The organism is Phycobacter sedimenti (assembly GCF_038148855.1).
GTDB classification, from domain to species: Bacteria; Pseudomonadota; Alphaproteobacteria; order Rhodobacterales; family Rhodobacteraceae; genus Phycobacter; species Phycobacter sedimenti.
The window spans coordinates 227,947-284,350 of record NZ_JBBVGR010000003.1; the positions used below are offsets into that span (position 1 = coordinate 227,947).

The 56,404-nt window shown below is 62.9% G+C and carries 53 protein-coding genes (2 of these 53 running past the window's edge); 32 read left to right on the top strand and 21 right to left on the bottom strand.

Annotation, left to right across the window (positions count from 1 at the left end; genetic code table 11):
- On the bottom strand, window positions 1–274 hold the 5' portion of the coding sequence (irrA, locus tag AADA15_RS06805) for an iron response transcriptional regulator IrrA (protein ID WP_341640791.1). 143 nt of this gene lie to the left of the window's left edge; only the first 274 of its 417 coding nucleotides appear in the window; it begins with the start codon at window positions 272–274; its stop codon lies off the left edge, out of view.
- Window positions 275–487: 213 nt separating this feature from the next.
- Here irrA and fabA point away from each other — a divergent pair, with 213 nt between their 5' ends.
- From fabA to AADA15_RS06825, 4 genes are all read left to right on the top strand, one after another.
- Window positions 488–997, top strand: coding sequence for a bifunctional 3-hydroxydecanoyl-ACP dehydratase/trans-2-decenoyl-ACP isomerase (gene fabA, locus AADA15_RS06810; RefSeq protein WP_192964489.1), 510 nt, complete (start codon window positions 488–490; stop codon window positions 995–997).
- Between the two features lie 168 nt (window positions 998–1,165).
- Window positions 1,166–1,720, top strand: a complete 555-nt coding sequence (locus AADA15_RS06815) for a hypothetical protein (protein ID WP_341640792.1) — start codon at window positions 1,166–1,168, stop codon at window positions 1,718–1,720.
- 102 nt (window positions 1,721–1,822) lie between these two features.
- Window positions 1,823–3,052: a beta-ketoacyl-ACP synthase I gene (fabB, locus tag AADA15_RS06820; protein ID WP_341640793.1), complete on the top strand. Its 1,230-nt coding sequence runs from the start codon at window positions 1,823–1,825 to the stop codon at window positions 3,050–3,052.
- A 7-nt stretch (window positions 3,053–3,059) separates the two neighbouring features.
- Entirely contained in the window at window positions 3,060–3,851 is a 792-nt protein-coding gene (locus AADA15_RS06825; protein ID WP_341640794.1) for an enoyl-ACP reductase FabI, read from the top strand.
- Window positions 3,852–3,928: 77 nt separating this feature from the next.
- On the opposite strand, the gene AADA15_RS06830 is transcribed toward AADA15_RS06825, so the two are convergent.
- The 3 genes from AADA15_RS06830 to AADA15_RS06840 all read right to left on the bottom strand — a co-directional run bounded on the left by AADA15_RS06830 (window position 3,929) and on the right by AADA15_RS06840 (window position 6,521).
- A complete protein-coding gene (locus AADA15_RS06830; protein ID WP_341640795.1) occupies window positions 3,929–4,552 on the bottom strand; it encodes a hypothetical protein in 624 nt (207 codons plus the stop codon).
- 60 nt (window positions 4,553–4,612) lie between these two features.
- A complete protein-coding gene (locus AADA15_RS06835) occupies window positions 4,613–5,677 on the bottom strand; it encodes an NAD(P)H-dependent flavin oxidoreductase (protein ID WP_341640796.1) in 1,065 nt (354 codons plus the stop codon).
- Between the two features lie 415 nt (window positions 5,678–6,092).
- On the bottom strand, window positions 6,093–6,521 hold the full coding sequence (locus tag AADA15_RS06840) for an FKBP-type peptidyl-prolyl cis-trans isomerase (RefSeq protein WP_341640797.1): 429 nt from the start codon (window positions 6,519–6,521) through the stop codon (window positions 6,093–6,095).
- Window positions 6,522–6,726: 205 nt separating this feature from the next.
- Between AADA15_RS06840 and AADA15_RS06845 the strand changes: the two genes are divergently transcribed.
- From AADA15_RS06845 to AADA15_RS06890, 10 genes are all read left to right on the top strand, one after another.
- The gene (locus AADA15_RS06845; protein WP_341640798.1) at window positions 6,727–7,413 is read left to right on the top strand and encodes a haloacid dehalogenase type II; all 687 of its coding nucleotides are present in this window, start codon (window positions 6,727–6,729) and stop codon (window positions 7,411–7,413) included.
- A gap of 33 nt (window positions 7,414–7,446) precedes the next feature.
- The gene (locus AADA15_RS06850) at window positions 7,447–8,280 is read left to right on the top strand and encodes an alpha/beta fold hydrolase (RefSeq protein ID WP_341640799.1); all 834 of its coding nucleotides are present in this window, start codon (window positions 7,447–7,449) and stop codon (window positions 8,278–8,280) included.
- Window positions 8,280–9,257, top strand: a complete 978-nt coding sequence (locus tag AADA15_RS06855) for a threonine ammonia-lyase (protein WP_341640800.1) — start codon at window positions 8,280–8,282, stop codon at window positions 9,255–9,257. The genes AADA15_RS06850 and AADA15_RS06855 overlap by 1 nt, the downstream gene beginning before the upstream one ends.
- A gap of 83 nt (window positions 9,258–9,340) precedes the next feature.
- Entirely contained in the window at window positions 9,341–10,132 is a 792-nt protein-coding gene (pcaD, locus tag AADA15_RS06860; protein ID WP_341640801.1) for a 3-oxoadipate enol-lactonase, read from the top strand.
- Window positions 10,125–10,835, top strand: coding sequence for an alpha/beta fold hydrolase (locus AADA15_RS06865; protein ID WP_341640802.1), 711 nt, complete (start codon window positions 10,125–10,127; stop codon window positions 10,833–10,835). Before pcaD ends, AADA15_RS06865 begins: the two co-directional genes overlap by 8 nt.
- Window position 10,836: 1 nt before the next feature.
- Window positions 10,837–12,177, top strand: coding sequence for a class-II fumarase/aspartase family protein (locus AADA15_RS06870; RefSeq protein WP_341640803.1), 1,341 nt, complete (start codon window positions 10,837–10,839; stop codon window positions 12,175–12,177).
- A gap of 90 nt (window positions 12,178–12,267) precedes the next feature.
- The gene (locus tag AADA15_RS06875; RefSeq protein ID WP_341640804.1) at window positions 12,268–13,467 is read left to right on the top strand and encodes a TCR/Tet family MFS transporter; all 1,200 of its coding nucleotides are present in this window, start codon (window positions 12,268–12,270) and stop codon (window positions 13,465–13,467) included.
- A 117-nt stretch (window positions 13,468–13,584) separates the two neighbouring features.
- Window positions 13,585–14,679 carry a Zn-dependent alcohol dehydrogenase gene (locus AADA15_RS06880; protein ID WP_341640805.1) on the top strand — a complete coding sequence of 365 codons (1,095 nt, stop codon included), beginning with the start codon at window positions 13,585–13,587 and terminating at the stop codon, window positions 14,677–14,679.
- A gap of 31 nt (window positions 14,680–14,710) precedes the next feature.
- A complete protein-coding gene (locus AADA15_RS06885) occupies window positions 14,711–15,943 on the top strand; it encodes a mandelate racemase/muconate lactonizing enzyme family protein (protein WP_341640806.1) in 1,233 nt (410 codons plus the stop codon).
- A 129-nt stretch (window positions 15,944–16,072) separates the two neighbouring features.
- Window positions 16,073–16,357 carry an ArsR/SmtB family transcription factor gene (locus tag AADA15_RS06890; protein ID WP_341641014.1) on the top strand — a complete coding sequence of 95 codons (285 nt, stop codon included), beginning with the start codon at window positions 16,073–16,075 and terminating at the stop codon, window positions 16,355–16,357.
- Window positions 16,358–16,607: 250 nt separating this feature from the next.
- On the opposite strand, the gene AADA15_RS06895 is transcribed toward AADA15_RS06890, so the two are convergent.
- Window positions 16,608–17,456, bottom strand: a complete 849-nt coding sequence (locus AADA15_RS06895) for a fumarylacetoacetate hydrolase family protein (protein ID WP_341640807.1) — start codon at window positions 17,454–17,456, stop codon at window positions 16,608–16,610.
- 66 nt (window positions 17,457–17,522) lie between these two features.
- The gene (locus tag AADA15_RS06900; protein WP_341640808.1) at window positions 17,523–20,471 is read right to left on the bottom strand and encodes an ABC transporter transmembrane domain-containing protein; all 2,949 of its coding nucleotides are present in this window, start codon (window positions 20,469–20,471) and stop codon (window positions 17,523–17,525) included.
- 224 nt (window positions 20,472–20,695) lie between these two features.
- Between AADA15_RS06900 and AADA15_RS06905 the strand changes: the two genes are divergently transcribed.
- Entirely contained in the window at window positions 20,696–21,106 is a 411-nt protein-coding gene (locus AADA15_RS06905; RefSeq protein ID WP_437343176.1) for a DUF3307 domain-containing protein, read from the top strand.
- A 10-nt stretch (window positions 21,107–21,116) separates the two neighbouring features.
- Here the strand turns inward: AADA15_RS06905 and AADA15_RS06910 are convergent, their stop codons facing one another.
- Window positions 21,117–21,575, bottom strand: a complete 459-nt coding sequence (locus AADA15_RS06910; protein WP_341640810.1) for an Lrp/AsnC family transcriptional regulator — start codon at window positions 21,573–21,575, stop codon at window positions 21,117–21,119.
- A 145-nt stretch (window positions 21,576–21,720) separates the two neighbouring features.
- Here AADA15_RS06910 and AADA15_RS06915 point away from each other — a divergent pair, with 145 nt between their 5' ends.
- From AADA15_RS06915 to AADA15_RS06925, 3 genes are all read left to right on the top strand, one after another.
- Window positions 21,721–25,143, top strand: a complete 3,423-nt coding sequence (locus AADA15_RS06915; RefSeq protein ID WP_341640811.1) for an indolepyruvate ferredoxin oxidoreductase family protein — start codon at window positions 21,721–21,723, stop codon at window positions 25,141–25,143.
- A 236-nt stretch (window positions 25,144–25,379) separates the two neighbouring features.
- Complete coding sequence (locus AADA15_RS06920) at window positions 25,380–27,167, top strand: CHASE domain-containing protein (RefSeq protein ID WP_341640812.1); 1,788 nt, start codon at window positions 25,380–25,382, stop codon at window positions 27,165–27,167.
- Between the two features lie 22 nt (window positions 27,168–27,189).
- The gene (locus AADA15_RS06925; RefSeq protein ID WP_341640813.1) at window positions 27,190–27,630 is read left to right on the top strand and encodes a response regulator; all 441 of its coding nucleotides are present in this window, start codon (window positions 27,190–27,192) and stop codon (window positions 27,628–27,630) included.
- A 454-nt stretch (window positions 27,631–28,084) separates the two neighbouring features.
- On the opposite strand, the gene AADA15_RS06935 is transcribed toward AADA15_RS06925, so the two are convergent.
- The 3 genes from AADA15_RS06935 to AADA15_RS06945 all read right to left on the bottom strand — a co-directional run bounded on the left by AADA15_RS06935 (window position 28,085) and on the right by AADA15_RS06945 (window position 29,588).
- A complete protein-coding gene (locus AADA15_RS06935; RefSeq protein ID WP_341640814.1) occupies window positions 28,085–28,327 on the bottom strand; it encodes a hypothetical protein in 243 nt (80 codons plus the stop codon).
- A gap of 59 nt (window positions 28,328–28,386) precedes the next feature.
- On the bottom strand, window positions 28,387–29,016 hold the full coding sequence (locus AADA15_RS06940) for a glutathione S-transferase (protein WP_341640815.1): 630 nt from the start codon (window positions 29,014–29,016) through the stop codon (window positions 28,387–28,389).
- A 77-nt stretch (window positions 29,017–29,093) separates the two neighbouring features.
- The gene (locus tag AADA15_RS06945) at window positions 29,094–29,588 is read right to left on the bottom strand and encodes a class I SAM-dependent methyltransferase (protein ID WP_341640816.1); all 495 of its coding nucleotides are present in this window, start codon (window positions 29,586–29,588) and stop codon (window positions 29,094–29,096) included.
- A 266-nt stretch (window positions 29,589–29,854) separates the two neighbouring features.
- On the opposite strand from AADA15_RS06945, the gene AADA15_RS06950 reads away from it, so the two are divergent.
- The 5 genes from AADA15_RS06950 to AADA15_RS06970 are packed head-to-tail and all read left to right on the top strand — an operon-like array spanning window position 29,855 to window position 37,094.
- A complete protein-coding gene (locus AADA15_RS06950) occupies window positions 29,855–31,627 on the top strand; it encodes an ABC transporter ATP-binding protein (protein WP_341640817.1) in 1,773 nt (590 codons plus the stop codon).
- Entirely contained in the window at window positions 31,620–33,569 is a 1,950-nt protein-coding gene (locus AADA15_RS06955; RefSeq protein WP_437343177.1) for an ABC transporter substrate-binding protein, read from the top strand. Before AADA15_RS06950 ends, AADA15_RS06955 begins: the two co-directional genes overlap by 8 nt.
- Window positions 33,569–34,597 (top strand): ABC transporter permease, encoded by a 1,029-nt coding sequence (locus AADA15_RS06960; RefSeq protein ID WP_341640818.1) that lies wholly within the window; start codon window positions 33,569–33,571, stop codon window positions 34,595–34,597. Before AADA15_RS06955 ends, AADA15_RS06960 begins: the two co-directional genes overlap by 1 nt.
- Entirely contained in the window at window positions 34,594–35,751 is a 1,158-nt protein-coding gene (locus AADA15_RS06965) for an ABC transporter permease (RefSeq protein WP_341640819.1), read from the top strand. Before AADA15_RS06960 ends, AADA15_RS06965 begins: the two co-directional genes overlap by 4 nt.
- Window positions 35,748–37,094: a CoA transferase gene (locus AADA15_RS06970; protein WP_341640820.1), complete on the top strand. Its 1,347-nt coding sequence runs from the start codon at window positions 35,748–35,750 to the stop codon at window positions 37,092–37,094. The genes AADA15_RS06965 and AADA15_RS06970 overlap by 4 nt, the downstream gene beginning before the upstream one ends.
- 137 nt (window positions 37,095–37,231) lie before the next feature.
- Here the strand turns inward: AADA15_RS06970 and AADA15_RS06975 are convergent, their stop codons facing one another.
- A complete protein-coding gene (locus AADA15_RS06975) occupies window positions 37,232–39,625 on the bottom strand; it encodes a mechanosensitive ion channel family protein (protein WP_341640821.1) in 2,394 nt (797 codons plus the stop codon).
- A 223-nt stretch (window positions 39,626–39,848) separates the two neighbouring features.
- On the opposite strand from AADA15_RS06975, the gene AADA15_RS06980 reads away from it, so the two are divergent.
- The 7 genes from AADA15_RS06980 to AADA15_RS07010 are packed head-to-tail and all read left to right on the top strand — an operon-like array spanning window position 39,849 to window position 46,350.
- Window positions 39,849–41,075, top strand: coding sequence for a glycosyltransferase family protein (locus tag AADA15_RS06980; RefSeq protein ID WP_341640822.1), 1,227 nt, complete (start codon window positions 39,849–39,851; stop codon window positions 41,073–41,075).
- Window positions 41,072–42,316: a glycosyltransferase gene (locus AADA15_RS06985; protein ID WP_341640823.1), complete on the top strand. Its 1,245-nt coding sequence runs from the start codon at window positions 41,072–41,074 to the stop codon at window positions 42,314–42,316. The genes AADA15_RS06980 and AADA15_RS06985 overlap by 4 nt, the downstream gene beginning before the upstream one ends.
- On the top strand, window positions 42,313–43,401 hold the full coding sequence (locus tag AADA15_RS06990) for a glycosyltransferase family 4 protein (protein WP_341640824.1): 1,089 nt from the start codon (window positions 42,313–42,315) through the stop codon (window positions 43,399–43,401). Before AADA15_RS06985 ends, AADA15_RS06990 begins: the two co-directional genes overlap by 4 nt.
- Window positions 43,398–43,985, top strand: a complete 588-nt coding sequence (locus AADA15_RS06995) for a histidine phosphatase family protein (protein ID WP_341640825.1) — start codon at window positions 43,398–43,400, stop codon at window positions 43,983–43,985. Before AADA15_RS06990 ends, AADA15_RS06995 begins: the two co-directional genes overlap by 4 nt.
- Window positions 43,982–45,118, top strand: coding sequence for a glycosyltransferase family protein (locus AADA15_RS07000; protein ID WP_341640826.1), 1,137 nt, complete (start codon window positions 43,982–43,984; stop codon window positions 45,116–45,118). The genes AADA15_RS06995 and AADA15_RS07000 overlap by 4 nt, the downstream gene beginning before the upstream one ends.
- Window positions 45,115–45,873 (top strand): polysaccharide deacetylase family protein, encoded by a 759-nt coding sequence (locus AADA15_RS07005; protein WP_341640827.1) that lies wholly within the window; start codon window positions 45,115–45,117, stop codon window positions 45,871–45,873. The genes AADA15_RS07000 and AADA15_RS07005 overlap by 4 nt, the downstream gene beginning before the upstream one ends.
- Window positions 45,874–46,350 carry a class I SAM-dependent methyltransferase gene (locus tag AADA15_RS07010; RefSeq protein ID WP_341640828.1) on the top strand — a complete coding sequence of 159 codons (477 nt, stop codon included), beginning with the start codon at window positions 45,874–45,876 and terminating at the stop codon, window positions 46,348–46,350.
- A 13-nt stretch (window positions 46,351–46,363) separates the two neighbouring features.
- Here AADA15_RS07010 and AADA15_RS07015 read toward each other — a convergent pair whose 3' ends face one another.
- Together AADA15_RS07015 and AADA15_RS07020 are read right to left on the bottom strand one after the other, a co-directional pair.
- Window positions 46,364–47,158: a phosphodiesterase gene (locus AADA15_RS07015; RefSeq protein WP_341640829.1), complete on the bottom strand. Its 795-nt coding sequence runs from the start codon at window positions 47,156–47,158 to the stop codon at window positions 46,364–46,366.
- 26 nt (window positions 47,159–47,184) lie between these two features.
- A complete protein-coding gene (locus AADA15_RS07020) occupies window positions 47,185–48,327 on the bottom strand; it encodes an alpha-D-ribose 1-methylphosphonate 5-triphosphate diphosphatase (RefSeq protein WP_341640830.1) in 1,143 nt (380 codons plus the stop codon).
- Window positions 48,328–48,379: 52 nt separating this feature from the next.
- On the opposite strand from AADA15_RS07020, the gene AADA15_RS07025 reads away from it, so the two are divergent.
- Window positions 48,380–49,063, top strand: a complete 684-nt coding sequence (locus tag AADA15_RS07025) for a DUF1045 domain-containing protein (RefSeq protein WP_341640831.1) — start codon at window positions 48,380–48,382, stop codon at window positions 49,061–49,063.
- Here AADA15_RS07025 and phnN read toward each other — a convergent pair.
- From phnN to phnG, 7 genes are all read right to left on the bottom strand, one after another.
- Window positions 49,045–49,605 carry a phosphonate metabolism protein/1,5-bisphosphokinase (PRPP-forming) PhnN gene (gene phnN, locus AADA15_RS07030; RefSeq protein WP_341640832.1) on the bottom strand — a complete coding sequence of 187 codons (561 nt, stop codon included), beginning with the start codon at window positions 49,603–49,605 and terminating at the stop codon, window positions 49,045–49,047. The two genes, AADA15_RS07025 and phnN, sit on opposite strands and share 19 nt — an antisense overlap.
- On the bottom strand, window positions 49,602–50,285 hold the full coding sequence (gene phnL, locus AADA15_RS07035) for a phosphonate C-P lyase system protein PhnL (RefSeq protein WP_341640833.1): 684 nt from the start codon (window positions 50,283–50,285) through the stop codon (window positions 49,602–49,604). The genes phnN and phnL overlap by 4 nt, the downstream gene beginning before the upstream one ends.
- Window positions 50,286–50,295: 10 nt before the next feature.
- The gene (gene phnK, locus AADA15_RS07040; RefSeq protein ID WP_192964531.1) at window positions 50,296–51,066 is read right to left on the bottom strand and encodes a phosphonate C-P lyase system protein PhnK; all 771 of its coding nucleotides are present in this window, start codon (window positions 51,064–51,066) and stop codon (window positions 50,296–50,298) included.
- Entirely contained in the window at window positions 51,063–51,923 is an 861-nt protein-coding gene (locus AADA15_RS07045; protein ID WP_274847812.1) for an alpha-D-ribose 1-methylphosphonate 5-phosphate C-P-lyase PhnJ, read from the bottom strand. Before AADA15_RS07045 ends, phnK begins: the two co-directional genes overlap by 4 nt.
- 456 nt (window positions 51,924–52,379) lie before the next feature.
- Window positions 52,380–53,480: a carbon-phosphorus lyase complex subunit gene (locus AADA15_RS07050; RefSeq protein ID WP_341640834.1), complete on the bottom strand. Its 1,101-nt coding sequence runs from the start codon at window positions 53,478–53,480 to the stop codon at window positions 52,380–52,382.
- A gap of 3 nt (window positions 53,481–53,483) precedes the next feature.
- Window positions 53,484–54,068, bottom strand: coding sequence for a phosphonate C-P lyase system protein PhnH (gene phnH / locus AADA15_RS07055; RefSeq protein ID WP_341640835.1), 585 nt, complete (start codon window positions 54,066–54,068; stop codon window positions 53,484–53,486).
- A complete protein-coding gene (gene phnG / locus AADA15_RS07060) occupies window positions 54,068–54,520 on the bottom strand; it encodes a phosphonate C-P lyase system protein PhnG (protein ID WP_341640836.1) in 453 nt (150 codons plus the stop codon). The genes phnH and phnG overlap by 1 nt, the downstream gene beginning before the upstream one ends.
- Before the next feature lie 108 nt (window positions 54,521–54,628).
- On the opposite strand from phnG, the gene phnF reads away from it, so the two are divergent.
- Window positions 54,629–55,342: a phosphonate metabolism transcriptional regulator PhnF gene (gene phnF, locus AADA15_RS07065; RefSeq protein WP_341640837.1), complete on the top strand. Its 714-nt coding sequence runs from the start codon at window positions 54,629–54,631 to the stop codon at window positions 55,340–55,342.
- Between the two features lie 339 nt (window positions 55,343–55,681).
- Here phnF and AADA15_RS07070 read toward each other — a convergent pair whose 3' ends face one another.
- Window positions 55,682–56,404, bottom strand: partial view of an ABC transporter substrate-binding protein gene (locus AADA15_RS07070; RefSeq protein WP_341640838.1) — the 3' portion only. Its footprint extends 81 nt past the window's final position; the window shows 723 of its 804 coding nt (coding positions 82–804); its start codon lies beyond the right edge, outside the window; it ends in the stop codon at window positions 55,682–55,684.

Consider the following 56,404-nt stretch of genomic DNA (forward strand, 5'->3'; position numbering starts at 1 on the left):
CATGGGTATTGGTGTCGAAATAGCTTTTCGACCCGTCCACGGTGATTTCCTGCAAGACCCCCGCATCGCAAAAGGCGCGCAGCGTGTTGTAGACGGTCGCCAGAGAGACTGCATCGCCCCTGTCCTTGGCTGCCTCAAACAGGCTTTCGGCGGTGACATGGCGGTGATTGCCATCCCCGACCAACAGCTCAGCCAGAGCCACCCGCTGCCGGGTCGGCCGCAGTCCGGCCCGTCCAAGCCATTTGGTTGCCAGATCTTCGCTAATTGGCGTCATGTGCAGATCCTGCCTCGCGTTGCTGACCGTATATATAGGGCCATTGACCCACCGTTTTCAAATGGATTCCCTGTAGAATGCCGATGACACCCCCTGCTGCGACCCCGTGTCCCGGCGCGGGCCCACCCTTGCACAAGGCTTGCAGGACCCTTTGGCGCGATGCTACAGGAGGCCAGCAAAACACCAGACACCAAAGGCAGGAGAACCGCCAGCATGGCCGATTACCCGAGCAGCTTTGACAAAGACGACTTGCTGAAATGCGCCCGAGGCGAGCTGTTCGGCCCGGGCAACGCCCAGCTGCCCGCGCCGCCCATGCTGATGATGGACCGCATCACCGAGGTCAGCGCGGACGGCGGCGCCCATGGCAAGGGTCATATCCTGGCCGAGTTCGACATCACCCCCGACCTGTGGTTCTTCGACTGCCACTTCCCCGGCAACCCGATCATGCCCGGCTGTCTTGGTCTTGATGGGCTGTGGCAACTCACGGGCTTCAACCTCGGCTGGCGCGGCTGGCAGGGGCGCGGCTATGCCCTGGGCGTGGGTGAGGTCAAGCTGACCGGCATGGTGCGCCCCGACCGCAAGATGCTGACCTACAAGGTGGATTTCACCAAGGCCATCCAGACCCGCCGCCTGACCATGGGCGTTGCCGACGGCATCGTGGAGGCCGACGGAGAGGTGATCTACCAGGTCAAGGACATGAAGGTCGCCCTCAGCGAGAGCTGATGACCGGCACAATCCGGTGAGAAGATCAGGAGGCCCCGCGGGGGCCTCTTTGTTTTCGCGGATTACACTCACATCCACGAAACTCTGCTCCTGAGATCCAAAGCCTTGCTTTGCAACAGGCCTATTCAATCAGAGATTGGCAATGTAGAATTGAATTAAGCCAGATACTTGAGACTCATTATGCACTTATCTTTGAAGTTCTTCGCCGTCACTACTGTTGTATTTCTGGCTGCTTGCTCTCCCCCTCAATCAAAACCGAATTCAAAACCGAATATGGAGCCGATCCCGGATGGCGAAACAAATACGGCCGTCAGAGCCTTCTCAGACATTTGCTTGGGAACCCTTCCAAAATTCGAGCAGTCCTCCGCACATGCGGAACGCAATGGCTTGAAACCGCTGACTTCCAAAGGGGGAACCATTCATATCGATCCAAGGTCACCCCGGATCATGACTGACTTAGCAGAAAGTCATGGAATCAAATTGTGCAGCATTGCCTTCATGGGCTCCTCTAACATCCCAGATGTCCGGAAAGAATTCCTGCGGGAAGTCGTGCGCAAAACTGGTGGAGCTTCAGTCAGAGAGTTACCTGAACAAGAGGAATGGGTAGGCTACCACCTAACCAACAAGAGCGTTTTTAGCCATGCGGTGCAACCGAAAGGGAAACACACGCTTCACATTCTGATGATCTCTGAACCTGTTTCGATACCAGACCTAGCACTCTAGCCCGAAACACTGGGATGTGACGGTCAACTGCCATCCCCAACCCATCTTGCACCCATGCCCTGCACGGCCTAGTAAGGCACAAGGTATTAAGGGAGTGCATCTATGCGTCGCGTTGTCGTCACCGGTCTGGGGATCGTCTCCTCGATCGGCAACACTGCCGAAGAGGTTCTTGCCTCGCTCAAAGCCGGGACATCCGGCATCGTCGCCAGCCCCGAGATGGCCGAGCACGGCTTTCGCAGCCAGGTGGCCGGGACGCTGAAGATTGATGTCGCTGAACACGTGGACAAGCGCACCCTGCGGTTCATGGGGCCTGGTGCGGCCTATGCCCATATCGCCATGCAACAGGCCATCGCCGATGCGGGCCTCACCGAGGATCAGATCGTCAACGAACGCACCGGTCTTGTGGCTGGCTCTGGCGGGCCGTCCACCTCGGCCATGCTGACCGCGCATCAGACCGTGCTGAAAACCGGCGCGACCAAGCGGATCGGGCCGTTCGCTGTGCCCAAATGCATGTCCTCGACCATTTCCGCGAACCTTGCCACAGCCTTCAAGATCAAGGGGATCAACTATTCGATCACCTCGGCCTGCTCCACCTCGCTGCATTGCATCGGCAACGCGGCCGAGCAGATCATGATGGGCAAGCAGGACGTGATGTTCGCAGGCGGCGGCGAGGAGCTGGACTGGACCCTCTCGTGCCTGTTCGACGCCATGGGCGCGATGTCCTCGAAATATAACGACACGCCCGAAAAGGCCTCGCGCGCCTTTGACCAGAACCGCGACGGGTTCGTGATCTCGGGCGGCGGCGGCATCGTGGTGCTGGAGGATCTCGATCACGCGCTGGCGCGCGGCGCCAAGATCTATGCCGAGGTCACGGGCTTTGCCGCCACATCGGACGGGCACGACATGGTGGCCCCCTCTGGTGAAGGCGGCGAACGGGCGATGCGGCTGGCCCTGTCGACCCTACCCAAGGGGCGCAAGGTTTCCTATATCAACGCCCACGGCACCTCGACCCCGGTTGGCGATGTGGGCGAGGTCGAAGCCGCCCGCCGCGTATTCGGTGCAGGCAAGGTGCCGCCGATCTCCTCGACCAAGTCGATGACCGGCCATGCGCAGGGCGCTGCCGGCGCGCTGGAGGCGATCTTCTGCCTTCTGATGCTGGATAATGATTTCATCACCCCCTCGATCAACGTCGAAACCCTCGCCGAGGGGATCGAACCGGATGAGGTCGCCACTGCTTGCGTCGAAAACGCAGGGCTGGACAGCGTGATGACAAACAGCTTTGGCTTTGGGGGCACCAATGGCTCCATGGTCCTGAGCAAATACAAGGGATAAGCGCGCCATGTCAGGACAATTGACCGGCAAACGGGGCCTGATCATGGGCGTTGCCAACGAGCGATCCATCGCCTGGGGCATTGCCAAGGCGATGGCGGACGCAGGCGCCGAGCTGGCCTTTACCTATCAGGGTGAGGCATTCGGCAAACGGCTGGAGCCGCTGGCGGCCTCGGTGGGCAGCGATTTCATGGTCGATGTGGATGTGACCGACGATGCCTCGCTCGATACGGCCTTTGAACAGCTCTCCGCGCGCTGGCCGACGATCGATTTCCTGGTCCACGCGATTGCCTATTCCGACAAGTCCGAGCTGACCGGCCGGTTCATCAATACCAGCCGCGCGAACTTCAAGAACTCGATGGATATCTCGGCCTATTCCTTCATCGAGGTGGCGCGCCGCGCCTATCCGATGATGCAGGAAAACGGCGGCACGCTTTTGACCCTGACCTATGGCGGCTCGAACCGGGTGACCCCGAACTACAACGTGATGGGCGTGGCCAAGGCGGCCCTGGAAAGCGCAACGCGCTATCTGGCCAATGACCTTGGCCCCGAGGGCATCCGCGTCAATGCGATCTCTCCCGGCCCGATGAAGACGCTGGCAGGGGCGGCCATTGGCGGCGCGCGCAAGACCTATAAGCATACCGAGCAGAACGCGCCGATGCGCTCGAACGCGACGCTTGAGGCCGTGGGCGGCACCGCCGTCTACCTGGCGTCCGATGCAGGCGCTTGCACCACCGGCGAGATTATCCGCGTGGATGGTGGATTTCACATCCTCGGCATGCCGCAGCAGGACAACCTGTAAGGCATTGCTGCCAGGCGATTGCGATTACGGGCGTCTCAGCAGGGCGCCCTTTTCTTTTGCCATGGTCAATAGTCAGATCAGGTCTGATCCTGCCCCGCATCTGCGGCGGCACCCTGATCCTTCTCCTGCACCTTGCGGCGTGAGCGCGCCAGCCCAGCCTGAAATCCCTCCCCATCCCCGAATTCGGAGAACTCGGCATAACGGGCATGCGCCCCTTCGACCCGAGCGGCATGTTTGATCGGGCACCAGTAGGCCTCGGTCCGGCTGGCGACCTCGCGCACCCAGGCGATCACCCCGTTGCAATAGCCGCAATAGACGCAATTCAGTTTCTGGATCCAGTTGAGATAGGCCAGATGCTGCCGGTCCATGCGGATGTAGTCGCCCTGAGGCACCTTGGGGATTCCGTAGACCGGGAAACAGGCGGCCTGATAGACGGCTACGAAGAGATGCAACAGCACGAAAGGAATGATCAGGCTGTAGATGAACGGTGCCGTCAGCAGCACCATGGGACGTGTATAGGCGAGAAAACGCAGCCAGCGGATCCGCAGCGCCCGGTGCTGGCGACGGGCCTCTTCCTCCCAGACGATCCTGCCGTTCTCCAGCCTGTACTGAAAGGCCGCGCGCTTGTCGGCAATTTCGTCTTCCAACTCGTCCTGAAGGGCCCGCATCCGCGCCAGAAGGTCGTCCATTCGCGTGCTCATTCTCTGCCCTCCGGATTTGAGCGGACCATCACGGGTCACTCCTCTGCAGCCTGTGCCAAACTATATTGTTGCGGCCTGCCATTCGGCAATGAGCGCCCTCATGATGTCCTCTGCCGAGCCCGTTCGGGCACGCGGCGCGCCCATCCCGGCCCATTGCGCCCCAAAGCCAGCGATCCCGGCAGATTTGGCAGCGGCGTTAAGAGCCTTTCCCGCGTCATAGGCGATCGGATAGTCCGGTGGCACAGCTCTGGCGTTTTCCGCAGCCCAGGCAGTGAATTCATTTGCAAGACAGCGCGCCGGGCGGCCGGAGATGGCATCGGTCATCGTCGTGTTCTGTGCCGCGTCCGAATGCAACGCGGCGCGGTATACGGTATCGGCCAGACTTTCATCGCAGTCGATAAAGGCAGTTCCCAGCTGCGCGGCCACCGCGCCAAGGCTCAGGGCTTTGGCAATGTCGGCCCCATCCATCAGCCCGCCAGCCGTGACAACCGGAATGTCCAGTTCGGCCACCAGGGTACGGGTCAGCTCAAAGGCGCTCAGGCGTGCATCCTCTGCCTTGGGATCAAAGAGGCCCCGATGGCCTCCCGCCTCCCACCCCTGGGCAATCACGGCATCGATGCCGACTGCGGCAATGGTTCGTGCCTCCGAGAGAGAAGTGGCCGTTGCCATGAGGACAACACCAGCTGCTTTCAAATCACGGACCACATCCGACGGGGGCAGCCCGAAGTGAAAGCTGACAACCGCGGGTCGCTCTGACAGCAACATCTGCTGCATCGGCTCATCAACGACAAAACTGGAATATATCTCCGCAAGGGTACCGGGCGGGCGCGCACCAAATCGCTCGAAAACAGGCCTCATCAGGCCGCACCAAGCCGCCTCACGTGCAGGATCCGACTGAGCAGGCAGGTGGCAAAAGACATTAACATTAAAAGGGGAACCCGTAAGCGCGCGCGTCCGATGGATCATGTCCCGGGCCTGGCCCACAGCTGACGCGCCGATCCCCAAAGCCCCCAGCCCCCCCAAGGCGCTCACACTCGCCGCCATGGCCGGGGAGCTGACGCCCGCCATGGGGGACTGAAAGATCGGAACCCTGAGCCCCAGTTTTGCGATCAGGCCGTCAGGCATATTGCTTCCCTTTGTGCTCAATGGATCATGGGTAGGAAAGCGACTTGCCCACCACAGTACAAGGGCGAAATCAGAGGAACGAAGGCGTCAAATGGCTCCCGCCCGTCGCAAAGCCATCAAAGATGACCCTGCTCCCGTTAGGTCCGGCAGCGCGCATCGCGCGCTGCTTCCATCTGGCCGAGATCGGGTCAAGGGCGGCAAGGCCGCCACGCCACCGGCGTGACTTGCCCTTGAGGCGGTCTCGGCCAGATCAAACGCTTGTGTTGGTACCGATGGGGCAGATTGCCCCTTCGGCACCTCTCAGCAGCATCCTGCGCCGCGCAGCGGCGCCACGCCCAACGGAAAGGGGATGGATCTCTGATCCAGCGCCTTTGGGCGGGAGCACCCGTGCTGCGGCCCAAAGGCGCCGACGCGATCAGTTGATCGAGACCAACTCGATGTCGAAAACCAGATCCTTTCCCGCCAGCGGGTGATTGGCATCCAGCGTCACCGTCGACTCGTCGGCTTCGACCACGGTCACCGGCAGAACCTGTCCTTCCGGGGTCTGCATCTGCAGCTGAGTGCCTGGCTCCAGCGGAATATCCTCCGGGATCCCTTCGCGCGGGATGGCCTGACGCGCATCGGGGTTGGATGGCCCGTAAGCGTCTTCGCAGGCGATCTCCAGCGTCTTCTTCTCCCCTGCCGTCATGCCCGGCAAACCGGCATCCATGCCACCGATTACATGACCGGCGCCAACGGTGAACTCCAGCGGATCACGTCCCTCGGAACTGTCGAACACGGTCCCATCCGTCAGTCTGCCCGTGTAGTGGATGCGCACGGTATCGCCATTCTTTACCTCGGTCATGAGACCTCCAGTTTCTGCTATCGTTTTAAAGGGTCCGAAACTACAGGCTCAGCCTGCAATGTAAACCCGAAGCCGGACAAGCCGAGCAGGCCGCCGCAATGTAGCCGCCTCGACCCTAGGCCGATTGACACGATTGTGACCAGTACAAGTTCCGACTTTCGTTAGGGCTCCCTCCTGTGACAGTGTTGGCGCAACGGAGGATCCCATGCCTATCACAACCTGTGTATTCGATGCCTACGGCACGCTTTTCGATGTCGCCGCCGCGGCCCGCCAGGCCGCCTCTGAGCCAGAGTTCCCTCATCTTCAGGGCAGCTGGGCCGACCTGGCCAACCACTGGCGGCTGAAGCAGTTGCAATACACCTGGCTGCGCGCCGTGACCGGGGCCCATACGGATTTCTGGGAGGTCACGCAGAACGGGCTGGACTGGGCGCTGGAGGCAACGGGCCTCGCCGGAGATGCCGCCCTGCGCGAACGCCTCCTGGCGCTCTACTGGGAGCTTCAGGCCTATCCCGAGGTGCCCAGAATGCTGTCCCAATTGAAAGAAGCAGGTTTCAACACCGCGATCCTCTCCAACGGATCCCCCGGCATGCTTGAGGGCTGTGTACAATCGGCCAAAGTGGGCGCGGTGCTGGACGATGTGCTGTCGGTCGAAAGCGTCGGCGTCTTCAAACCCCACTCCAGCGTCTATGATCTGGTTGGCAAACGCTTCTCCTGCGCGCCCTCCGAAGTGCTGTTCGTTTCTTCCAACGGCTGGGATGCAGCAGCGGCCACGGGGTACGGGTTTGAAACCGCCTGGGTCAACCGCGTAGGCGAGCCGATGGACCGCCTGCCCTGGACCCCGAAACATGTCCTCAGTGATCTGACCACGATCCCCGATATCGCCAAAGGCTGAACCACAGTCCGCAGAAGGAAGTCCACCGCAACGATGCCGCATTTCACCACCTCGGACGGGCTGTCGCTCCATTACACCGATACCGGACAGGCGGACGCCCTGCCGCTGATCTGCCTGCCGGGGCTGACCCGCGACGGGCAGGACTTCCGCTATTTCGTACCCCATGCGATGCGTTACCGCGTGATCACGCTGGATGCGCGCGGTCGCGGACGCTCGGAGCATGATCAGAATTTTGCCAGTTACAACGTCATGCGCGAAGCACAGGATGTGACCGAGCTGATGAACCACCTCGGCCTTGAACAGGCGGCAATCCTGGGCACTTCACGCGGGGGGATGGTGGCCATGGTTCTGGCTGCCACTGCAAAAGACCGCTTGAGTGCCGTGGTGCTGAACGATGTCGGCCCCGAGATTCCACAAGATGGCATCGCGCGCATAATGGAATATGTCGGTCGCCGTCCCGCCGCCAAGACCCATGACAAGGCTGCCGAAACCCTGGCAGCCCTCATGGCCCCCGCTTTCCCGGACGTGCCCTTTGCGCGCTGGCGCGAAGAGGTAGAGGTCTTTTACGCCGAAACGCAAGACGGGCTAGGCCTGCGCTACGACCCCCACCTGCGCGATGCATTGCTGGCGCAGGCCAAGGCAGGCCCCCCACCCGATCTGTGGCCGCTTTTCATGGCGCTGGAGGGGCTGCCCTGCGGGGTGATCCGGGGGGCAAACTCGGATGTCCTGAGCCATGAGACCTTCCTTGAGATGCAGCGCCGTCTGCCTGCCTTGCAGGCGGTGGAGCTGGAAAACCGCGGCCATGTCCCCTTCCTGGATGAACCTGCTGCACTTTCCCTTATTCACTCCCTATTGGACCAGATTTGATGACAACCATTGCCATGATCGAAGCCGCCGCTGAGCGGATCAAAGGCCACGCCCGCAAGACGCCTCTCCTGTCTTCACCCTTCCTGGACGAGATCGCGGGCCGCCGCCTGTTGGTCAAGCCCGAATGCCTGCAGCACACCGGATCCTTCAAGTTTCGCGGTGGCTGGGCGGCGCTCTCTGCGATGGACGAAGAGACCCGAAAGCGCGGTGTTCTGGCCTTTTCCAGCGGCAACCACGCTCAAGGGGTCGCGGCGGCGGCAAAGGCCCATGGCGCGCCAGCGGTGATCATCATGCCCGCCGATGCGCCGCAGCTGAAGATCGACAACACCCGCGCACTGGGGGCCGAGGTGGTGCTTTATGACCGGGTCGGCGGCGAAAGCCGCGAAGACCTGGGAGATCACTATGCAACGACGCGCGGCCTCACGCTGGTCAAACCCTATGATGAGCCAGAGGTGATCGCAGGTCAGGGCACCGTCGGCCTTGAGATCGCCGAACAAGCCGCCGCAGAGGGCGTCACCTCGGGCGACGTTCTGGTCTGCTGTGGTGGCGGCGGCCTCACGGGCGGTGTCGCACTGGCGCTGGAGGCCCGCGCGCCGGGTCTGCGGGTGCGCCCCGCCGAACCCAAAGGGTTCGACGATGTCACCCGCTCGCTGCAAAGCGGCCGGATCGAAAGCAACGCGGCCACCTCTGGGTCGATCTGCGATGCCATCCTGACACCGGCGCCGGGGGATATCACCTTCCCGATCCTGTCGCTTCTATGTGGCCCCGGCATTGTCATCACCGAAGAGGAGGCGCTGCGTGCCATGGCGCTGGCCTTCCTGCGGCTCAAGATCGTGGTCGAGCCGGGCGGCGCCGCGGCCCTTGCGGCGGCGCTGTTCCATGGCGACCAGATCGAAGGGGACGCCGTGATCGCGGTCGCGACCGGAGGCAACGTGGATCCTGCGATGTTCATCCGCGCACTGGACTTCTGCGCCTGAGCAGAACCGGGGCGCCCCGCTCGCTTTACCTTCCCTTGCGTTCGCGGATATGGTGCGCCGGATACGTGACGGGGAGAAATATCATGCAAATCGCGGATCTGGGCGATGTCCAGCTGCACTATCGTGTGGACGGCGATCCCGCCGGAGCGCCCATCGTTTTTGCCAATTCGCTGGGCACCGACCTCAGGGTCTGGGACGCGGTGGTCGAACGTCTGCCCGCTGGCCTGAAGGTAATCCGCTATGACAAGCGCGGGCACGGGCTGTCCACAGTGCCACCCGCCCCCTATTCCATGGGCGCGCTGGTGCGCGATGCCGAGCGGCTCTTGGACCTTCTGAACGTCCGCGACTGTGTGTTCGTGGGCCTGTCCATCGGCGGCATGATCGCGCAAGGGCTGGCGGTGAAACGGCTCGACCAGGTACGTGCGCTGGTGCTGTCGAACACCGCCGCCAAGATCGGCACCGCCGAAATGTGGCAGGAGCGGATCAAGGCGGTCGAAGAGCAGGGTATCGAAGCCCTGGCAGACAACGTCATGGAACGCTGGTTCGCCAAGGAATTTCGCGCAACGCCCGAGCTGACCCTGTGGCGCAACATGCTGGTCCAGCAATCGCGCGCGGGATATGCGGGCTGCTGCGCGGCCATTGCGGGCACCGATTTCTACACGCCCACCAGCGGCTTGCGCCTGCCCTGCCTGGGCTTTGCCGGGGCCGAGGATGGCTCTACCCCGCCCGATCTGGTGCGCGAAACCGTCGACCTGATCCCCGGCTCGCAATTCCACCTGATCCGCCGCGCAGGCCATATCCCTTGCGTCGAGAAACCCGATGAATACACCCAGCGGCTGACAAGCTTCCTGAAGGAGATCGGACACATTGGCTGACTTTCTGCTGATCCACGGATCCTGCCACGGCGCCTGGTGCTGGCGCGACCTCATCCCCGCCCTGAAGGCGCGCGGCCACACCGCCCGCGCCATCGACCTGCCCGGCCACAACGACGGGCGTGACCTCGCCAGCGTGACGCTGGAAGAAACCGCCGAAGCGATCCTCATGGCCGCAGGGCCGGACACCATCGTGCTGGGCCACTCCTGGGCCGGCTATCCGATCTCGGCCGCCGCAGAAAAGGACCCGAGCCGCCTGCGCGGGCTGATCTATCTCTGTGCTTACGTACCGACCTCGGGCCTGTCGATGATCGACATGCGCAAACGCGGACCACGCCAGACACTGGCTCACGCGGTGATCAAGGACGAGGAGAGCAACAGCTACACCGTCGACCCCGCCGAAGTGCCGCGCCTGTTCTACCACGACTGCCCGGAAGAGGCCGTCACTTACGCGCTGGAACGGCTCTGCCCGCAGCCGATCCGCCCGCAGGATACGCCGCTGACCATTGGCAGCAACTGGGAGAGCACCTCCAAGGCCTATATCCGCTGCGCCAATGACCAGACCATCCCGCCCGAATACCAGGCCGATATGGTGAAGGACTGGCCCGAGGGCCGCGTCCACGTGATGGAGACCTCCCACTCTCCTTTCTTCGCCGCGCCGGACGCGCTGGCGGATCTGATTACCCGGATCGAAAAGGATCTCTGACATGGCCGGATCGGTATTTGACAGCCAGCTATACGGCGATCTTTTTCCGGCGGGCGATGTTGCCCGCCTGTTCAGCGACAGCGCCGAAATCCGCGCCATGCTGCTGGTCGAAGGCGCGCTGGCCAAGGCGCAAGGGGCGGCAGGCGTGATCCCCGAAATCAGCGCCGCCGCCATTCAGCGCGCGGTGATGGAGGTCGCGCTGGATCCCGGTGCCCTGCGCAAGGCCACTGGCCAGAACGGCGTGCCGGTGCCCGCGCTGGTCGCCGCCCTGCGCAGCGAGATGAACGCGCCGGAGCACGCGCAATACGTCCATTGGGGCGCCACCTCGCAGGACATCATGGACACCGGGCTGATGCTGCGCCTGCGTCAGGCCTTGGCCGCGATCGAAGCTGATATGAAGGCCGTTCTCGGCTCTTTGGCGGCGCTGGCCCGCACCCATGCGGACCTGCCCATGCCCGCGCGCACCTATGGCCAGCACGCAACGCCCACCAGTTTCGGCGCTGTTGTGGCCGCCTGGGGCGCGCCACTGATCGCGCTGTTGGAAGAGTTGCCCGCCCTGCGCGCCTCCTGCCTGCTGGTCTCCCTTACGGGCGCCGCCGGAACCGCAGGAGCGCTGGGACCCAAGGCGCCGGACCTGCGCGCTGCGCTGGCCGAAGGGCTGTCACTGGGTGATCCCGAACGCAGCTGGCACACGGACCGCAGCCCGGTTACGCGCATTGCCGACTGGATGGTCCGAGTGAATATCGCCCTTGGCAAAATGGGCGAGGATTGCATCGCGCTGGTGCAGACTGGCATTCAGGAAATCCGTCTTGGTGGAGCCGGCGCCTCTTCCACGATGCCGCAGAAACAGAACCCCGTGGCGCCCTCGACGCTGGTGGCACTGGCGCGGCAGGGAACGGGGCTTTTGTCGATCCTGCACGGCGCGTCGATGCAGCAACATCAGCGCGACGGGGCAGCATGGTTCACCGAATGGATGTGCCTGCCGCAGATCGTTCTGGGCAGTGCCAGCGCCGCCTCCACGGCCAAGGCGCTGGCTGCCGGGATCACGCCAAACGCGGATGCGATGGCCACCGCACTGAACAGCGGCCTCGACATGATCCACGCCGAGGCACTGAGTTTTGCCCTCACGGAAAGCCTCCCCCGCCCCGAAGCGCAGGCCGCCGTCAAACGGCTTTGCCTTGAGGCCAACGAGAGCGGAACGCCGCTTGGCACGCTGACAGCGCGAGAGTTTCCCGATCTGGACACTGGCGCATTGTTCGATCCTGCGCGGCAGCTTGGACATGCCCCTGCGGAAGCCTTGCGTTTTGCCGAAAAAGCCGCCGAAGTCTGCAAGGCGGAGTAAGCGGCCAGAAGGCGACCAGATGCGGCGCACGACAGAGGATTTGGACACCACATTGCATCGCCCGATGACACAGGCGGTGAGTGTTTTTTGATGCGCCTGCCGCTGGTCTTTGTACTGACGACGGTGATGATCGACGCCATGGGCATCGGTCTGATCATGCCGATCATGCCGAGCCTGATTGTCGAGGTGCAGGGCGGATCGCTCGCCGATGCCGCGATCTGGGGCGGGATCCTCAGCACCGCCTTTGCGGTGATGCAGTTCCTGTTCAGCCCGGTTCTGGGCTCGCTGTCGGATGCGATCGGACGGCGCCCTGTCTTGCTGGTCTCGCTCTTTGTGATGGCGCTCGATTACCTCGTGATGGCGCTGGCCGGATCGCTCTGGCTACTTCTGCTCGGGCGGATCGTTGGCGGGATCACGGCTGCAACTCACTCCACCGCAGGCGCCTACATTGCAGATATCTCGAAACCGCATGAAAAGGCCGCGAACTTCGGCCTTCTGGGGGCGGCCTTTGGTGCGGGCTTTGTGCTTGGCCCGCTGATGGGTGGGCTATTGGGCGAGATGGGCACCCGCGCGCCCTTTTATGCCGCCGCCGGTCTTGCGGCACTGAACTTTGCCCTTGGCTGGTTCGTGATGCGAGAGACAGTCACCGACGACACCCGCCGCGCCTTCAACTGGCGCCGCGCAAATCCTTTTGGTGCCTTTCGCGCCATGGCCCGCATTCCGGGCATCGCGCCCCTTTTGTGGGTCTACTTCCTCTATTCGGTGGCGATCTACGTCTACCCTGCGATCTGGTCCTACTTCAGCGCCGAACGCTTTGGCTGGCAGCCACAGGTGATCGGCCTGTCGCTGGGCATCTATGGCATCTGCATGGCGCTGGTGCAGGGCTGGCTGTTGCGCCACAGTGTGCGCTGGGTCGGAGAGCGCGGCACGGTGCTTTGGGGGCAGATGTTCGATTTCATCGCCTTTGGCGTTCTGGCTTTCATTGTTAATGGAACGCTCGCACTAGCGCTGATCCCGATTTCGGCACTGGGTGCACTGGTGCAGCCCGCACTTCAGGGGATCATGTCGCGCGCGGTGGCCGATAACCAGCAGGGTGAACTACAGGGCGTGATGACAGCGGTGCATGCGCTCTCGATGATCATATCGCCTCTGATGATGAGCGCGACCTTTGCCCATTTCACCCGCGACGGCGCGGCCATCTACCTGCCCGGTGCGCCCTTCCTTGTGGCGCTCGTGTTGATGATCATCGGCTGTCTCGTCTTCATGCGCAGCACTCACACCACCCGATAACTAATTCCGCTGCGTAAAACTGTCTTCCACAATACGATTTGCCAAATTCCCACTTGCAGCACGGTCCAGACCGCGCCACCGTGCGGAAAACGCGCCTGGCAACAGGGAGAAACAGCCATGCAAACCATCAAAGCCGCCGTCTGCCGCGAATTCGGTCAGCCCCTCGTCATAGAAGACATCCAGATCGCCGATCCACGCATGGGCGAGGTCCAGGTGACCCTGGATGCAGTCGCGATCTGCCACAGCGATATATCCTTTGCCGAGGGTGCCTGGGGAGGACATCTGCCAGCCGTCTATGGCCACGAGGCGGCGGGGACGATCACCAAGGTGGGCGATGGTGTGAACGGCTTTGCGGAGGGTGACAGCGTCGTCGTCACCCTTATCCGCTCTTGCGGAACCTGCCCCAGCTGTGCAGGCGGCAAGCCAACGATCTGCGAAACCCCCTATGACGGGGTGAAAAACGGCCCGCTGGCCACCGCCGACGGCGGCCCGCTCGAACAGGCCATGGCCTGCGGCGCCTTTGCCGAAAAAGTGGTCGTGGATCAGCGCCAGATCGTGAAAATTCCGGAAACCATGGCCAAGGACGTCGCCGCGCTGGTTTCCTGCGGGGTGATCACCGGCGTTGGCGCAGCAGTCAATGCAGCCGGTCTGCGAGCCGGGCAGGATGTCGTGGTGATCGGTGCCGGCGGCGTCGGCCTCAACGCCATTCAAGGCGCGCGCATTGCCGGTGCCCGCCGGATCGTGGCCGTCGACATGAGCGAGGAAAAGCTGGAGGTCGCCAAGGAATTCGGCGCCACCCATGGCGTTCTTGGCACACAGAAATCCCCCTGGCGCGCATCTTACAAGGCGCTGGGCGGCAGGGGCGCCGATGCGGTTCTGGTGACCGTGGGGGCCATTCCCGCCTATGAACAGGCGGTGCGTTATCTGGGCCGGGGCGGCAAGGCGGTGATGATCGGCATGCCCCATTCCGGCGCCAAGGCAGAATATGAACCCGTTGTCATGGCCGCCATCGGTCAGGGCCTTGTCGGCTCCAAGATGGGAGATGTCGTGATCCAGCGCGATATTCCCTGGATGATCGACCTTTATGAACAGGGGCGCCTGAAGCTGGACGAGCTGGTTTCCGGTCGGTGGAGCCTCGATCAGATCAACGAGGCGATCGCCGACACCAAGACCGGCTCTGCCCGGCGCAACGTGATCCTGTTCAACCGCTGACCGGCTGAGCGCAGCCCAAAGGAGCCATCCCATGAAGCTGCAGGACCTCGACATCATCGTGACCGCCCCGCCCGCACCGGGTTGGGGCGGGCGCTATTGGATCCTGGTGAAAGTAACCACCGACACCGGCATCACAGGCTGGGGCGAATGCTATACCGCCTCGGTCGGCCCTGAGGCCATGTGCCATGTGATCCGCGACGTCTTTCACCGGCACATGGAGGGGGAGAACCCGGAAAACATCGAACTGATGTTCCGCCGCGCCTATTCCTCGGGGTTTACCCAGCGGCCCGACCTGACGGTGATGGGTGCCTTTTCGGGACTGGAAATCGCCTGTTGGGACATCCTCGGCAAGGATCGGGGCCGCCCCGTGTACGCGCTCATCGGCGGACGGATGAATGACCGCATCCGCGCCTATACCTATCTCTACCCCCTGCCCAAGCACGAGATCTCCGCCTTCTGGACTTCGCCCGAAATGGCCGCCGAAAGCGCCGCAGAGATGGTGCGGCAGGGCTATACGGCGGTGAAGTTCGACCCCGCAGGCCCTTATACGATGCGCGGCGGCCATATGCCCGCGATGAGCGACATCAGCCAGTCCGTCGCCTTTTGCAAAGCCATCCGCGCGGCGGTGGGGGACCGCGCAGACCTTCTATTCGGCACCCATGGTCAGTTCACCACGGCGGGCGCCATTCGGCTCGGTCAGGCCATCGCGCCTTACCAGCCCCTGTGGTTCGAAGAGCCGGTTCCCCCCGATTCCGTGGGCCAGATGGCGCGCGTTGCCTCAGGCCAGCCCGTGCCTGTCGCCACGGGTGAGCGCCTGACCACCAAGGCCGAGTTCGCCCCGATCCTGCGCGAAGGGGCCGCCAGCATCCTGCAACCGGCACTTGGGCGCGTTGGCGGCATATGGGAGGCCAAGAAGATCGCGGCCATGGCCGAGGTCTATAACGCGCAAATCGCGCCGCATCTTTATGCCGGACCGGTGGAATGGGCCGCGAACATCCATCTGGCGGCCTCAATCCCGAATATCCTGATGGCCGAAAGCATCGAAACGCCCTTCCATGACGCGCTGATCAAGGGAACGATCCGGGTCGAGGAGGGCTTTGTCACCCCGCCAGATGCGCCGGGTCTGGGCATCGAGGTAGATGAGGATCTCGCCCGCGCGCATCCCTTTACCGGGGACGATCTGCACCTAAATATGCAGGAAGCGCCCTGCGACTATGTGAACGGCAATTCCTTTGCCGGAGGTGCCCCGCCGCTGCCGGAATAGGATCTGCGGCAGCGTGGCTTGTGCGAGCGGGGCAAAATAGTGCATTATACGGCGCAAGCTCTAGCGCAGGACTCTGGACCCGTGACCATTCAATCCCCCGATACGATTTCGCCGGATACCCCGATCGACATGGCGCAACGCGCGGCCGACGCAGCGGCATTCCTCAAGACACTCGCCCATGAGGGTCGTTTGATGATCCTGTGTCATCTAGGAACCGGAGAGAAATCAGTTGGGGAACTGGAAGCCCTTCTGGGCATGCGTCAAGCCGCCGTCAGCCAGATGCTGGCCCGCCTGCGCGATGAATCTCTGGTCGACACGCGGCGCGACGGCAAGACCATCTACTATTCCCTGAAAGACCAGAACACGGAAGAGATCATTTCACTTCTCTACCGCCAGTTCTGCGGCCCGCAATGAAGGCTCGGACAAGCCGTTTTGCCTCTATTCGACCAGAATACCTGCAACTGACACACTGTCTCTGACGGCGCTCTACGGCGATCGGTCCTCTCCCGCGCCTGTCCGGTCCTTTGCCTGCGGCAAAGCCACCGAAATCAGCCTTGGGCCCAGCGCGGCTTTGCCGCGCCAGGCCCAACTGGTACAGGGTATTCTTTGAATATCCTGAGACGGGCGGGAGCGCCCCCGCCCGCCCATTGAACCCACGGCTGGGTTAGCCGTCCGCCCGCAGGTTTTGGCGCTGGCGGCCGAGGCCTTCGATCTTCAGCTCCATCACGTCACCGGGTTTCAGGTAAACCGGATCGGGCTTCATCCCCATGCCCACGCCCGGAGGCGTGCCTGTGGCGATCACATCGCCCGGATGAAGGGTCATGAGCTGACTGAGATGGGAAATGATCTGGGCCACGGAAAAGATCATCTTGCCGGTGTTGCCGGTCTGCATGCGCTTTCCGTTCACATCGCAGGACAAAGCCAGGTTCTGCGGATCCGCGACCTCGTCCCGTGTCACCAGCCAGGGGCCAATGGGGCCGAAGGTGTCGCAGCTCTTGCCCTTGGTCCATTGCCCGGTCAGCTTGATCTGGAAATCGCGCTCGGAGACGTCATTGATCACGCAATACCCCGCCACGTGATCCAGCGCCTCGGCCTCGGTGACGTATTTCGCGGCCTTCCCGATCACGACGCCAAGCTCCACCTCCCAATCCGTGGCGGTGGATCCGCGCGGGATGACCACATCGTCATTGGGACCGGTGATTGCCGAATTCGCCTTCATGAACAGGATGGGGTGCTCGGGGATCGGCATGCCTGCCTCTTCGGCGTGATCGGAGTAGTTGAGACCAATGCACAGAAACTTGCCCACTCGGCCAACGCAGGGCGCCAGATCAATGTCGCCATCCACGACAGGCAACGACGCTGGATCCAGTGCGGCCAAACGGGCAAGCGCCGCGTCATCCAGCACCTCGCCCGTGATATCCGCAATGTGGCCGGACAGATCACGCACGACCCCGCCAGCATCCATCAGCCCCGGACGCACCGCGCCCTCCATTCGATACCGCAGCAGTTTCATGGCTGCCTCCCCCTCTTTTGCTTGTCTTGATTGCTTGTGTTGCCGCTTGCTACCGGAATTGCAAGGTCAGCTGGACACATAGCCCGCGACAACCTGCAGCAATTTGAAGGCCGTCGCCGCATCATTCTCCACAACGGCCAGGAATTCCTCTTCGCCGATACGAAGACAGGTCAGATCCGTCTGCGCCACCATGCTCAGCGCGCGCGGCTCCTTGCGGATCAGACCCAACTCCCCGACGAGGCGACCAGGCCCGACCTGGGCAATCAGCCGATCCTCCTGGCCCTCCTGTGGCAGGAAAAGGCCCGCCTCCCCTTCGGTGATCATATAGGCGCCGTCGCTGGCATCGTCATCCTTGAGGAAAACCGCATCTCCCGCCTTCGCCTCGTACCAGCGCGCTCCAAACGCCAGGAGGCGCAACTGGCGCCGGTTGAGGCCGGAGAACAGTTCGGACTGTTCCAGCGCCCTGAGTTTACGCGCCAGATCCTGACTGGCGGCGCTATCGGCAACCGCGGCCTCCTGCGTATCATCGCTGACGAGCCGCCCCTGACGTAGCTGATAGAAGACATCAAAGACTTCGGAACGCTCGAAATCGCTATCGAGGTAGACAAGGGTCGTGTTCGGCAACAGCTTGCGCAGGTTCTTGTGCACTGAAATCCGGGTCTCAAGATCATAGCTCGACAGCGCCGATTCAAGAATCAGAATGTCGGGCCGCTTGATCGTCGCGCGCGCAAAGGCGAGCGGTTCGGCAAAACTCGCAGGAAGCCCCTGCCCTCCCAGCGCAACAGGCAGATCAAAGATCAGCTCGACCACCATGTTGCGGGCACCGTTTTCCACCAGAACGTCAGACACCAACTTGCGCAACTCGTCCCCCCGTGCACCGGAGGTGTCGGAGATTTTCCCGAAGAGCGCATTTTCCAGAACGGTCAGCCCCGGGGCAAAAGCAGACTGGTCGAGCGGCACGAATATGTCCTCGAGCGTGCCGAGAAGCTCATCCGCGTGGCTGCGGCGGAACTGCAGGATGCGTTCCTTGATCTCATCGCTGAAGGCAGGGCCGATCTGCTCTGCCGAGATGCTGAAGGGGACGATCAGCATCTGGGCAAGCTCTTCCTGCTCGAGCGCCTCAGCCCCCTTGCTGCGGGTCTTGTCCACCAGCGACAGCGCGGTTTCATAAGCCGAAGGCTCCAGGCCCAGCTTGCGGAACAAGGGGTGTCCGGTCCCATCGATGCCGAAGATCTGGCGCAGCATGTCCACCACATCCTGCGTCAGCGCCACCAGATCGCGGTCCAGCTGCAGCTCCCTGAGGCGATCGAGGAATTTCACATGCCGCCTGAGAACCTCTTCGGTGATCGGCTCACGCAGGGTGGCATACAGCAGGTTTTCGGCCACAGGCAGCGCCGGGTTGTAGGCATCCGGTTCAAAAACATGAGCCTGCGCGGTCAGCCTGGCCTTTTCCACGGCGGCCTGAACCTTGGGACGCAGGTCTATCAGCGTCTTGGTCAGCCGTGGATGCACGGCGCTGTCGAACTTTTGATCCATACCGCGCCGGAACAGAGCCGTATCCGTGCCGATGCCCGAAACCAGCTGCACCCACCAGTCGCGCAGTTCGGCCTCGGTCGAAAAGCCTGCAAGGGACGGATCAAGCCAGGGCGCATCGAATGGGTCGGAACTGTTTCCGGCCCGCAATGCAGCGGTGAACTGCAACATATCCTGCGCCTCGCCCTGGGGGCGCTGGCGCATCGGCATCATCACGTTGTCCCCGAACGAGCCACGGAACAGGACCGGACGAGAGGTCGCGTGACCAATACGGGAGGCCACAACGGCCTGATGCACCTCGCGCAGATCGTGCCCCGCGACGGTTACAGTACCAGCGGTTGGCAGGACTTCGCGCGTCAGCAATTCAGCGAGGGCACGCCGGTCCTCTTCAGACGGGGCGGCAATCCCGATCACCTGCCCTGCGGGCAGTTTCGCGCTCAGATCCTCCAGCACCAGGTTGCCGTCAGCATCGCGCACGTTGACCTCCGACAGCTCGATATCGCCTGTCAGGCGCGGAATTTCATCCGGCTCTCCTGTCATCAGCTTTTCATCGACCATGCCGGGCGGGGCAAACCGCTCAAGGATCACCTCCCAGCGCAGGGACATGTCCTGGGTCTGGTTGTAATAGGCGAGCAGCTCTTTCCAGGGCGAGGCGATGTCCTTGTAGGCCGCAAGCGCTGCCACCAGCGCCCCGAGCGACACCTTGCCCTCCAGCACCAGATAGCCGCCGACGGCGTAAAAGAAGAAAGGCGTAAGCTGGGTGATGAAGTTGTTGAGAAACTTCATGAAGAACTTTTTCTGGTAGATATCGAAGCGGATATCGTAAAGCCGCCCCAGCCGCGCGGTGATCACCGCCATCCGGTAGCGCCAGCCGCCGTTGATGCGCAGGGTCGCCGCGCCCGCGGCGCTTTCCCCGATTTCCGAGGCGAGCGCCCGGACTTCCTTGATGCGCTCCTTGTTCAGAAGGTTGATCCGCCGCTGCAGCATGGGGATGAGCCACCCCTGCAGCGGGATCAGCGCCACGGCGGCCAGACCGAACCAGAAGCTTTGCATGAACAGGAAATAGAGGATCGTCAGCATCTGCCCGGCCTGCAGCACCGGCTGGCTTACCGCGTCGCCCATCAGCCCGCCCATCGGTTCGGACTCGGACGTCACCATGGAGACCAGCTCTCCCTGACTGACCCGCTCGAAATAGGGCTGCGGAAAGCGCAAGACGCGGGCAATCAGCTGATAGCGGAAGCGGCGCAGCATCCGCTCAGCCAGAATGCCCTTCATCGTGTTGATGCGCATCTTCAGAAGGCCATGCATCAGCACCGAGATCAGAAAGGCAGCGCAAAGCAGCCACAGGAAGGTCAGTTGATCAAAGGAATAGCCAAGGATCTGGATCGTGTCGGTCTGGGCGCCGATGGCATCGTTGATGATCCGCTTGGGCAGCTCCAGCGTCAGGTAGAGCAACGGGAACAGGCAGGCCGTGACCACCAAGAGAACAAGCTGATCACGTTTGGAGTACTTCCAGATAAAGCGAAACAGCGACCGTTCTATGAGACAGCTCCGGCTTGGCGTCTGAAATCAATACCCTATGCCTAGCGCGGTTTGCCCATGGCAGGCAATGGCAAGAACGCCGAGCCCTGCCACGGCCTGTCGTTACGGAACGCGGTGACGCACCATTTGCCATGACGCAAAAAACACGTAAGGTTCCGCTTAATATGTTTAATCAGGGGATCGCCTTGCCGGAACCGACCGGAGCCTTGCTGTTGTTGCTGTGCCTTTTGCAGGTCAAGCACATGTTTGCGGATTTCTTTCTGCAGACGCCCAAGATGTTGTCCGGGCGGGGAGAATATTTTCACAGCGGTCGCGCCCAGCATGCGGGCGTCCACGCGCTTGGCTCCATTATGGTCTTTGTGGCGATGGGCAGTCCGGTGGGCTTCATCCTTTTGATCTGCGCGCTGGAATGGGTTGTGCATTTCAATATCGACTACTGCAAGGCACGCTATTCCGACAGCAAGCAACTGACGCCCCAGCAGGCGGTCTTCTGGCGCGCCGTGGGTACCGATCAGGCCCTTCATCAGTTGACCTATATCGCCATGGCAGCGGCCTGGGTGACATACGCCGCCTGAGCCCAGGTGCTCAGGGCACCACGGGCCGATCCCGCTTGATCGTGCGCAAGACCACGTTGGTCTGGGCGCTGGCCACCGCTGGCAGGCGGAACAGGAAGTCCTCAAGGAAGCGATTATAGGCCTCAAGGTCGGGCGCCAGAACGCGCAGGTGATAATCGGACTGCCCGGTGGTGGCGTAGCACTCCTGAACAAGGGTATTGGTTTCAACAGCGCGAATGAATCCCTTCAGCTTTTCCGGTTCGTGCCGGGTGAGCTGCACATGCACCATGGCATGAAACTCCAGCCCCATGGCCTTTGCGTTGACCACCGCGCCATAGCGTTCGATCACCCCTGCCTCTTCCAGCGCGCGCACACGGCGCCACAGGGCAGAGGGAGACATGCCCACCGCTTCGGCCAGATCCGCGTTCGAGATGCGCGAATCCTCCTGCAAGAGTGTCAGAATTCGGCGGTCCCTGTCGTCTAGCTGCATATGATCGGTACCCCTCACCATCACGCACCCCATTGACGGATAAATTATTCACAAAACCAAAAAACACCAGTAGATCTGGTAAAAATTTCCGCCGCAGATGGATTATCCTTTCGCGATCAAGGATACCCGCGCGAGGACTGCCCCCATGACCGAGCTGAGCCACGAGTTTCGCAGCTACCAGTTGGATGACCGTTACGAGATGACCAGGGGTCGCGTCTTTCTGACCGGGACTCAGGCGCTGGCGCGCGTCATGCTGGATCAGGCGCGCCGCGACCGGAACGCAGGCCTCAACACCGCCGGATTCGTCTCGGGCTATCGTGGCTCGCCGCTGGGCGGGGTGGATCTGGAGTTCTGGCGCTCGCGCAAGCGGATGGAAGAGGCCAAGGTCAAGTTCATGCCCGCCGTGAACGAGGATCTGGGCGCCACAGCGGTTCTGGGTGCGCAGCAGGCCATTCTGGATCCCCATTGCGAGGTCGAGGGCGTCTTTTCCATGTGGTACGGCAAGGGACCGGGCGTGGACCGTTCCGGCGATGCGCTGAAACACGGCAACGCCTATGGCTCGTCGGAAAAGGGCGGCGTTCTGGTTGTTGCGGGCGACGACCATGGCTGCGTCAGCTCCTCCATGCCGCACCAGTCGGATGTCGCCTTCATGGCCTGGTTCATGCCGGTGCTGAACCCGGCGGATGTTTCCGAGTTCCTGACCTTTGGCGAATACGGCTTTGCCCTGTCGCGCTATTCGGGCACCTGGGTCGGCTTCAAGGCCGTGTCGGAAACCGTCGAAAGCGCGCGCTCGGTAGAACTTCAGCCGGACCGCGAATTTATCCTGCCCGAACTGCCGCCCTACCCCGGCGGGCTGCATATCCGCCGCGCCGATCTGCCCTCGCCCGAGATCGAGACCCGCATCCAGGCCAAGATCAAGGCCGTGCGTGCCTTTGCCGAGGCCAACCCGATCGACCGGCGCATCTATGACATCAAGGATGCCAAATTCGGCTTTGTCACCACCGGCAAGGGGCACCTTGATCTGATGGAGGCGCTGCGCCTTCTGGGTCTGGACGAGGCCGCCTGTCGCCGCCTTGGCATCGACATCTACAAGGTCGGCATGGTCTGGCCGCTGGCCCGCCCCGAGGCGCTGCGCTTCGTGAACGGCAAGGAAGAGGTGCTGGTTGTCGAGGAAAAACGCGGCATCATCGAAAGCCAGTTCAAGGAGTATTTCTACGACTGGCCCGGCGACAAGCCCAAGAAGATGGTCGGAAAATACGACAGCGCAGGCGAGCCGCTGATCCCCTGGACCGGGGAGCTGAGCCCGCTGATGCTCGCGCCCATCGTGGCCGCGCGTCTGGATGCCTTTTTCCCCGAAGAAAACCTGCCCGCCAAGGCCGCCGCACTGACCGCCCAGCCGCCCAAGCTGATCAACGTGCCCGGCGCCACCCGCACGCCTTATTTCTGCTCGGGCTGCCCGCACAACACCTCGACCAAGCTGCCTGAGGGCTCCAAGGCGTTCTCCGGCATCGGCTGCCACGTCATGGCCAGCTGGATGGATCGCGACACCGCCGGATACGCTCAGATGGGCGGCGAGGGCGTGCCATGGGCGGTCGCCTCGCAGTTCAACGGGAACAAGCACGTGTTCCAGAACCTGGGCGAAGGCACCTGGTATCACTCGGGCAGCCTTGCCATCCGGCAGGCGGTCGCGGCCAAGACGAACATCACCTACAAGATCCTCTATAACGACGCGGTTGCCATGACCGGCGGTCAGCCGGTGGACGGGCCGGTCAGCGTGTCCGGCATCGCCCAAACCTGTCGCGCCGAGGGGGTGGAGCGCATCGCGCTGGTGTCCGACGATATCGCCAAGTTCAACCGCGCCGATTTCCCCGCTGGAACCTCCTTCCACGACCGGGGAGAGATGGACACCGTTCAGCGCGAATTGCGCGAGATCCCCGGTGTGACCGTGCTGATCTATGAGCAGACCTGCGCCACCGAAAAACGCCGCCGCCGCAAGCGTGGCAAGATGGAGGACCCGAAGAAATTCGCCTTCATCAACGATCTGGTCTGCGAGGGCTGCGGCGATTGTTCCGTGGAATCCAACTGCCTCAGCGTGGAGCCGAAAGAGACCCCGTTCGGACGCAAGCGCAAGATCAACCTGTCGTCCTGCAACAAAGATTTCTCCTGCCTCAACGGGTTTTGCCCCAGCTTTGTCACCGTTGAGGGTGGCGAGCGGCGCAAGAAGCAGCCGGCCGGTCTCGATGCAGACCAGCTGGTCGCCCGCCTGCCCGCCCCGGACCTTCCCTCCCTCGCCGAGCCGTTCGATCTGCTCGTCACCGGGGTGGGCGGCACAGGCGTTGTGACCGTCGGCGCTCTGATCACCATGGCCGCACACCTTGAGGGTAAGGGATCGAGTGTGCTGGATTTCACCGGCTTTGCGCAGAAGTTCGGCACCGTTCTCAGCTACATCCGCCTGTCGAACGCGCCTGAGACCCTGAACCAGGTGCGCATCGATCAGGCCGCCGCCGATGCGGTGATCGGCTGCGACGTGGTGGTGTCCTCCGCGCCCAAGGCCTCGGCCCACTATCGCGCGGGCACCAAGGTGGTGCTGAACCGCGCCGAAATGCCCACGGGCGATCTGGTGCTGCGCCGGGATGCCGACCTGATGGCGGGCCTGCGCGAAAAGGAAATCGAAGCGGTGGTGGGCGCCGAGAACCTGTCGGGCTTCAACGCCAACGAGGCCGCTGAGGCGCTGCTGGGTGATGCGGTGCTGGCCAACGTGATGATGCTGGGCTTTGCCTGGCAAAAGGGACTGGTGCCGGTCAGCGGAGCCGCCTTGTCCCAAGCCATCGAGCTCAATGGCGTTGCCATCGACAAGAACCGTCTCGCCTTTGCCATTGGCCGCGCCATGGCCGTGGATCCGGGGTTGGTCAGCCAGTTCTACGACGAAACCCCGGAAGACGCCGAAACACTGGAACAGATGATCGAACGCCGTGCGGCCTTCCTGACCGACTACCAGAACGCGGCCTACGCAGACCGCTATCGCAATGCGCTGGACCGTCTGCGCAATTCACTGCCCGCAGATGCGAAGGACGAACTAACTGAAAAGGCCGCGAAATCCCTGTTCAAGCTGATGGCCTACAAGGATGAATTCGAGGTCGCGCGGCTTCTGACCGCCGACAGTTTCAAGGACCAGATCGCAGCGGAATTCGACGGCGACTATTCGGTGAAATACCACCTTGCACCGCCCCTGCTCGCACGCGGGAAGGACAGCCGAGGCCGCCCGAAGAAAAGCGCCTTTGGCCCCTGGCTGCGCCCGGCCCTATCGGTGCTGGCCAAGGCCAAGGGGCTGCGCGGCAGCGCGCTCAACCCCTTTGGCTACCACGAGGAAGCCCGCCTGCACCGTGATCTTCTGTCCTGGTACGAAGGTGTTCTGGACAAGGTCGCAGGCGGCTACGACACAGACACATATGAGGACTGCGCCGAGGTGCTTTCGGCACCGATGGAGATCCGCGGCTACGGCCCGGTCCGGCTGGAGGCCGCCAGCAAGGTGCGCGCCGCGGCGGAAGAGCGCCTTGGGCGTCTCTAAACCTGCGACGGGGACGTTCTGTCGAATTGAACCCAAAAGGGGCGAACCTGCGGTTCGCCTCAGCACCATTTCATAGGCAAAATCCAGTTTTTGCGAAGCTTTTTCGCTTTCAACAACGACACTTCAAATCGTGCCCTGTGCAAGGTCATTGATTAAGGTGATGTTAAACCCGAAACGAGTAAGGTCTATGCACCTAGTTTATGAACCCATAGGACGCTTGGAGCAGGGCGCGGCTGATGGAACCTCTTTCGCAGAAAGAAACCGCGCATGGCAAAATCTCCATGATGCACGTCATCGTGGTCGCCCTATCCGTCATGATGACAGTTGGCGCATGGCTGTTTTCGGAGCGCCAGATCGAGACACGCATCAAGGCGCGGTTCGAGATAGGCCGTGATCGGGCACTCGATCTGATCGTGGATCGCATGGGTCAGTACGAGGACGCGCTTTGGGCCGGCGTATCTGCGGTAGAGTCCCATGACGGTGACATGAGCCTCAATGAGTGGAAGATCTTTGCCGACACGCTTCGAATCGAGGAAAAGTATCCCGGCATCAATGGCATTGGCATCATTCACTACCTCCGCCCACAGGACGTTCCGAAATACATGGAACAACGCCTCGCAGAGCGCGACACCTACCGTATCTTCCCGGCTCACGAGGAAGATATCTTGATGCCGATTTCTTTTATTGAGCCTGAAGCCGTGAACGCGGCGGCTGTCGGCCTTGATGTCGCCCACGAGCGCAATCGGCGTACGGCCGCACTGGCAAGCCGTGACACCGGCGAAAGCCAGATCACTGGCCCGATCGTCTTGGTTCAGGACGAGGGCAGCACGCCAGGTTTCCTCTTTTATGCTCCCTACTACAAGGGCGGCCCCCGCGACACTGTCGGCGAGCGGCGCGAAAACATGCAGGGTATCGTCTACGCGCCCTTTGTCGTGCGCAAACTGATGGAAGGCCTGCTGGCAAAGGAACTGCGCGAGGTGCGTTTCAGCATCAGGGACGGCGATCAGCTGATCTACGACGAGCATGCAATCGACGATGGGCTGAACGATCCGAACCCCATGTTCACGGAGACGGTCGAGCTGAATCTTTACGGGCGCATCTGGACACTGGACATGCGCAGCAACCTTGCCTTTCGTGCCAACAACAGTTTTTCCCAACCCACCGTGATCCTGATTGGCGGTCTGTTGATCGAGGCGTTGATCATCGCTGTGCTGGTGATGATGTCGCGGGCCAACCGGCAGGCTATTGCCTATGCAGACCAAGTGACCGCTGCCCTGCGCGCAGAGCGGAACAAACTGGCTGAGACCAATGTACAACTGGCCAAGACGAACGATGAACTGGAACAGTTCGCGTATATCACGTCCCACGATCTGAAAACACCGGTCCGCGGGATCGCCAGCCTGACGGAAATGGTAAAAGAGGACCTGGAAGACTACCTGGCCTCTCCAGATGCGAACCCGGACGTGCAGGAAAACCTCGATCACATCTTGGAACGTGTAGGCCGCATGAACGCCTTGATTGGGGGAATCCTGGAATTCTCCAGGGTCGGTCGGCGTGCCCCCGGCGAAACGGCGCTCGACCTGCGTCACACCATCGAAGAGCTTCGCGCGGACCTGAACCTGCGTGAGGACCAGTTGCGTTTGTCCGGAACAGCCGATACCGTCGAATTTGACGGCCAGATGTTTCGGAGTGTCTTGGATAATCTGGTGAGCAACGCAGTGCGTTATCACCCCGAAGTAAGCAAAGCTGAAATTGACGTCTCGGTTGAGACGCTGGATGACAGATACCGGGTTTCAGTCAGCGACAATGGGGAAGGAATTGATCCGCGTTTTCATTCCAAGATCTTCGGGGTGTTCCAAACTTTGCGCCAGGCTGGCGCGCCGGAAAGCACAGGCGTGGGTTTGGCAATTGTCAAGAAGGCCGTAGAACAGCACGGTTTCTCGGTAACGGTGGACTCGTCACTTGGAAATGGGTCTGTATTTCGGTTTGACTGGCCTCGAAAGGCCGGCAACAACAGTCAATAAAGGTTCGAAGAAAGCCAACTGAATGCCTAATGAGATGAATATCCTTCTGGTAGAGGATAATGATCTGGACGCCATGATCCTTGAGCGGACCCTGAAACGCATGGATCTGCCTGCGACGGTCGTGCGCGCCCGCGACGGTATCGAGGCTCTGGAAATACTGGAAGGCGAAAAGCTGGACCCATCGCTCAACGGTCCGTTTTTCATCTTGCTGGATATCAACATGCCCCGCATGAACGGTCACGATTTCCTGCGGACTCTGCGCTCGAAGGAAGCGATCGCCGATCAGCTGGTCTTCATGTTCACGACCTCCGACAGTCCGCATGACGTATCGCTGGCCTATAAATGGAATGTGAGCGGCTATTTCGTCAAACCCCAAGGCTCTGCCGAGCTGAAACGTGTCCTGACATCGCTGCACAACTTCTGGAAGGACTGCATTCCTCCTGCCGCCGCCAGATATTCCTGACCCTGACCTGCTCCACGCCATCGCTGATCAGGATAGCCACCGCCCCGTTCAGCCAATCCGCACGGGTCACTTTGATATTTCCGGTCAAAGGTGCGGCTGTGGTGTCGTCCCGGTAAAGGACCGGCTTTGGGGGCATGAGCGTAAGACCTCGTTTCATCGGCCGATCAAGGCGCCCGACATTCTGCGGCGCCTGTGGCGGCTTTATCCACTGGATTTGGCATCCTATCGCAGATTGCCTCGACATCTGGCCAGCCCCATGCCCTGAAAACACGCGCGCGAAAGGCCTAAGAAGCGTGCAAACTGCGACGCATAGGCCCCGGCACCCCCGCTATGGCCCTGCCAAGGCCATGGCGCCCCAGACACCGGATACGGCAGGCTCATGACCGCGACGGGCAAGCCCGCCGCAACGTCCCTCGCCTGCAGCGCCTCTAGACCGCTCTCCCCATGCGACATCTCAGCCAGCCGCGCCCAGCGCAGCCATCAGCCAACGCGCAAACGCCGACCATGACCGGGATGTCGCGATCTCCTGCCCCGGTTCGGCGCACACCTCGCAGGCCTCAAACCCGAGCCGTCCGCCGTGGCCTATGACCCAAGGCACAAAGCTGGGGCGGTTCACCTCTCCCGGGATCACAAAGCCTTCGCGCCGGGGCGGCAACTGCTCAGGCATCACGCAAAGGTGTGGGCGGGGCGGGGTCATTCGGCCCCAGGAATGGCCCTGCATTCAGGGATGAATTGCAATCCCGCGCGCGATTGGCCTCATAGCTGGGCGCTGGGACGGGCGCGGATCTTCTCTTGCCAGGCCAGAGTCGCGGCATGGGCTTCGGGCACGCGCATCTTGATCACCCGGGCAAAGTCCAGAAAGACAAAGGCCGAGATATCCGCCAGCGTGAAATGATCCGTGGCCAGATAAGGGCTTTCCTTCAGGCGCTCCTCCAGCAGATCGAAAAACCGCGCCGTGCGGGCCTGACCGCGTTCGGCCAGCGCCGGGATCTGGGCATAGTGATCGGGGCCGGGAATAGCGCGGTTCTCAAAAGCAGGATGTGTATTGCGCAGCGCCTCGGCAATCGGTGCGCCGCCCTGCTGCTCGACGATGGAATTCCACATCAGCACCAGCCCCTTTTCATCTGCGTTTCGCCCCATCAGGGGCGGCTCGGGACAGGCGGCCTCAAGGTATGCGGCAATGCCAAGGTTTTCGGTCAGCACAGTGCCTGCGTCGGTGACCAGCGCTGGAATGGTCGCGCGCGGGTTCACTGCGAGAAAGGCCGCGTCCAGCTGCTCTCCCTTGGCGATGGAGATATCATGGGTTTTGGGGTTCAGACCTTTTTCGGCAATGAACATGCGCGCCCGGCGCGGATTGGGCGCGGTAGAGCAATCGTAGAAAATCATGGCAGCCTCCCTCTGTTTCCCTGAGCCTAGGGGCAGACAGCCAAATCAGGCCAGCATGACGGCGCGTCGCGGACGGCTCAGGCGTCGCGGCGGTAAATGAAGCAGCGCCCCTGGACCGCGCCTTCGGGCAGCGGCATCTCGCGCAGCGCCTCGAAATACATCCGGTCCGAAGACACCATCAGACCGCCCACCGCCAGCAAGGGCTCGATCAGCGGGGAGACCAGACGGGCAAAGGCATCGTTCTTTTCGCGATTGTGCCCGCCGAGATCCGCATGGATCAGACTGGCCGTCGCGCCGAACCGGTCCAGCGCTGCGGGTAGCGTTTCGCGCACATCCCCGAGAATCGTCAACTCTTCGGGCGGGGTGCTGTCGGGATGCGAGGCAACGGCGCGTTCAAAGACGTAGATGTCGCGCCCCGAGACATTGTGCTTCATGTGATGATAGGTGCGCCCATTGCCGAGGCCCAACTCGAACACAGGCCCGACCATGTTCGACGTTTCGGAAATCGCATGATCGAGGCAGGCCCGCTGAGACACCATGCGGTCGATGAATAGGTCCAGACGGGTGCTCATGATGAGGTCTCCTTACCGTACATGGCCGCGACGCGGCCCATTTGCTGCAGATGTGTCAGAGTTTTCTGCAAATGTGTAGCGATTACAGAAAAGTGAGCGCCAATCCCATCCCCGCGACCCTCCGCCGCGTCATTAATCCCGCACCTTGGCCTGCTATTGGCGATTGGGGGTTTGACTAGAGCGCATGGCCCGAGCGATGGTGGGGGAAAACGGGACATGGTTAGGTAATGACGCGATATCACCGGATCAAGAGCGGGGGCCACTGAATGGCGCCCCTGCTGTCAGTCGAGGGCCTCAGCATCGGCTTCGGCCGGGATGAACCCGTTGTGCGGGACGTCAGCTTTGATGTCGCGCCCGGCGGCACCCTGGCATTGGTTGGCGAAAGCGGCTCGGGCAAGACGATCACCTGCCGCGCCGCCCTGCGCATCCTGCCGCGCGCCGCGCAGATCCGGTCTGGCAGGATCACCCTCAACGGCGGCAAGGCGCCCCTGGACCTTCTCTCACTGTCGGAACGGCAGATGCGCAGCGTGCGCGGAAACCGGATCGCGATGATCTTTCAGGAACCGATGCGGTCCCTGTCGCCGCTGCACCGGATCGGAAACCAGGTCTCAGAGGTTCTGTGGCTGCATGGCCGAAAAAGCGAGGCCGAGGCCCGCAAGGAAGTGCTGGAATGCTTCGAACGCGTTGGTTTTCCTGAACCCGAACGCACCTATAACTCCTACCCGTTCGAACTGTCGGGCGGCATGCGCCAGCGCGCGATGATCGCCATGGCCATGGTCGCCAAACCGGACCTTCTGATCGCGGATGAGCCGACGACGGCTCTGGATGTGACCACTCAGGCGCAGGTTCTGGGGTTGATGAAGGAGTTGCAGCGCGACACCGGCATGGCGATGATTCTCGTCACGCATGATCTGGGCGTCGTCGCCAACATGGCAGAAAATGTCGTGGTCATGCACAAGGGCCGCGTGATGGAGGCCGGCCCCGCCGCGCCGATCCTGTCCAACCCGGCGCATGCCTATACCCGCGCGCTGATCCACGCGGCCCCCAAGATCCCCGCCGCAACTGAACCCGTACCGCCCGAGCCCAAAAAGGATCTGATCCTCGAGTTGAAGTCGGTTTCAAAGACCTACACCCTGCGCGCAGGGAAAGGCTGGGCGCCGCCCACCTACATACACGCCTGCCGCGGGGTGGATTTCAAACTGCCACGCGGCAAGACGCTGGCCATCGTCGGCGAAAGCGGTTCAGGCAAGACCACTGCCGCCCGCATCGCGCTGGGGGCCGAGCCGCCTGACCCCGGCGGCGAGGTACTGTTCCGCCCCGATGCAACCGGAGAGACCGTCAAGGTGCACCAGATGGACCGCGCCGCCCGCACCGCCTTTCAGCGTCAGGCGCAGATGGTGTTCCAGGATCCCTATTCCTCGCTCAGCCCGCGGATGCGCATCCTCGACACCATGACCGAGCCGCTGGAGATCCACGGGATCGGCACACCTGCCGAGCGCCGCGACCGGGCTGCGCGCATGTTGCAGACCGTGGGCCTGGGGCCGGAAATGCTGCAGCGCTACCCCCATGCCTTTTCCGGCGGGCAGCGCCAGCGCCTGTCGATTGCCCGCGCCCTGATGCTGGATCCCGCGCTCATCGTCTGTGACGAGCCCACATCGGCGCTGGATGTTTCCGTGCAGGAACAGATCCTGCGCCTCTTGGAAGAGATCCAGGAACAGCAGGGGCTGTCCTATCTCTTTATCAGCCACGATCTGGCCGTGGTGGCGCGGATCGCCGACGAGGTGGCCGTGATGCGGCGCGGATTGATCGTAGAACAGGCGCCACCCGAAACCCTGTTTCACAATCCCCAGCACCCCTACACCAAGGCGCTGATCGCGGCGCAGCCCGAACCCGACATCGCCCGCCCGATCAATCTGGATCTGGTGGCGCAGGGGGCCGGCGCGCCGGACAGCTGGCCGGAACATTTCAGATTTACAGGCTCCGAAGCCCCGCCGCTGGTGATGCTGGAGCCCGGACACAAGGTACGTTGCCATGTTTGAGATCAGAAAAACAGCTTTGCGAACCGCACCGAAAACCCTGATGGCCCTGGCCTTTGCAGCCGCCCTTGCGCCGCTTGCCGCGCTGGCAGACGCGCTGCCGCCGCTGCAAGAAAGCACGTTCTGGAAGCAAGAGGTGGATGCAGGAGATCTGCCTTCCGTGGCCGACCGCATTCCCGATGTGCCGCTGGTGGTCGATCTCGCCGCCAAGGGACGGGAATTCGGCGTGCAGGGCGGTGCGCTCAACACCATGGTGACACGCTCCAAGGACATCCGCCAGATGGTTGTCTACGGCTATGCCCGCCTCGTGGGCTATGATGCCGACTACAAACTTCAGGCCGATATCCTTGAGGCTTATGAGGTCGAGGACAACAGACGCTTTACCCTGCATCTGCGACCGGGCCATCGCTGGTCGGACGGATCCCCCTTTACCTCGGCCGATTTCGAGTACTGGTGGAAGGACGTGGCCAACAACCCGCTTCTCAGCCCTGCCGGTCCCCCGGATTTTCTGCGCATCGAAGGCGAGCTGCCGGAGGTCACCTTCCCGGATGAGACCACCGTCGTCTTTGAATGGACGCATCCCAACCCCGGCTTCCTGCATCATCTGGCGCAGGCGCGGCCGCCCTTCATCTACCGCCCCGCGGCCTATCTGAAACAGTTCCACGCCGACTACGCGGACCCGGCGGCCCTGGCCGATGAAGTGGATTACGCCCGCGTCAAAAGCTGGGCGGCGCTGCACAACAAATACGACAACATGTACAAGTTCGACAATTTCGAACTGCCCACGCTGCAGCCCTGGATGAACGCCACCGCAGGCAAGAAGATCCGCCAGATCTTTGTGCGCAACCCCTACTATCACCGCATCGATGCCAAGGGCGTGCAACTGCCCTATATCGACACGGTCGAAATGGAGATCGTCTCGGGCGGTCTGGTGGCGGCAAAATCCAACGCCAGCGAAGCCGACCTTCAGGCGCGTGGTCTGGGCTTTCGTGACATCCCGATCCTGCGCAAGGGCGAGGCCGATGGCGGCACCTACAAGACCCATCTTTGGGGCACCGGCACCGCGTCTCAGATCGCGATCTATCCGAACCTCAACGTGAACGATCCGGTCTGGCGTGCGGTCCTGCGCGATGTGCGCGTACGCCGCGCCCTGTCTGTGGCCATCAACCGTGCCGCCATCAACAAGGCGCTCTATTTCAAGCTCGCCAAACCCGGTGCCATGACCGTGCTTGAGCAAAGCCCGTTTTTCGATCAGGCCCTGCGCGAGGCCTGGGCCCAGTTCGATCCGGATCTGGCCAACAAACTCCTCGATGAGGCGGGCCTCACGGAAATGGACGGCTACGGCATCCGCAAGCTGCCCGACGGTCGCCTGATGGAGCTGATTGTCGAGACAGCAGGCGAGCGGCAGGAGGTCGAGAACGCCCTCCAGATCATCACCGACGACTGGCGTGATGTGGGCGTAAAACTGGTGATGCGCCCTCTTGATCGCGACATCCTGCGCAACCGGGTCTTTTCGGGCACCACGGCGGCTTCTGTCTGGTATGGCTGGGACAACGGCATCCCGCAGCCCTATACCTCGCCCGCCTATCTCGCGCCCACCGATCAGGTCTTTCTGGCCTGGCCCAAGTGGGGCCAATACCACCAGACCGGCGGCGAAGCTGGCGAGGCCCCCGACATGGAACCGGCCAAGCTTTTGCTGGAGTTGCTCCACGACTGGGAAATCGCCACCACCGACGAAGAACGCTCTGCTGCCTGGCGCGAGATGCTGAAGATCCACGCCGATCAGGTCTATGGCATCGGCCTTGTCGCGGGCGCGCCGCAGCCTGTGGTCGTGTCGAACCGCCTGCGCAACGTGCCCGAGCGCGGCATCTGGGCCTGGGATCCCGGCGCCCATTTCGGTGTGCACCGCATGGATGAATTCTTCTTCGAGGACGGCAAAGGCTGATGGAGATCCTGCGCTACGCCATCTACCGCTTTGGCACCATGCTGCTCACGCTTTGGGTGGTGTCGGTGCTGGTTTTCGTGATCATCAACCTGCCCCCCGGCGACTACCTGTCGAACCAGATCGCCGAACTGCGCGCCAGCGGCCAGACCGCGGGCGTTGAAAAGGCTGAGTTCCTGCGGCGGGAATACGCGCTCGATAAGCCCCTCTGGCAGCAGTATTTCATCTGGGTCGGCTTCCTGCCCGGCCCGCATGGGTTCTCGGGCCTGATCCAGGGAAATTTCGGCTGGTCCTTCGAATTTGATCGCCCCGTTGCGGAAATCGTCGGCGACAGCCTGTGGCTGACCGTGCTTGTGAACCTCGCGGCGGTCCTTTTTGTCTATCTCGTGGCCCTGCCGCTGGGTGTTCTGGCGGCTGCACGTTCACGCACCTGGGTCGATTACACCTCGGCCTTTGTGGGCTACCTTGGCCTTGCCACGCCGAACTTCCTTTTGGCCTTGATCTTGTTTTACTACGGCCACCGCTGGTTCGACCTGCCCATCGGCGGGCTGATGGACCCGGTTTACGAAGGCGAACCGATGAGCTGGGACAAGGTGAAATCGATCCTCATTCACCTGATCGTGCCTACCTTCGTGATCGGCACCTCCGGCGCCTCTGCGATGATGCAGCGGCTGCGCGCCAATATGCTGGACGAGCTGGGCAAACCTTACGTGGAGACAGCCATCGCCAAGGGGATGGCCCCTTCGCGGATGTTGGCGAAATACCCGCTGCGCGTTGCCTTCAACCCCTTTGTGGCGGATATCGGCAATCTCTTGCCCTCGATGGTGTCGGGTTCTGTTCTGGTTTCGGTCGTTCTGGGACTTCAAACAATCGGGCCGGACCTGCTGCAGGCGCTGAAATCGCAGGACATGTTCCTGTCCGCCTTCATCCTGATGTTCGTCGCCCTTCTGACCTTGATCGGCACGATGATTTCCGACGTGCTGCTGGTCCTTCTCGATCCGCGCATCCGCTACGAGGGACGTGACGCATGAGCCAGCTTCCCGACGGTCGCTATGTCGACGACGCCCCTTACGATGCCGAACAATCCATCCGCGAGCTGGAGCGCAAGGATCTGGACGCCCCCAACTGGGTGCTGATCTGGCGCAAGTTCAAGACCCACCGGCTGGGCCTCATTTCCGGCGCGTTTCTGTTGTTCTGTTACCTGATGCTGCCCTTCGTCGGCTTCATCGCTCCCTATGGGCCGAACCAGCGCCACAGCGAGCATCTCTATTCGCCGCCGCAAAGCATCAACTTCTTCCACGAGGGTGAATTCCTTGGCCCGTTCATCTATCCGATGACATCCGAGGCCAACATGGAAACCTTCCAGTGGGAGTTCAAACCGGACTACGACAACCCGCAGCCGCTGAAATTCTTCTGCGAGGGCAGCACCTACAGGATTGCCGGTCTGATCCCGGCAGACACCCACCTAGTCTGTGCGCCCAGCGCCGACATGCCGTTCTTCCTGTGGGGATCAGACCGGCTGGGCCGGGACGTGTTCAGCCGCATTCTCTATGGCGCGCAACTGTCGCTCACTGTGGGTCTGATCGGCATCACCGTATCCTTCGTTCTGGGCATCTTTTTCGGCTCTGTCGCAGGCTATTTCGGGGGTCGGATCGACTGGGTGATCAACCGCGTGATCGAGATCCTGCGCAGCCTGCCAGAGCTGCCCCTTTGGCTGGCGCTTTCGGCCGCCGTGCCCTCGAACTGGTCGCCTGTGGCGGTGTTCTTCATCATATCTGTGATCCTTGGGATCCTGGACTGGCCGGGACTGGCGAGATCGGTCCGGGCCAAGTTCCTGTCCCTGCGCGAAGAGGAATACGTGCGCGCGGCGGAAATGATGGGCGCCTCCTCGGGGCGAGTGATCCGCAAACACCTTTTGCCGAACTTCATGAGTCATCTCATCGCCTCGGCCACCCTGTCGATCCCGGCGATGATCCTTGGGGAAACCGCCCTGTCCTTCCTGGGCCTTGGCCTGCGTGCGCCTGCGGTCAGCTGGGGCGTGATGCTGAACGATGCGCAGAACCTCGCCAATATCGAGATCTACTGGTGGACCGCCATTCCGATGCTACCTATCGTCGTGGTCGTGCTGGCCTTCAACTTCCTGGGTGACGGCCTCAGAGACAGTTTGGACCCCTACCAGCAATGACCCTGATTTCCGCCCTGCCCGATCCCGCCAGCTACAGTATCACTGGCAGCGGGGTCCGGCCTTCGGCCTTTGCGGTGACCGAGCTGGCCAATGCCAGCGTCGCCGCCGTCGGAGTTGAGCTGGCCCATTACATGCTGGCCGCAAATCTTGTGACCGCACCGCCTGCGGTGACGGTGGACCAGCGGCTCGCCTCGCTCTGGTTTGGCTACAGTTTCAGGCCCCAAGGCTGGGAGATGCCGTCTTTGTGGGATCCCATCGCAGGCGATTACCCCTGCGCCGACGGCTGGATCCGCCTGCACACAAATCTGCCGCACCACCGCGCCGCGGCCCTCGCCGCGCTCGGCTGCGCGAACACACCCGAAGCGGTGCGCGCCGCCGTCGCCACCTGGTCAGGCGATGATCTGGAGCGCGCCATCGTGACGGGCGGTGGCGTGGCGGCCACCATGCGCAGCCGGGATCTGTGGCAGTCGCATCCACAAGGCATGGCCGTTTCCTCCGAGCCGCTGGTGCAGTGGACCGCGCCGCGCGATGTCCACCCCCGCGCCCTTCCCGATGCAACCGAGGCACGGCCACTGGCAGGGCTCAAGGTGCTGGATCTCACCCGCGTTCTGGCCGGACCGATTGCCACACGTACCCTGGCGGGCTTAGGCGCCGAGGTGCTGCGGATCGACCCGCCCGGCTGGGACGAACCCGGCGTGATCCCCGATATCTCTCTGGGCAAGCGCATGGCCATGCTCGACCTCAAAAGCCCAAAAGACCGCAACCGGTTCGAAGCGCTCCTTGCCGGGGCCGATGTGCTGGTCCACGGCTATCGCCCCGGTGCCCTCAAGGATCTGGGATACGGCCAGCATATGCGTGACCAGCTTGCCCCGAACAGGGTGGAAGTCACGCTCAATGCCTATGGGTGGACCGGTCCCTGGGCGCGGCGGCGCGGCTTTGACAGCCTGGTTCAGATGAGTGCCGGTATCGCAGATACCGGCCGCGCCTGGGCCAAATCGGACAAACCGACACCCCTGCCGGTGCAGGCACTGGATCACGCCACGGGCTACCTGATGGCCGCTGCCATCCTGTCGGCCCTGCGCGAGGCGATCCAGCACGGCAAGACACCTCAGGCGCGCCTGTCCCTTGCCCGCACAGCCGAGCTTCTGGCCAGCCTGCGCCCCTCGGCAACCGGAGCGCAGATCACGAAAGCTGAGGATGCGGACTACGCCCCCACCATCGAGAGTTCGGGCTGGGGATCAGGATTGCGGCTTAAACCGCCCCTCGCGCTTGCGGAAACGCAGATGCACTGGGATCTGCCTGCCGCAAAGACCGGATCATCTTCCGCACAGTGGACGGCCTGATACCCTTTGCGTCCGGGCGCTGACGCGCCGCGCACCTGCGCGGCGCCCGGCCCAACCCCAAGCGGAGCGCGCTTGTGCGGTCCGCTTGGGGTTGGGAGTGCGCCCGCTCTCAACTGCCACGAACGCCCCCTCTGCGCTTAACGGTCGTCGCCTGGGCCCCCGTTCACGTCCAGCTGATCCTCATCTATGGCAGCCTGCACCGCCCCTGCCACCGCTTCCTTTTTCTGTGGCGTCATGTTGTCAGCCTGATCCTCCGCCAGTCGCACCGTCACTTCACGGTGCGCGAACTTGATGCCTTCGCGTTCGAACAGCTGGCGGATTTCCTCGTAGACCTTCTTGCGCACCAGCCATTGATCGCCGGGTTTGGTCATGAACTTGACCCGGATGATCATCGCTGAATCCTGCATCTCGATCACGCCCTGCGACTTCAGCGGCTGGATGAAATTGTCGCCGATCACCGGATCGCTCAGCAGCTCCTGCCCCAGTTTCTTGATCAGCTTGCGCACCTTTTCGACATCGGTGTCATAGGTCACGCGCAGGGGCAGTTTCATCATCACCCAGTCGCGCGAATAGTTGGTGAGCACCCGGATTTCGCCAAAGGGAATGGTGTGCAGCGCGCCCAGGTGATGGCGCAGCTGGAACGAACGGACCGAGATCTTCTCAACCGTGCCCTTCACATCGCCGATGTCGATATACTCGCCCTTGCGGAAGGCGTCATCGACAAGAAAGAAGGCGCCGGAAAAGATATCGCGCACCAGAGTCTGCGAGCCGAAACCAACGGCAAGGCCTACCACACCGGCGCCGGCGAACAGGGGGCTGACGTTGATGCCGAGTTCCAGCAACACGATCAGGATGATGGACACCAGAACCACGGCCAGGATGGCGCCGCGGAACAGCGGCAACAGGGTCGCCAGACGACTGGCGCCGCCGGCGCCACCCTCATCGCCCAGCTCGGTGTCGGGCTGATCGCCGACCTCCTCGTCGATTTTCCCATCGATCCAGATGCGCGCAACGTTGTAGACGATATAGCCGATGAACAGGATCACCACGACATCGTAAAACCGGTCGATAGCCGACCCCTCGATCCAGTCGAGATCCGGGTTCCAGACGTAGAACAGCGCCACCGCCCCCATCACGAAGGCCAGGATCCCGGCAACCCGGCGCGCAAGATCTTCGAAGGTGGCAATGGGGTGGTGCTGACGCAGGGGGGCGGCGATCTCCTCGGCGTCGTCCTGCCCCTCGGCCTCCGTCTCGTCCCCATCCTCACCATTGGATTGTCGAGGCAGACGCCGCCTGCCTGCATATACCTCGATGCCGTAGTTGATGACACCATAGACCACCAGGATCGAGGTCAGCACCAGATAGGTGCCCATCATGAGCGGAATGGACATGTCGCGCTCCAGCACGAGATCAAAGGCCAGCTGCAGCCAGCCAAAGACGATATAGGCCGCCACCGCCGGCGCCCAAGCCACCGACAGGACCCTCAGCAGCCAGGAACACTCTTCCGGCGGGCAGCCTGCGCGGATCGCACCGGTGATGGCGCGGGCGTTAAAGGCCACCAGCGCCAGATTTCCGATCACGCCCAACAGCGCAAGCCCGCCGTAGACAACCGCATAGACGTTGTAGTTGAGGCCAAAATCTCCGACCCAAGAGGCAAAGACGAGGGTCGCAATGTCATAGGTCGCCAGCACCGAGGCCCAGATATAGAGCCGCTTTGCATCCCGGTCGGAAAACACCGGAATCCGGTACTGGCTCAGGTAGGGCGACAGCACCATGCGCCAGAGATCCGAAATCGTCCGTGACAGGAAGAAGGTTGTATAGATGGCCAGAACGGTGAACCGGATCGAGGTATCCCCCGAGGCGCCGAAGATCAGGTATGAGGCCAAAAGAGCCACCACCATCGCAAAGATCGTTCCACCAACACCAAGCAGGAAGCGAAAGACCAGGAAGGGCATCTTTTCCTTGTAGCCCTCGGGCTGCTCCTTGGAGCGGGCCTCCACGAACTGACGGGCAAATCTCTTGCCATAGACCTCTCCGGCGAGCCAGCGTCCGATGAGAAGGAACAGAAGGCTCCAGAACAGCAGCTCCACATAGGTCATGATCCGACCGTCCGGACTGGTCTGACGCAGGATGTATTTCATCTCGAAGATCGAGTAGGGCAGCGCCTCCAGCCGACTGCGCAGCTCGTCACGGAAGATATCCATTTCGGACTGGGCCTTCATCAGCATCGAGGCCCCTTCCATCTTGTCGGATTTGGCGCCGTCCTCATCTGTGGCGCCATCTGCCGCCAGATGGGCACCGCTGCCATCGACAATGATCACACCGACCCCTTTTTCGGCGGCCAGCTCTATGGCGCGCGCAAAGGGATCCTTGGCCTCTTCTGTATCTGTTTTGGCGCTCGTCTGGGCGCTTGCCTGTCCATAGAGCAGCGTTTGTGCCTGAGAGCCGCCAGGCGCAAAGGCCAGGATCGCGAACAAAAAAAGCAAGGCAGGGAAAACTCGGCCAAACCGGCGAACGGCGCGCAAAATCATGATGTGGAGACCCTCGTAAAGCTGCCTTGCAGGTTAGTGAGCCGCCATCAAAGGCGCAATTGCCCGCGCGCAACACTGCCGCAGAGTTTTATGGCCCCGCCGGTGACTCCCCCGCCGGTGCATGTCATTTTCTCCCCAAACGGGACCATATAGACCAATCGCCCTTGATTTCAGCGTCTGGCTATTGCACCACCCCCTTGATCCACCTGTTTTGGGCGACCCGATGAAAGACCAGACCAGCTCTACGCCCGACAGGGGCAGCGGCACTCGTGGCCCGCGTGTCATGCTTTACAGCCATGACACCTTCGGGCTGGGGCATCTGCGCCGCTCGCGGGCGCTTGCCGGTGCGATCACGGCCGCTGATCCCTCAGCTTCGGCGCTGATCCTGACCGGATCGCCCGTGGCAGGGCGCTTTGCCTTTCCCAGCCGGGTCGATCACATGCGCCTGCCCGGCGTGATCAAGCGCAGCGACGGCAGCTATGCCTCGCGCACCATGGGCATGAGCATCGAGGAAACCACCGAGCTGCGCTCGGGGCTGATCCGCTCAATGGCGCAGCAGTATGATCCCGATGTGCTGATCGTTGATAAAGAGCCGACGGGCTTTCGCGGAGAGTTGATGCCTGCGCTGGACTGCCTGCGCAGCCGAGGCCGATGCAAGCTGGTCCTGGGCCTTCGTGATGTGCTGGACGAGCCCGAGGTGCTGTCTGCCGAATGGGAGCGCAAGAATGCCGTTCCGGTGACCGAGGACTACTATGATGAAATCTGGGTCTATGGGTTGCGCTCGATTTATGATCCCACACAGGGGTTGGATCTGTCCGAAGACGCCCGCGCCCGCATGCACTGGACCGGCTATCTGCGCCGTGACCTCGGCGAGATCGGTCCGCCGCCGGAACAGCCTTATGTTCTGATCACACCCGGCGGCGGCGGCGATGGCGCGATGATGGTCGACCTCGTTCTATCCGCCTATGAGCGGGACCCGGACCTCAATCCGCGCGCCCTCCTGGTCTATGGCCCTTTCCTGTCCGGCGAGACACGCGAAGCCTTCGAGGCCCGCGTGGCCGCCCTTAATGGCCGCGTGACCTCGGTGGGCTTCGAAAGCCGGATCGAAACGCTGTTTGCAGGGGCCTGCGGCGTTGTCTGCATGGGCGGCTACAATACCTTCTGCGAAGTCCTGTCATTCGACAAACCGGCCGTGATCGTGCCGCGCACCACTCCGCGCCTCGAACAGTGGATCCGCGCCAGTCGGGCCGAAGAGCTGGGCCTTGTCGCCATGCTGGACGAAAACCGCGACGGCTGGACCCCCGAAGCCATGATCCGCGCCATCCGTGCCCTGAAAGAGCAGCCCTGCCCCTCGGCGGCCTTCGGCCCGGGCTTTCTGGACGGGCTGGACTATGTCACCCAACGGGTTAGCGCGCTGCTCGAGACCGTACCGCGAAAGGCCGCCGAATGAACACCGCCCGCCCGCCGCTTGCGGTTCTGGTCAAGGGCTGGCCACGCCTGTCCGAGACCTTCATCGCGCAGGAACTGGTAGCGCTGGAAGCCGCCGGTCATGCGTTTGAGATTTGGTCCCTGCGTCATCCGACGGATGTGAAACGCCACCCCCTGCACGAGCGCCTGAAGGCTCAGGTCAACTACCTGCCCGAGTATCTGTATCAGGAACCGGAGCGCGTCTGGCAGGCCCGCGAGATTGCTCGGAGGCTGCCGGGATATGCCGAGGCCGGGCGGATCTGGCGCGCGGATCTGCGCCGCGATCCCAGCCGCAACCGCATCCGCAGGTTCGGCCAGGCCTGCGTTCTGGCCGCTGAAATGCCGGATGCCGTCCTTGGGCTCTATGCGCATTTCCTGCACACGCCATCGTCAGTGGCGCGTTACGCGGCCATCATGCGCGGCCTGCCGTGGAGCTTTTCCGCACATGCAAAGGACATCTGGACCTCCCCCGACTGGGAAATCCGCGAAAAGCTCTCATCCGTCGATCACGGCGCCGCCTTTGGCGCCACCTGCACCGCCTTTGGCGCAAAGCACCTGCGCGAGATGTCGGATGATCCGGCGCGCATCGATCTGATCTACCACGGTCTCGACCTCAGCCGGTTTCCCGCACCGCCCGAGCGCACCCCACGCAAGGCAGGCGATCCCCTGCGCCTCATGTCCGTTGGACGACTGGTGGAAAAGAAGGGCTTTGACCGTCTGATCTCCGCGCTGGCGCTGCTGCCACAGGACCTTGACTGGCACTGGACCCATATCGGTGGCGGCGGTCTGGGTGATCTTCTCCAGGGCATGGCCGAGGATGCGGGCATTGCGGATCGCATCACCTGGCGCGGCGCCTGCGATCAGCCCGAGGTGATCGAAGCCATGCGCCACAGCGACATCTTCGTCCTGCCCAGCCGTGTTGCCGCCGATGGCGACCGCGACGGGCTGCCCAATGTGCTGATGGAGGCCGCCTCCCAGCGCCTGCCGATCCTCTCGACGCCCGTCTCGGCCATTCCCGAATTCATAGACAGCGGCACGCACGGGCTGCTCAGCGAGGATGCCCCCGAGGCGCTGGCAGCCGCGATCTGCGCGCTTGCGAATGACCCCGATAAATCCGCCACCATGGCAGAGGCCGCGCTAACGCGCCTGCGCCGGGATTTCGGCATGGATCCCGGCATTGCGCGCCTGTCCGAGCGGCTCACCTCCATGCTGAACGGCGCATGACCGGCAGCAGCGGCAAACGCATCGCATTCTATGCGCCGATGAAATCGCCGCACAGTCCGGTGCCTTCGGGCGACCGGGAAATCGCGCGCAACCTGATGGATGTGATCGCGGCAGGCGGCGCGAAGGTCGATCTGGTCAGCGAGCTGCGCATTTATGACAAGGCGGGCGATGCCGACCGGCAGAACGCGCTGCGCGCTGCGGCCCGGCAGGAGGTCCAGCGCCTGCTGGCCGAGATGCCGCCAGTGGATCTGTGGGTTACCTATCACAACTACTACAAGGCCCCCGACCTGATTGGTCCCGAAGTCGCCCGTGCGCGCGCCATCCCCTATGTGCAGATCGAAAGCACCCGCGCCATGAGCCGCCTCACTGGCCCCTGGGCGGGCTTTGCCCAATCGGCCCATGACGCCGCCGATGCCGCCGATGTCATCTTCTATTTTACGGCCAATGACCTCATCACGCTGGAACGGGAACGCTTCGGGATGCAGAACCTGGTGCACCTGCCCCCTTTTCTGCCTCTGCCTGACCTGCCCGATGCCTCCTCGCTGGCAGGTCCGATGCTCAGCGTCGGCATGATGCGCGCGGGCGATAAGCTGGCCTCCTACCGCATCGTCGCGGAAACCCTCGCGCATCTTGAGGGCGACTGGCAGCTTGAAATCGCGGGCGATGGCCCCGCCCGCGCCGAAGTCGAAGCCATGATGGCACCGTTCCGGGGGCGCGTGCGCTTTCTCGGCCAATTGGACCGGCAGGGTCTGAGCGCCGCCTACACCCGCGCCGACCTGTTTCTCTGGCCCGGCGTGAACGAGGCCTTTGGCATGGCCTATCTTGAGGCACAGGCCCACGGTCTGCCTGTGGTGGCGCAGGATCGTCCCGGCATGCGCGACGTTCTGACCTCCGCCCGGTACCCCACACCGGAACACGGGGCGGAAGCGCTGGCAGGGCAGATCCAGACCCTTCTGGCCGATCCTGATCTTCGTGCCCGGCGCAGCGCCGAAGCCCGGCGGATGATCGCCGCCAACCACCTTGCACCTGCCGCCACCGCCCGGTTCTGGGCTGCCGTGGCACCGCTTCTGGAGGGCCGCTCATGATCCGTCTTGCCCTTTTGCGTCACGGTCATACCGACTGGAACCGCGCCGGCCGCATCCAGGGGCGCAGCGACATACCTCTGGATGACACCGCCCGCCATGAGCTTGCCGCTCAGGCCCTGCCCGCACCCTGGGACGCGGCCGATCTTTGGTCGAGCCCCCTGTTGAGAGCCGCGGAAACCGCGCGGCTGGTGGCCGGGCATGAACCCCAAACCGCGCCCGAGCTGACAGAAATGAACTGGGGCGACTGGGAAGGTCTGCAGGGTCTCGATCTGAAGGCGGACCCAGCCAGCGGCTTTCGCGACATCGAACACTGGGGTTGGGATTACCGTCCTCCCGGCGGCGAAAGCCCGGCCGAGGTCTGGGCGCGTATCGCGCCCTGGATTGATCGTCTCACACGAGACACGGTTGCCGTCTGCCATATCGGGATCATGCGGATGATCCTCGCCCGCGCCCATGGCTGGGATTTCGATGGCCCCGCACCATTCAGGATCAAACGCAACCGGTTGTTCGTGGTCGAGATCGACAAGGGCGCCCTGACGCCTCTGCCGGACCCGATCCGCCTGATCCCCAAGGAGGCGGCATGAAGGTCCTGATCGCCGTTACACACCTCTTGGGCACCGGGCACCTGTCACGGGCACTGACGCTGGGCCGAGCCTTTGTAGAGGCAGGTCACGAGGTCTGCGTGGCTTCGGGCGGCTTTCCTGCCCCGCAATTACGGCACGATGGGGTCGAGCTGGTGCAACTCCCAGCTTTGCGATCTGATGGGGTAGATTTCACTCGGCTGCTGACGCCGCACGGAACAGTGGCGGATGATGCCTATCATGCCGCCCGGCAAGACGCCTTGCACGGCGCAATGACGGACATGCAGCCCGACGTTCTGATCACCGAGCTGTACCCCTTTGGACGTCGCAGCCTCAAAGCCGAGTTCCTGGCGCTTTTGCAGGCCGCCCATGCCCTGCCACGCAGGCCGGTCGTCCTTGCGTCAATCCGCGATATCCTTGCGCCGCCTTCAAAGCCCAGGAAAGCGGTCGAGGCGGACGCTGTGATCGGTGAATTCTATGACGCCGTTCTGGTGCATTCAGACCCTGCTGCAACCCGCCTGGACATCAGCTGGCCGGTCTCCGAGATGCTGTCGGGTAAGCTGCGCTACACTGGCTACGTGGCCCCCCCTGCGGCTACGCCGCATCCCGAAAAGGTCGGCGCGGGCGAGGTTCTGGTCAGCGCGGGCGGCGGCAGCGTAGGCGACACACTGTATGAGACAGCGCTGGAGGCCGCCCGGCTGACGCCTGGCACGCGGTGGCGGCTCTTGATCGGGGGCAGCGACGCGGCAGATCGGATCGCTCGGTTTGAGGCCGCGGGCTCGCCCGCCGTGATCGAAGCCGCGCGTCCGGATTTCAGGCAGATGCTGCGCCATGCCGCCGCCTCGGTCAGCATGTGCGGCTACAACACCGCGCTGGATCTGTTGCAGGCGGGCACCCCGGCGGTTCTGGTGCCGTTTGATGCAGGCAAGGAGGTGGAGCAATCCCTGCGCGCCCGGAGCCTTGCGCCACTGAACGGGATCGAGGTTCTGAAGACCGCTGACCTTTCGCCCGAAAGGCTGGCACGCGCCGTGCGCTCCGTGATGACAGAGCCCATGCGCGCAACGGACAGCTTCCGGTTTGACGGCGCCGCCAGAACGGTAGAGATTGCCGTCGAACTGGCGGAGAAACGTAAATGACGGCAGACTGGAGCGCCCTCGACCGGGAGCTGGCCGCCTGGCAAAAGTCCCGGCTGAGACTTCCCCTTTGGTGGCGCGACGACGATGCGGTTCAGGTCACGCCTCAACTGGATCAACTGGCGGATCTTTCCACCAGGCTGGGTCTGCCCGTGCATCTCGCCGTCATCCCGAAAGAGGCGCAGCAGAACCTGGCCGATCACCTGAAAGGCGCGCCGCACCTCATTCCCGTGGTACACGGCTGGGCGCACCAGAGCCACGCCCCGGCGGAGGAGAAGAAAGCCGAGTTCGGCGCCCATCGCCCGGTGGATGACCGTCTGGAGGACGCCGAAGCCGGATTGCAGCGGCTCAAGACGCTGTTCGGCTCCGCCCTGCGCCCGATGTTCGTGCCGCCCTGGAACCGCATCGCGCCGGACATGCTGCCCTGGATGGCAGGGCTGGGCTATAGCGCGCTTTCGACCTTCACCCCGCGCCGCCAAGGCAAGGTCGCGCCGGGTCTTGTGCAGATCAACACGCATCTTGATCCGATCGACTGGAAGGGCAGCCGCTCCTTGGCCCCGGCGGAACGGCTGATCGCGCAGGTGGCAGAGCAGTTGAAGGATCGCAGAAAAGGCCGCGCGGACATGCGCGAACCCTATGGCATCCTTACCCATCACCTTGTGCATGACGCGGCGATCTGGGATTTCACCGAGGCGCTGATTTCGCGCCTTCTAGCCGGCCCTGCCGTGCCCTGGACCTATGACGAAAGGAATTCGTGAATGAGCCGACTGGATTCAATGCTGCGCCGCCTGACCGCCCAGCGCGACGGGCTGAACTGGGCCGCAAAGCAGATCGCAGGGATTCCCGGTGACGCACTGGACATGGGGCTTGGCAACGGGCGCACCTATGACCACCTGCGCGAGATCCTGCCGGAGCGGCGAATCTGGGTGATCGACCGGGTGCTGCAATGTCACCCCTCCTGCGTGCCACCCGAAGAGGATTTCCTGCAAGGCGAAGCGGAACCCATGCTGCAGCGGCTCGCCACTGAGGGCCACAGGATCGTTCTGGCCCACTATGATTTCGGCTTTGGGGTCAAGGAACAGGACGTGGCCGAAGCTGCCGCCATGTCGCCGGTGATCGCCTCCGTCATGGCACCGGGTGGCATTGTTGTTTCGGGCCAGCCTTTGGTCGGTTTTGAAGAGCTGGGCGGCCCTGACGGCATCCCCGAGGGGCGCTACATGTTCTACCGCGCCTGAAGGCAGAGACGCCTCAGCTGCCCTCTGTGCCCAGCTCATAGGGGCAGAAGATCTCGTTCTGGATCGTGATCTGAGATCCGTCGATCAGGACGACGCCCAGACCGGGATCCTCCGGCGCAGGGCTGAAACTGTCCCAATCCCAGGCGGGCACGGGCGGCGGTGCCTGAAACAGGACGGATCGCAGAGTGGCAAAGGGCAGTCCTGCCGCCACGCCGCTCACGCTGCGATGCACATGCCCGATGCACAGCTGTACCGGCCCCGACGCGTGCCTGCTCACAAGATCAAGAAAGCTGTCGCCGTCGTACATCTTGATCTCGTCCATCATCGGCAGGCCAAGGGTCATCGGCGGGTGGTGCAGAAAGAGGATGACCGGTTGATCCCCGGCGTGTTGCAGCTGGTTTTCCAGCCACTGCCGACGCGCAGCACAGAATTCTCCGCCGCTCGAAGCAGACTTATAGGTATCCAGAGCCAGCACCGTGGCTCCGTTCAGGGGCACGGCATACTGTATGAAATCCTCCATGCAACTGTCCGGCACAGGCAGGATCTGGCGCAAGAGCACGCGATCATCGTGGTTTCCCATCATCGGGAACCAGGGCATGGCAAGCCGGTCCAGAAGCGGGCGCAAGGCAGCGTAGTTCGCAAGGCCCGGATCATTCACCAGATCGCCCGAGATAACGCAGCACGCCGCATCCTCGTGATGGGCGTTGATATGGGCTATGGCAGCCTCTAGCCGCTGGCGCGGATCATGGCCAAGCGGCGCGCCTTCGGCCACGAAATGGAGATCTGAAATCCAAGCGATCTTTTTCATGTCGCGTCCTTTTATGCTGGTTTTGTTCAGGCGACCCGCACTCCACGAGAATAAACACCCTGCAGGGCGGGCACACCGGCGCGCATGGCGAAACGGATCAGGTCCGCGCGTTTGCCGACCTCCAGCCGCCCGCGATCCTCAAGGCCCACCGCGCGCGCCGGAGCGCTGGTCACGGTGGCGATGCCACGCGCCATATCGTCCCAGATCTCTCCCAGCCGTGCCGCTGCGAGGAGCAGCGCCGCAGGCACGTAGTCGGAGGAGACGATATCCAGAAGGTCCAGCTCGGCCAGCTCCTGCGCGGCCACATTGCCCGAGTGCGAACCGCCCCGGATCAGGTTCGGCGCGCCCATCATCACCTGAATGTCATGGGCATGGCAGGCGCGGGCGGCTTCGACCGTGGTGGGGAACTCGGCCAGCCGGATGCCGTGACCGGCAGAGACAGCGACCTGATCCTCGGTGGTGTCATCATGGCTGGCCAGCACCGCGCCAAACCGCTTCGCCGCCTTCACCGCCTCCACCTCGTGCAGGTCGCCATAGGTGTCGCGCATGGTCTTGAGGTTCGCGATATGCTGCAGGAAGGCATCATCATCGAAGCCGTGCTTGCCCTTCACATAGGCCTCGAGCTTGGAAATATCGCGGAACTGTCGCTGCCCCGGCGTGTGGTCCATCAGCGAGACCAGACCGACGCGATCTTCATCTCCGAACTCATCCAGCTCCTCCACCAGGGTTTCCGAGCAGACCTCCGCCCGCAGGTGCAGGAAGTGGCTGATCTTCAGGGCATCCTTGGCGCGCAGTTCCAAGAGCTCACTGGCAAGGCTGCGGGCGTATTGACCGTATCGCGCTTCCTTGGCCTTGATCGACCCCACCCGCATTGCATCGAAAACTGTGGTGATCCCGGTGCCCGCCAGCTCGGCGTCATGGGCGATGATCGCGGCGGCATGGGGCCAGTCCACCTTGGGGCGGGGCTGGATGTGACGTTCCAGATTGTCGGTGTGCAGCTCGATCAGGCCGGGGCTGACGAAATCACCGCCGCAATCCACCGCACCGGCGGGCACGCCCGCACCCTCGGCCATATCCGTGATCTTTCCGTCCTTGATCCTGAGGCTGCCGGTGCGGGTTTCACCGGGCAGGACAAGGGTGGCATTGGCAAGGATCATCTCTTGTGTCATCTGGATTTCACATCTTTCGAGGTATTGGAAAGGCCACGTTTAGGAGGCCAATGTGACATTTACGCGATACGCGATCTATTTTGCGCCGCCCCGTGCGGCGGAATGGAGCCGGTTCGGAGCCAGCTGGCTGGGCTGGGATATGGAGACCGGGGCCGAGGTTACGCACCCCGATGTGCCGGGGCTGGACGTTGCGGCGATCACCGCAACGCCGCGCAAATACGGGCTGCATGCGACCATGAAACCACCCATGCGTCTGGCAGAGGGATATTCCCAGGCAGACCTTGAAGCCGCCTGCGCCGCGCTCGCCGCCACTCAGGCGCCGGTGACACTGGAGCGGTTGCAACTGGCGCGGCTGGGCCGCTTCCTGGCGCTGCGCCCGGTAGGCGATGAAAGCGCCCTCAATGCGCTGGCCGCCGCCTGCGTGACGGAACTGGACGCCTTTCGCGCCCCCGCGCCCGAGGCGGAACTTGCCCGCCGCCGCGGCGCGGGTCTCAGCCCCGAGCAGGACAAGAACCTTGTAACCTGGGGCTACCCTTACGTGCTTGATCAGTTCCGCTTTCACATCACCCTGACCGGCAAGCTGCCGAAACCTGACCTGCCCGGCGTCGAGGCTGCCTTGCAGTCGCATCTGATCCCGCTGCTGCCCGCGCCCTTTACCATCACCGATCTGGCGCTGATGGGGGAGGATGCCGAGGGGCGCTTTCACCTGATCCACCGCTACACCCTCACGGGCTGAAGCGCGGCGCGCGCGACCATGACCGCCGCGCCCAGATCGCCGCTGTTGTCGATCTCGTGCACCTTGGCCAGCCCCGCAGGCAAAGGCTTGCCCGCGCGGGCAAGTCGGCGCTTCACCTCGGCGGCATCCTCGCGCCCGCGCGCCGCCAGACGGGCGGCGAGCACCTCGGGGCGGGCGGTGACCGAGAGCACGCGAAAATCGTCAAAGGCATCCTGCGCCTCCAACAGCACCCCGCGCGACAGGTTGACCAGAACCGCAGTTGCCCCGGTACGCAGGCTCTCGATCTCTCTTGGAATACCATAGTGCAGCCCATGGGCAGGCCAGTGCAGGGCAAAGGCGCCCTTGCCTGCCAGATCAAGAAACGCGGCTTCGGTAACGGGGGTGTAATCCTCACCGCCGGCCTCGGGGGCGCGGGTGATCACGCGGCGCATCAGCTTCACTCCGGGATCGGCCTGCCGCAGTCCCTCCATCAGGCTGTCCTTGCCCACACCCGACGGGCCGACGACGGCAATCACCGGCCCTTTTTGCGGTCGCTCCGTCATGCAGCCGCCTGCGGCGCATAGGCCGAGACATCGATGAACCGGTCGCAGACCTGATCGCGAGCCGCCTCATCGTGGAAAATGCCGATGATGGCTGCGCCGCGCGCCTTGGCGCCTTCGATCAGCCCCAGCACGGTGGCGCGGTTCTGCGCATCAAGGCTCGCCGTGGGCTCATCCAGCAGAAGCGCCGGATAGTCATAGGCAAAGCCGCGTGCGATATTCACGCGCTGCTGCTCCCCGCCGGAGAACGTCGTGGGGCTGAGGCTCCAGAGCCGTTCGGGGATATTCAGTCCCGCCAGCAGGGTCGCCGCCTTTTCGCGCGCGTCCTCGATCGGGGTGCCTACCGCCAACAGCGGATCAGCCACCACATCGAGCGCAGGCACACGCGGCACCACCCGCAGGAACTGGCTGACATAGCCCAGCGTCTTGCGGCGCAGCTCAAGGATCTCGCGCGGCTCGGCCTTGGCCACATCTGTGTCGCCCACCAGAATGCTGCCAGAGGCGGCGAGGTAGTTGCCGTAGATGAGCCGCATCAGGGTCGATTTCCCGGCGCCCGAAGCCCCCACCAGCCCCACGCATTCGCCGGGTTTGACCGAGAGCGTTGCGCGCTCCATCACCGGGATCACCGCGCTGCCCTGATTGTGCAGGGTGAAGCTTTTGCTGACGTTGTTGAGTTCGATCATCACTTTGTCCTCACACCTGCAACACGCTGGAAACCAGCAGCTGCGTATAGCCATGTTGCGGATCGTCGAGCACTTGATCCGTCAGGCCGGTTTCGACCACATGACCGTCCTTCATCACCATCAGCCGGTCGGCCAGTAGCCGCACCACCGCCAAATCGTGGGTCACGATAATGGCGCTGAGACCCATCTCGCGCACGAGGCCCCGCAAGAGATCCAGCAGCCGCGCCTGCACCGAGACATCAAGGCCCCCGGTGGGTTCGTCCATGAAAACAAGCCGAGGCCCGGTCACCAGGTTGCGGGCGATCTGCAGCCGCTGCTGCATGCCGCCGGAAAAGGCCGAGGGTCGGTCGTCGATGCGCGCATCTGAAATCTCGACCCGGCCCAGCCAGTCGGCGGCGCGGGCGCGAATGTCGCCATAGTGACGATCACCAACGGCCATCAATCGCTCGCCGATGTTGCCACCGGCGGAGACCGACATGCGCAAGCCATCGCGGGCATGCTGGTGCACAAAGGCCCAGTCGGTGCGCCCCAGCATGCGGCGGGCAGGTTCCGACATGGTGACCGTATCCACCGGCCCGTCGGCGCGGGTATCAAACACCACCTCGCCCCGATCCGGCGCCAGATGTCCGGCCAGACAATTCAGCAGCGTGGATTTTCCCGAGCCGCTTTCGCCGACAATGCCCATCACCTCACCGGGGTAGAGGTCAAAGCTGACATCCGTACAGCCGATCCGCGCGCCATACATCTTGGCGACGTCTTTCACTTGCAGCAAAGGGGTCATGCCGCGGCCTCCTCTCCCAGGCGGCCCACATGGCCTGCCTCGCGCCGCGAACGGCAATAATCGGTGTCCGAGCAGACAAACATCCGGTTGCCCGCATCATCCAGGATCACCTCATCCAGATAGCTGTCTTCGGCGGCACAAAGGTCACACGGATGATCGGCCTTGCTGGCCTCGAACGGATAATCCTCGAAATCGAGGCTCACGACCTTGGTGTAGGGCGGCACCGCGTAGATGCGCTGCTCCCGGCCTGCACCGAACAGCTGGATCGCCGCCATCTCCATCTTGGGGTTGTCGAACTTGGGGATCGGCGAGGGATCCATCACGTAGCGATCCGACACCTTCACCGGATAGGCATAAGAGGTCGCGATGGCGCCGTGCTGGCTGATGTCCTCATAGAGCTTCACATGCATTAGGCCATATTCCTGCAAGGCATGCATCTTGCGGGTCTCGGTCTCGCGCGGCTCAAGAAAGCGCAGCGGTTCCGGGATTGGCACCTGATAGACGAGGATCTGATCTTCGGTCAGCTCCGCCTCGGGGATGCGGTGGCGGGTCTGGATGACGCTGGCCTTTTCGGTTTCCTCGGTGGTGGCGACCCCGGCGGTGCGTTCAAAGAACTTGCGGATCGAAACCGCGTTGGTGGTGTCATCGGCGCCCTGATCGATCACCTTGAAGGTATCCTCGGGCGTCAGCGTTGCGGCAGAGACCTGTACCCCGCCGGTGCCCCATCCATAGGGCATGGGCATTTCGCGGCTGGCAAAGGGCACCTGATAGCCCGGCACGGCCAGACCTTTGAGGATCGCCCGGCGGATCATCCGCTTGGTCTGCTCATCGAGGTATGCAAAGTTATAGTCAGACATGGTTTTCTCCATTTTCTGACGGAGTTACGGAATGGGCGGGTTTATCTTCATTGGAATAGCGTTGACGCTGATTGTGGCGCACCGAATCTGGGTTTTCCGACGATCCTCCCAAAGACGAAAGACACTTCGCCAGGATGACGGTGGAACCTGGGTCTGGATCGACTATGGCGGAAGGGAGTGCCGATCTGACATCCACCCGGACTCTCCCGGAGGTGCATGGTGCTCCGGCAGCGGCACCGGGGGCAGCGGCGGAGGTTTTGGCGGCGGTGGCTTTGATGGCGGCGGGGGTGACGGCGGTGGCGGCGGAGGGGATTGAATAGCCGCGCCCTAAATGCACCGTCCCCGGAACAAACTTGTTCATTTTGGGCCGGCATCGCCGGGCCGCGCCCGACCTCCCCCCCGGGAGGGCGCTTCGCCCCCACCCGAGGTCGGGCACTGCCCTGTGTTGCATGCAGCTCATTCCGCCGCCTCCTTGGCCGCCACCTGCTCCGCCGCATCGGCGGCTTCGCGGCGCAGCTTGCGCACCAGTTCCAGCTCGGACTGGAAATCGACGTAATGGGGCAGCTTGATATGTTCGAGGAACCCGGTCGCCTGGATATTGTCCGAGTGGCTGAGGACGAATTCCTCGTCCTGCGCGGCGGCGCCGAAGTTATCCTCGCCCAGCTCCTTCCAGCGCAGCGCGCGATCCACCAGCGCCATGGCAATGCTCTTGCGCTCTGACTGGCCGAACACCAGACCATAGCCACGGGTGAACTGCGGCGGCACCGTCTTGGAGCCCTTGAACTGGTTCACCGTCTCGCATTCGGTCAGCTCCACCTCGCCGATCTCGATGGCAAAGCCCAGCTCGGGGATCTCCATCTCAACCGCCACGGTGCCGATGCGCAATTCGCCCACAAAGGCGTGGTTGCGTGCATAGCCACGCTGGGTGGAATAGGCCATGCCAAGGATGAACCCTTCGTCCCCGCGTGTCAGCGACTGCAGCCTGACCGATCGGTCAGCCGGAAACGCCATCGGCTCCCGCGTGAGGTCTCCGGGCTGAGCATCGGAAGCAGGCTCACGCTCGATAATGTCCTCGCCCTGCAGGAACTCGGTGATATGGGGTGTGGGTTCGGTCCGGGGCGTTGCAGCGGGGGCTTCCGGCACCTCGCCCTCAGCGGCCAGTTTGAAGTCCAAGAGGCGATGCGTATAGTCAAACGTCGGCCCCAGCACCTGCCCACCCGGCGCATCCTTGAAGGTCGCTGAAATGCGCCGATCGCAGGCCATGGCGCCGGTATCCACCGGCAGCGTATAGCCGAACCGCGGCAGGGTGGTTCGATAGGCGCGGATCAGGAAAATCGCCTCGATCAGATCACCGCGCGACTGTTTGATCGCCAGCGCCGCCAGATCGGGATCAAAGAGCGAACCTTCGGCCATCACCCGGTTCACCGCCAGCGCCAGCTGCTCGCGGATCTGCGCGAGGGAGAGTTCGGCGACCGAAGGTGCGCCGCGACGCTCCTCCGCCAGCCAGGCATGGGCGTTGTCAATGGCGCGCTCGCCGCCCTTTACTGCAACATACATGCCTCAGACCTCCGCACGGATCTGGGTCGAGCGCGGCAGCGCCGCCACCTGGGACCCAGAGGTGAAAAAGAAATCGACGCCCAGGGGGTAGAGCATCGCATTGCCCGCACAGGCCGCCGGATCCGGCAGCGCCATCCGCGCCGCGTCTTTGATGCCGGGGCCACTGAGGGTGGCATTGGGGGCCTCAAAGCCCGTGACCTCGACGATCAGGGTGGTCGAGCGGTCCGGGTATTCCGCCGTCCCGATAGGGAAACGGTCAAGTGGCATCAGGGCCTCCCAACCACCAAGCGCGAAATCCGCCTCTTCGGCCGCAACAAGGGGCGCGCCAGTATGAAAGGTCAGCCAGCCCCGCAGGGCCCCGCTGTCCACATCCGGCGCCAGAAAGACGCCTGTTTCGGGATCGCAAAGGGTCAGCAGCAGGCTGCCCGCCGCCTCAGAAATCCCTTTGGGCGGGGTGCCGCCCGTGATCTCTTGCACCGTGCCGGGGCGCGCCATGGCATTCATCGCCGCGCGAAAGGCATGGGCCGAAGCCACTGGCGGATTGGCGAACCCACCCGCGTAGACCGTGTTGTCCGTCATCTGGTTCATCAGTCCTCTCCCCGGACCATGGTGAAAAAATCGACCTTGGTCGCAGCGGCCTTTGACGCGCGCGCCTTTTTGGCAGCAGCGCGCTCTTGCTCAAGCGGCGCTAGGACCTTGGCCCGCAGGGCCTCCGCCGCCCCGGTCTGCATCAAGGCATCGATCTTGGCCGCCATTTCGGCCTTGGCCTTGGAGCGGCCCTGGACATAGCCGTGCCCGACGGTGCCATCGGCCAGCGACAGGGCGCAGCGGGTCACGGTCATCTCTCCGAGGTTGAAGGGCGCGCCGCTGCCGCCCATGCGGCCGCGCACCATGACGCCGCCCGCCTCGGGCGCACGCAGCCAGTCGAAGGCTGGCTCATGATCAAAGGCGCGCCAAAGTTCGGCAAGCCGGGAATCGTCAGCAGAGGCAAGCAGGCCCATCCAGGCCTTGCGATCCTCTGCGGAAATAGTGGTGTTCATCGTGTCAAAGCCTCTTGGCCGGGTTGTCTACATTTACTATACAACTAGACAAATCATAGGTGACTCGCCCATGGCGGCGCAAGCCAATCCTTGTGAAAGTTTGATGACATGGCCCGTACCCCGGTTTGGAAATCCATTGCCCATGCGCTGACCGACGACATCGCGCAGGGACGCTATGACACCGGCGACAAACTGCCGGCCGAGGCACAACTGGCGGCGCGTTTCGGGGTGAACCGCCATACCGTGCGCCGCGCCCTTGCCGAGATGGCCGCAGGGGGACTGGTGCACGCGCGGCGGGGGGCTGGTGTTTTTGTTGCTGCAAAGCCAACGGATTACCCGATCGGCAAACGGGTTCGCTTTCACCAGAACATCTCGAAAGGGGGGCGCATACCGGCCAAGCAGATCCTGACCACCGAAACCCGCGCCGCAGCAGCGGGCGAGGCCGCCGCACTAGGACTTGAACCGGGCGATGCGGTGCATGTCTATGACGGGTTGTCCCTGGCGGACGGGCAACCCGTTGCCCTGTTTCAAAGCATCTTCCCTGCAGACAGGTTCCCAAAAATGCTGGAGGCCCTGAAGGAAACGCAATCCGTCACCGCCGCCCTGAAATGCTGTGGCGTCGATGACTATACCCGCATCGAGACCCGCATCACGGCCCGGCAGGCCACGGCCACCCAGGCTCTGCACCTGCGCCTCCCCGAAGGCGCGCCGATCCTGCGCACCACCGGGATCAACGTCGATGCAGATGGCCAGCCCATTGAATACGGTCGCACCTGGTTTGCCGGTGATCGGGTGACCCTCACGGTCGGCGGCGAAGACTGACAAACCTCTCCCGCCCGTCGGAGGCCTTCTGGCGAAGCCCCCTCCCGTTGGGCCCGGCGCCGCGCTGTCGCGCGGCGGGTTCGTTCTCCCGCAACCCGTTCGCCAAATCCGGGTCAAGGGCCACGCATGTGGCCGTGCGAACGCACGGTTTACCCTTGAGGCGGATTTGGCGGACAGGACACTCGATATGGCGCATCAGGGCAGACCTGCCCCTGATGCGCCTCTCAGCAAGAAAAAAAGCGCCGCGCGACAGCGCCGCGCCGGGCCCAACCGGGAAGACGCATTTTTCAAATGCGGCGCCACGGGCGGGAGCAACCCCGCCACGGACACCCTGCGCACCTACTGCTTGGCGTTGAAGACAAACAGCGTCTCGCCGTTGATCTTATAGTCGTTGATCAGAGCCTTGGCCTTGTCCGACACCAGCCAGCCTTCCAGCTTCATGGCCAGATCGTTTTTCACGTGAGGGTGCTTTTCCGGGTTCACCGGCAGATAGGCGTATTGGTTGAACAGTACCGGATCACCCGAGAACAGAAGCGCCAGATCGCCCTTGTTGCCAAAGTTCAGCCAGCTGGCCCGGTCTGCCATGATATAGGCCTCCATCCCCGACGCCGTGTTGAGCGCCGCGCCCATGCCCGCGCCAACCGCGCGGTACCAATCGCCAAACGCTGCCGGATCCAGCCCGGCGGCGGTCCACAGGCTCAGCTCTTTCTTGTGGGTGCCACTGTCATCTCCGCGGCTGACGAACCGCGCCTCGGCGTCCGCGACCTTCTGCAGGGCATCAACTGCCGTTTCAGCCCCCGCGACACCGGCGTCATCCGATTTCGGCCCGATAAAGACGAAATCGTTGTACATGATCTCGCGGCGGTGGGTGCCATTGCCCCCGGCCAGGAACCGCTCTTCGGCCCTCTTCGAATGCACCAGTATCGCATCCACATCGCCCGCTTCACCCAGGCGGATCGCCTGGCCGGTGCCCACGACCAGAAGCTGCACATCCAGGTCCAGGTCCTTCTTGATCTCGGGCAACAGGATCTCAGCGAGGCCCGAGTTATGGAACGATGTGGT

Excerpts from the sequence above, each read along its gene's own strand:
- fabA (WP_192964489.1), top strand. The coding sequence starts at position 488 with ATGGCCGATTACCCGAGCAGCTTTGACAAAGACGACTTGCTGAAATGC.
- fabB (WP_341640793.1), top strand. The coding sequence starts at position 1,823 with ATGCGTCGCGTTGTCGTCACCGGTCTGGGGATCGTCTCCTCGATCGGC.
- AADA15_RS06825 (WP_341640794.1), top strand. The coding sequence starts at position 3,060 with ATGTCAGGACAATTGACCGGCAAACGGGGCCTGATCATGGGCGTTGCC.
- AADA15_RS06830 (WP_341640795.1), bottom strand. The coding sequence starts at position 4,552 with ATGAGCACGCGAATGGACGACCTTCTGGCGCGGATGCGGGCCCTTCAG.
- AADA15_RS06835 (WP_341640796.1), bottom strand. The coding sequence starts at position 5,677 with ATGCCTGACGGCCTGATCGCAAAACTGGGGCTCAGGGTTCCGATCTTT.
- AADA15_RS06840 (WP_341640797.1), bottom strand. The coding sequence starts at position 6,521 with ATGACCGAGGTAAAGAATGGCGATACCGTGCGCATCCACTACACGGGC.
- AADA15_RS06845 (WP_341640798.1), top strand. The coding sequence starts at position 6,727 with ATGCCTATCACAACCTGTGTATTCGATGCCTACGGCACGCTTTTCGAT.
- AADA15_RS06850 (WP_341640799.1), top strand. The coding sequence starts at position 7,447 with ATGCCGCATTTCACCACCTCGGACGGGCTGTCGCTCCATTACACCGAT.
- AADA15_RS06855 (WP_341640800.1), top strand. The coding sequence starts at position 8,280 with ATGACAACCATTGCCATGATCGAAGCCGCCGCTGAGCGGATCAAAGGC.
- pcaD (WP_341640801.1), top strand. The coding sequence starts at position 9,341 with ATGCAAATCGCGGATCTGGGCGATGTCCAGCTGCACTATCGTGTGGAC.
- AADA15_RS06870 (WP_341640803.1), top strand. The coding sequence starts at position 10,837 with ATGGCCGGATCGGTATTTGACAGCCAGCTATACGGCGATCTTTTTCCG.
- AADA15_RS06875 (WP_341640804.1), top strand. The coding sequence starts at position 12,268 with ATGCGCCTGCCGCTGGTCTTTGTACTGACGACGGTGATGATCGACGCC.
- AADA15_RS06880 (WP_341640805.1), top strand. The coding sequence starts at position 13,585 with ATGCAAACCATCAAAGCCGCCGTCTGCCGCGAATTCGGTCAGCCCCTC.
- AADA15_RS06885 (WP_341640806.1), top strand. The coding sequence starts at position 14,711 with ATGAAGCTGCAGGACCTCGACATCATCGTGACCGCCCCGCCCGCACCG.
- AADA15_RS06890 (WP_341641014.1), top strand. The coding sequence starts at position 16,073 with ATGGCGCAACGCGCGGCCGACGCAGCGGCATTCCTCAAGACACTCGCC.
- AADA15_RS06895 (WP_341640807.1), bottom strand. The coding sequence starts at position 17,456 with ATGAAACTGCTGCGGTATCGAATGGAGGGCGCGGTGCGTCCGGGGCTG.
- AADA15_RS06905 (WP_437343176.1), top strand. The coding sequence starts at position 20,696 with ATGTTTAATCAGGGGATCGCCTTGCCGGAACCGACCGGAGCCTTGCTG.
- AADA15_RS06910 (WP_341640810.1), bottom strand. The coding sequence starts at position 21,575 with ATGCAGCTAGACGACAGGGACCGCCGAATTCTGACACTCTTGCAGGAG.
- AADA15_RS06915 (WP_341640811.1), top strand. The coding sequence starts at position 21,721 with ATGACCGAGCTGAGCCACGAGTTTCGCAGCTACCAGTTGGATGACCGT.
- AADA15_RS06920 (WP_341640812.1), top strand. The coding sequence starts at position 25,380 with ATGGAACCTCTTTCGCAGAAAGAAACCGCGCATGGCAAAATCTCCATG.
- AADA15_RS06925 (WP_341640813.1), top strand. The coding sequence starts at position 27,190 with ATGCCTAATGAGATGAATATCCTTCTGGTAGAGGATAATGATCTGGAC.
- AADA15_RS06935 (WP_341640814.1), bottom strand. The coding sequence starts at position 28,327 with ATGACCCCGCCCCGCCCACACCTTTGCGTGATGCCTGAGCAGTTGCCG.
- AADA15_RS06940 (WP_341640815.1), bottom strand. The coding sequence starts at position 29,016 with ATGATTTTCTACGATTGCTCTACCGCGCCCAATCCGCGCCGGGCGCGC.
- AADA15_RS06945 (WP_341640816.1), bottom strand. The coding sequence starts at position 29,588 with ATGAGCACCCGTCTGGACCTATTCATCGACCGCATGGTGTCTCAGCGG.
- AADA15_RS06950 (WP_341640817.1), top strand. The coding sequence starts at position 29,855 with ATGGCGCCCCTGCTGTCAGTCGAGGGCCTCAGCATCGGCTTCGGCCGG.
- AADA15_RS06955 (WP_437343177.1), top strand. The coding sequence starts at position 31,620 with ATGTTTGAGATCAGAAAAACAGCTTTGCGAACCGCACCGAAAACCCTG.
- AADA15_RS06960 (WP_341640818.1), top strand. The coding sequence starts at position 33,569 with ATGGAGATCCTGCGCTACGCCATCTACCGCTTTGGCACCATGCTGCTC.
- AADA15_RS06965 (WP_341640819.1), top strand. The coding sequence starts at position 34,594 with ATGAGCCAGCTTCCCGACGGTCGCTATGTCGACGACGCCCCTTACGAT.
- AADA15_RS06970 (WP_341640820.1), top strand. The coding sequence starts at position 35,748 with ATGACCCTGATTTCCGCCCTGCCCGATCCCGCCAGCTACAGTATCACT.
- AADA15_RS06975 (WP_341640821.1), bottom strand. The coding sequence starts at position 39,625 with ATGATTTTGCGCGCCGTTCGCCGGTTTGGCCGAGTTTTCCCTGCCTTG.
- AADA15_RS06980 (WP_341640822.1), top strand. The coding sequence starts at position 39,849 with ATGAAAGACCAGACCAGCTCTACGCCCGACAGGGGCAGCGGCACTCGT.
- AADA15_RS06985 (WP_341640823.1), top strand. The coding sequence starts at position 41,072 with ATGAACACCGCCCGCCCGCCGCTTGCGGTTCTGGTCAAGGGCTGGCCA.
- AADA15_RS06990 (WP_341640824.1), top strand. The coding sequence starts at position 42,313 with ATGACCGGCAGCAGCGGCAAACGCATCGCATTCTATGCGCCGATGAAA.
- AADA15_RS06995 (WP_341640825.1), top strand. The coding sequence starts at position 43,398 with ATGATCCGTCTTGCCCTTTTGCGTCACGGTCATACCGACTGGAACCGC.
- AADA15_RS07000 (WP_341640826.1), top strand. The coding sequence starts at position 43,982 with ATGAAGGTCCTGATCGCCGTTACACACCTCTTGGGCACCGGGCACCTG.
- AADA15_RS07005 (WP_341640827.1), top strand. The coding sequence starts at position 45,115 with ATGACGGCAGACTGGAGCGCCCTCGACCGGGAGCTGGCCGCCTGGCAA.
- AADA15_RS07010 (WP_341640828.1), top strand. The coding sequence starts at position 45,874 with ATGAGCCGACTGGATTCAATGCTGCGCCGCCTGACCGCCCAGCGCGAC.
- AADA15_RS07015 (WP_341640829.1), bottom strand. The coding sequence starts at position 47,158 with ATGAAAAAGATCGCTTGGATTTCAGATCTCCATTTCGTGGCCGAAGGC.
- AADA15_RS07020 (WP_341640830.1), bottom strand. The coding sequence starts at position 48,327 with ATGACACAAGAGATGATCCTTGCCAATGCCACCCTTGTCCTGCCCGGT.
- phnN (WP_341640832.1), bottom strand. The coding sequence starts at position 49,605 with ATGACGGAGCGACCGCAAAAAGGGCCGGTGATTGCCGTCGTCGGCCCG.
- phnL (WP_341640833.1), bottom strand. The coding sequence starts at position 50,285 with ATGATCGAACTCAACAACGTCAGCAAAAGCTTCACCCTGCACAATCAG.
- phnK (WP_192964531.1), bottom strand. The coding sequence starts at position 51,066 with ATGACCCCTTTGCTGCAAGTGAAAGACGTCGCCAAGATGTATGGCGCG.
- AADA15_RS07045 (WP_274847812.1), bottom strand. The coding sequence starts at position 51,923 with ATGTCTGACTATAACTTTGCATACCTCGATGAGCAGACCAAGCGGATG.
- AADA15_RS07050 (WP_341640834.1), bottom strand. The coding sequence starts at position 53,480 with ATGTATGTTGCAGTAAAGGGCGGCGAGCGCGCCATTGACAACGCCCAT.
- phnH (WP_341640835.1), bottom strand. The coding sequence starts at position 54,068 with ATGAACCAGATGACGGACAACACGGTCTACGCGGGTGGGTTCGCCAAT.
- phnG (WP_341640836.1), bottom strand. The coding sequence starts at position 54,520 with ATGAACACCACTATTTCCGCAGAGGATCGCAAGGCCTGGATGGGCCTG.
- phnF (WP_341640837.1), top strand. The coding sequence starts at position 54,629 with ATGGCCCGTACCCCGGTTTGGAAATCCATTGCCCATGCGCTGACCGAC.